Below are 57,671 nucleotides of genomic sequence, written 5' to 3'. Positions count from 1 at the left end.
GATAAAAAGCATATCCTGAAGCAATATTATGGGATGCAAAAGCAGACTCTATAATCGCATCTTTTGAGAAAAAACCAGCAGTCCCGAAAAGTGTTCCAGGAACGCCAACACCGGTCAATGCAATGGTCCCGACCATCATCATCCAATAGGTGACCTTTATATGTTTGCGTAACCCGCCCATTTTTCGCATATCTTGTTCATCAGATACAGCATGAATGACAGAGCCCGCCCCAAGAAACAATAAGGCTTTAAAAAAAGCATGCGTAAAAAGATGAAAGACAGCAGCTCCATAAGCTCCAACACCTAATGCAACAAACATATAACCAAGTTGAGAACATGTAGAATAAGCAATAACACGCTTAATATCATTCTGCACTAACCCCACAGTTGCTGCAAAAAATGCCGTTGTTGCTCCAACAATAATAATCACTGTCAAAGCAGTTGAAGAAAGTTCAAAAATTGGCGACATACGCGCAACCATAAAAACACCAGCCGTTACCATTGTCGCTGCATGAATAAGTGCTGATACAGGGGTTGGCCCTTCCATTGCATCAGGAAGCCAAGTATGTAAAAGAAATTGTGCGGATTTTCCCATCGCACCAATAAATAATAAAAGACATGTAATGGTAATTGCCGTCTGCCCATCAAATTGCCAATCTAAAAATGTCATATTTTGTATAAAGCTCTTATCGGCAGCTTTTGCAAAAATAGAGGCAAAATCAACCGATTGAAATAAAACAAAAATACTAAATATTCCTAAGAGAAAACCAAAGTCTCCAACACGATTGACGACAAAAGCTTTCATTGCAGCCTTATTAGCAGAATCGCGTTGAAACCAAAAACCAATTAACAGGTAAGAAGCAAGTCCTACACCTTCCCATCCAAAAAACATTTGGATCAAATTATTGGAGGTCACCAACATAAGCATCATAAATGTAAACAAAGAAAGATAAGAAAAAAAACGTGACCTTGAGGGGTCATGATGCATATAACCAATTGAATAAATATGCACTAATGCCGAAACACTGTTTACAACAATAAGCATGACTGCTGTTAATGTATCAATATGTAAAGCCCAGTTAAAGCTTAAGTCACCAACAGTCATCCAATGTAATACCAATACATCAATTACTGGAGTATGATCAAGTGCAATACTAAAAAAAGCCACCCACGACAATATGGCAACAATCACCATAAAGCTACATGTTATCAATTCACTCGCACGATCTCCTATCGTTTTCCCACCTAGTGCAGCAATGAGAAAACCCAAAAGTGGAAGAAAGACAATCGTATAATACATCACTGGTTAGCCTTTCATTACATTAACATCTTCAACCGCAATGGAACCACGATTACGGAAAAAAACGACAAGAATTGCTAAACCAATGGCAGCTTCAGCAGCTGCTACGGTTAAGACAAATAGAGCAAATATCTGCCCAACGAGATCATGAAGAAACGCTGAAAATGCAACAAAATTAAGATTAACTGAGAGTAATATAAGCTCAATAGACATCAAGATAATAATCACATTTTTTCTGTTGAGAAAAATTCCAGCAATACCAATTGTAAACATCAAAGCAGAAACTGTGAGATAATGCGTAATATCAATATACATCATAGCCCCCCTTAAATACCTTTTCCTGATTCAACTTGCTTGATTTCAATGGCACTTTCTACCGTTCTAGAAACTTGCTCTGCAATAGATTGCCTCTTTACTCCTAATTTATGACGAAGTGTTAAAACAATAGCACCAATCATTGCAACCAATAAAATTATTCCAGCAATTTGAAAATAGAAAACATAATCCGTATAGAGAATATCTCCTAATGCCTGTGTATTTGTTCGCTGCGCTAAATCAGGCATTGGTTGCGTAACATGCGCTCTCAAGACTGGAGAAAAATAGCTACTTACAAAAACAACAATCAATTCTACAGCGATAATAACGCCAATAAGAGCTCCAATAGGAGCATACCGAAGAGTTCCACTCTTTAACTCAGCAAAATCGACATCAAGCATCATAACGACAAATAAAAATAAAACAGCGACAGCTCCAACATAAACAACAAGCAGAATAAGTCCTAAAAACTCTGCTCCTGCAAGTAAAAATAAAGCCGCAGCATTAAAAAATGCGAGGATTAAAAACAAAACAGAATGCACTGGATTGCGTGCTGTAATAACAATAACTGCACTTGTTAGCATAATAAAAGCAAACAAATAGAAAAATGCCGCCGCTAGATCTGTTAGCATAGGCTTCTCCTTAATTATTCAAACAATTGGTATAAACTTCATACCAGATTACAATTTATCGGAAAACTATCCGACACCTCATTTAATGATACACTTAACGATAAGGTGCATCCATCAATATATTTCGAGCAATTTCTCGCTCCCAACGATCTCCATTCATTAAAAGTTTTTCTTTATCATAATAGAGTTCTTCACGTGTTTCTGTTGCAAATTCAAAATTTGGTCCCTCAACAATAGCTTCTACCGGACACGCTTCTTGACAAAAACCGCAGTAGATACACTTAACCATATCGATATCATAACGGACAGTTCTCCGTGTACCATCATTACGTCGCGGACCTGCCTCAATTGTAATCGCTTGTGCAGGGCAAATTGCTTCACATAATTTACAAGCAATACACCGTTCTTCACCATTTGGATAGCGACGCAATGCATGCTCACCACGGAAACGGCCAGATACAAAACCTTTTTCATAAGGATAATTAATTGTGGGCTTTGGTGAAAAAAATTGACGCATAGCTAAGAAAAAAGCACTCACGAATTCCAATAGAAGAAGTGACTTTGCCGCCTGAATGAAACCTGACATCGTAAAATCTCCTCTTAAACGAAATCCGTAAATTTTAAAAAAGCAGCAGTTACCACAACCATTGCTAGTGAGAGAGGAAGAAAAACCTTCCAACCAAGCCGCATGAGCTGATCATAGCGATAACGTGGAACAAAAGCTTTAACCATAGCAAACCAAAAAAATACAAAACAGACTTTTAAAACAAACCAAATGATACCAGGAACCCAATTAAGCCACCAAACATCTAAAGGAGGCAGCCAACCGCCCAAAAATAGAATGGTTGTTAATGCGCACATTAAAACAATCGCAACATATTCACCTAGAAAGAAGAGCATGTAAGGCGTTGAAGAATATTCAACCATATGACCAGCAACAAGTTCAGATTCTGCTTCTACCAAATCGAACGGAGGACGGTTTGTCTCTGCAAGCGCAGAAATAAAAAATATAATAAACATTGGAAAAAGGACCAACCAATTCCAATCGAGAAAACTGTTAAAAGGAAGACCAAGAGTTGTACCAAGCCCGTGCGTTTGTTTAAAAACAATTGTTGTGAGATCTAACGAACCACTTATTAAAATGACACTCACAAGCACAAAACCAATGGAAACTTCATAAGAAACCATTTGTGCCGCCGAACGAAGAGCTCCTAAGAAAGGATATTTTGAATTTGATGCCCATCCCCCCATAATAACACCATAAACTTCAAGAGATGAAATGGCTAAAATATAAAGCAAGCCAACATTAATCTTTGCAACCTCCCAGCCCTCATTGACAGGAATAACAGCCCAAGTTGATAAAGCAAGTGTCGCTGAAACAAAAGGAGCTAAAAGAAAAACACCCTTATTTGCACCTGCAGGGATAATAGGTTCTTTCACAACAAATTTAATTAAATCTGCAAAAGACTGTAGCAATCCCCATGGACCAACAACGTTTGGTCCACGACGCAATTGCACCGCAGCCCAAATCTTTCTATCTGCGTAAAGAAGATAAGCAACTAAGATCAAAAGAACGACTAAAAGAAGCAGTGTTTTTCCAACGATAATAAGTAATGGCAACAGCCAAGTCATAAAGAAATCATACATCATTATTCCTTTTCCTTTGCCTTTACTCTACAGTTTGCGTAACACGGTTTTTTGCAAGAGATGAACATTCAGCCATAACGGCAGAAGCACGTGCTATCGGATTTGTCAAATAAAAGTCTTTAATCATAGAAGTAAATGTTTGACTCTCTAGAGAAACCATTTTTGAACCAAGCACCTTAAGATTACTTATATCAGAAGGCACTATATCATCAACGGCACAAAGATGTGGATAATCATTAAACAAACATTGTCTTAATTGAGAAAGAGAATCAAAAGGAAGCCTTTGTCCTAAAACATCCGATAAAGCACGTAAAATAGCCCAATCTTCTTTTGCTTCACCTGGAGCAAAACCAGCCCGATTTGTCATTTGAACACGCCCTTCTGTATTTACATAAAGCCCTGATTTTTCAGTATAAGCAGATGCAGGCAAAATAACATCAGCAGCATGCGCACCATTGTCACCATGGCTACCAATATAAACTATAAAAGCTTTTGTATCAGCTAATTCTACTTCATCAGCACCAAGTAGAAATAAAATTTCACAGGTTTTTAGAATATTGGCAACCCCAAGCTTAGAAGTAAAGCCTATATCCAACCCTCCAACAGTTGATGCTGCATTATGAAGAACTCCAAATCCATTCCATGTCTCACTAAGAGCACCTATATCATCCGCTAATTTAGCAAGATTTTTTAAAACAGGTAAACCTTCATTTCCTGAAATTGCTCCCTCTCCAATAAGAATAAGGGGCCTCTTTGCTTCTCTTAAGACATTTAAAAAAGCATCCTCTCCCCGAATAAGTGTCGTTAATGTATCACTTCCAGATCCAAGGTAAGAATAAGGATAACGTAAATCAACTTTCTCTCCAATTAATGCAATAGGAAAATTTCCTATTCGTTGGCGCTTTAAAATGCGTGCATTTAAAACAGCCGCTTCATGACGTGGATTAGATCCCACAATAAGCAGAGCATCAGCCTGTTCAATACCTGCAATTGTAGGATTAAAAATATAACTCGAACGCCCAAACTCAGGCGATAAAGCAACTCCTCTTTGGCGACAATCAAAGAGCGTTGAGCCCAACGAACTCAATAATGCCTTAAGGGCATACATTTCTTCAACAGAAGCAAGATCTCCAGCAATGGCTCCAATTTTTTCTGGAAAAATTTTAGAGATCACCATTTTAATTTTTGCAAAAGCTTCTGTCCAACTGACAGGTTGAAGCTTTCCATCTTTGCGTACATATGGCCTATCAAGCCGCTGAGTCCGTAATCCATCCCAAATAAAACGCGTTTTATCAGAGATCCATTCCTCATTTACATCTTCATTCGTGCGCGGCATAATCCGCATAACTTCACGACCGCGGCTATCAATACGGATAGCACTACCAAGCGCATCCATCACATCAATCGATTCCGTTTTGACCAATTCCCACGGACGGGCATGAAATGCATAAGGTTTTGAGGTTAAAGCCCCCACTGGACAAAGATCAATAACATTTCCCTGTAATTCAGATGTCATAGCTTTTTCAAGATACGTCGTAATTTCAGCATCTTCACCACGACCGATCAAACCAAGCTCAGAAATACCTGCAACTTCCGTTGTAAAACGAACACACCGTGTACAATGAATACACCGTGTCATAACAGTTTTGACAAGAGGTCCAATATATTTATCTTCTACAGCACGTTTATTTTCTGTATAACGAGAACAATCTCGCCCATAAAGCATTGCTTGATCTTGAAGATCACATTCTCCCCCTTGATCACATACTGGACAATCCAAAGGATGATTAATGAGAAGAAATTCCATAACACCTTCACGTGCTTTTTTTACCATCTCCGTATTGGTAAAAATCTCAGGCGCTTCACCGTTAGGTCCTAACCGTAAATCACGAACCCCCATAGCACAAGAAGCCTGAGGTTTTGGAGGACCACCCTTAACCTCAACCAAACACATGCGACAATTTCCAGCAATTGACAAAGATTCATGAAAACAAAAACGTGGTATTTCTGCCCCAGCTGCCTCGGCAGCCTGAAGCAGCGTGTAGTAATCAGGAACTTCAATCTCTTTGCCATCAACTTTGATATTTATCATCACCCATCCAACCTGCGGATAATCCACTTAAAATTTGCATTCGGTTGCTCTTTAAAAAATTTTCTATCCCACGACTTCCAAAGCAATATTTTTTCTTTGGACGACATTTCGCGTATATTCATCAATTCTACGTTCAATTTCTGGACGGAAATTACGAATCAGCCCTTGTACAGGCCACGCTGCAGCATCGCCAAGAGCACAGATAGTATGCCCTTCAACTTGTTGAGAAACCTCAAATAAAAGATCAATCTCGCGTTTTTGCGCTCTTCCCTCAACCATACGTCCTAAAAGACGCATCATCCAACCCGTCCCCTCACGACACGGTGTACACTGACCACAACTCTCGTGCTTAAAAAAAACAGCTATACGCCAAATTGCTTTGATAATATCGGTTGATTTATCCATAACAATCATTCCCCCTGTGCCAAAAGAAGACCCGACATCTCGCATCCCATCAAAATCCATAATCGCATCGATCATATCCTCACCACGGACGACTGGACAAGAAGCCCCCCCTGGAATAACTGCTAAAAGATTATTCCATCCACCACGAATACCACCCGTATGTTTTTCAATTAATTCACGGAATGAAACACCAAGAGCGTCTTCAAATGTACAAGGGGCGTTAACATGCCCTGAAACCATAAATAATTTTGTGCCAACATTATTCGCCCGCCCAATTGATGAAAACCACGAAGCTCCTCGCCGCAAAATTGTTGGAACAACGGCAATGGACTCTACATTGTTGACTGTTGTTGGACAGCCATAAATCCCCATATTAGCAGGAAATGGTGGTTTAAGCCGAGGTTGTCCCTTTTTTCCCTCAAGACTTTCAAGAAGGGCCGTTTCTTCACCACAAATATAAGCACCGGCTCCATGATGAATGATAATATCGCAAGCATGCCCATATTTTGTTTTTTTGCCAAGCAAACCTGCATCATAACATTCATCAACGGCAGCTTGTAGCGCTTCACGCTCACGAATATATTCACCACGAATATAAATAAAAGCAACATTGGCTCCCATAGCAAAAGTAGCGATTGCACATCCTTCAATCAAAGTATGGGGATCATGCCGTAAAATATCACGGTCTTTACATGTCCCAGGCTCTGATTCATCAGCATTGACAACCAAATAATGAGGACGCCCATCACTCTGCTTTGGCATAAAAGACCATTTCATTCCGGTAGGAAAACCAGCACCACCACGACCGCGTAAACCCGACGCCTTCACCTCATCAATAATCCAGTCACGACCTTTGTCAATAATCCCTTTCAGACCATTCCAATGTCCACGCGACATCGCAGCCTTTAATGATTTGTCTTTTAAACCATAAATATTGGTGAAGATACGATCTTTATCAGCTAGCATACCCCACCTTTTTTTCTATTGCCCGTAGCATTTTTAGCTTTTCCTCAAATGCAATTTAAAAAAAATCTTGAAACTTTCTACTTTTAATCAAATGTTGTTATAAATGAGTGACATAATGGAATATCTTTTCAAAAAAAATTTTACTAAGATTCCATTCCCTTATTATCCTTTTTCTTTGATCCCTTGAGAGATTTACTTTTTTCTTCATCATCAAGAAGAGATGTTAAACCACTAATTGGCTCCGACGATTTACGACTATTTTGCGGACCAACAGCTATCTCAGGACCCTTTCCCGCCTCAAATGCATCGATAATCTCTTCAAGGCGTTCCGCTGTAAGATCTTCGTAAGTATCTTTAAAAATCATAACCATGGGAGCATTAACACAAGCACCAAGACACTCCACCTCTTCCCATGACAATGTTCCATCCTGATTTGTCGTAAAAGGTTCGTGATGAATTTTTTTCTGACAAACTTTAATCAATTCATCAGAACCACGTAACATACAAGGCGTTGTTCCACAAACTTGAATATGCGCTTTTGTTCCAACAGGCTTAAGCTGAAACTGAGTATAAAAAGTAGCAACTTCTAAGACACGGATATATGCCATAGAAAGAATTTGAGCGATATGTTCAATTGCAGCACGTGTCACCCAACCATCTTGCTCTTGTGCACGCATTAATAATGGAATGACAGCTGATTGCTCACGCCCGACAGGATACTTTTCTATAGTATTTTTAACCCATATTTGATTTTCTTTTGTAAAAGAAAACTCTGCGGGCTGATAGATATCATCTGCAAGACGGCGTACGGACATTAGCGATCAACCTCCCCAAAAACAATATCAATCGAACCCAAAATAGCTGTAGCATCCGCCAACATATGGCCTCGGGTTAAAAAATCCATAGCTTGGAGATGAGCAAATCCAGGAGCACGCAACTTGACACGATAAGGCTTATTGGTTCCATCAGAAACAAGATAAACACCAAACTCACCCTTTGGAGCCTCTACAGCAACATACACTTCTCCAGGAGGTGTGTGAAAACCCTCCGTATAAAGTTTAAAGTGATGAATCAATGCTTCCATTGAACTTTTCATTTCGTTCCGCTTTGGTGGTACAATTTTGCGATCCAAACTCGAAACTGGTCCCTTCTTTTCAGTCCCCAGTAACCGTTCTACGCATTGACGCATAATTTTCGCTGATTGACGCATTTCTTCCATACGAATAAGATAGCGATCATAACAATCACCATTTTTACCTATAGGAATATCGAATTCCATTTCATCGTAACATTCATAAGGCTGACTTTTACGCAAATCCCATGGCACACCAGCCCCACGGATCATAACTCCAGAAAAACCACGTGCCCAAGCTTCATCAATACTTACGACACCAATATCTACATTACGCTGCTTGAAAATCCGATTTGGTGTCACAAGCGCATCAAGTTTACCAAGAGAAACAAGAAATGAATCAATAAAATTACCAATATCCTCAACTAAAGATTCTGGTAAATCCTGATGCACACCACCGGGGCGAAAATAATTTGCATGAAGACGAGCGCCACAGGCACGTTCATAAAAAATCATCAATCTTTCACGTTGCTCAAACCCCCAAAGAGGAGGTGTCAAAGCACCAACATCCATTGCCTGTGTCGTTACATTAAGCAAATGGTTCAGAATACGCCCAATTTCACAAAATAAAACACGTATTAATTGCCCCCTTTTAGGAACTTCAATATCCAATAATTTTTCAATAGCAAGAACAAAAGCGTGTTCCTGATTCATAGGAGCAACATAATCTAAACGATCTAGATAAGGACCCGCTTGAAGATAGGTCTTTGTTTCCATTAATTTTTCGGTACCACGATGCAATAATCCAATATGTGGATCTACACGCTCAACAACTTCACCGTCCAACTCTAGAACCATGCGCAAAACGCCATGCGCTGCAGGATGTTGCGGACCAAAATTGATATTAAAGTTTCGAACATTGACCTCAGCCACAATCAACCCCTTGCTTTTTTAAAAACTTCATATCAAATATTAAAAAAATCTATCATATTAAAAACATTAATTATTAAAAAAATGCGCTATTCTAATAGAACGCCTTATCAAAACCAATATCATTTTTTACCCTCTGCTTTTTCATCACATGGTAAAATATATTGTCCTCCTTCCCAAGGAGAAAGAAAATCAAAATTACGCATCTCTTGGCGTAAAACAACAGGTTCATAAATCACTCTCTTTGCTTCATTATCATAACGGCATTCAACAAATCCTGTCACGGGAAAGTCTTTACGTAAAGGATATCCTTCAAAACCATAATCTGTTAAAATCCGTCTTAAATCCGGATGTCCTGAAAATAAAATCCCATACATATCATACGTTTCACGTTCATACCATTCTGCGCCAGGATAAACCGTACAAGCTGAAGCAACGGGAGTATTTTCATCCGTACGAACTTTTACACGTAAGCGTAAATTTTCACGAGGGGATAATAATTGGTAAGAAACATCAAAGCGCTTATCGCGAGAAGGATAATCCACACCACTAATGTCTGTAAGATTAATAAATTGACAGCGAGAATCATCACGAACAAACATTAAGACATCGATAATTGCATCAAGACGTGCCACAATAGTCAATTCACCAAAAGCAAGAACAGCCTCTTCAAGCTTATTTCCTAACTTATTTTCCAAATAAGCCGCAAGTTCAACCAATGATTCATTCATCATGACAAGAAAACTCTCTATCGCTCTATGGATCCGGTACGACGGATTTTTTTCTGTAACAATAATATGCCGTATAATAATGCCTCTGCTGTCGGTGGACATCCTGGAACATAAATATCGACAGGCACAATACGATCACAGCCACGCACCACTGAATAGGAATAATGATAATATCCCCCGCCATTTGCACATGATCCCATAGAAATCACATAACGCGGCTCTGGCATCTGATCATACACTTTTCTTAAAGCAGGAGCCATCTTATTTGTTAGAGTACCTGCCACCACCATCACATCTGATTGACGGGGAGAAGCTCGTGGTGCATATCCAAAACGCTCATTATCATAATGAGGCATTGAACATTGCATCATTTCGACAGCACAACAAGCCAAACCAAAACTCATCCACATTAAAGAACCGGTACGTGCCCAAGTAATCAAAGCATCTGCCGAGGTAACTAAAAAACCCTTATCTGATAATTCAGCATTAATATCACGAAAAAACTTATCGTTAGATCCTATCAATTCACCAGTATTGGGATCAATGATTCCTTTTGGTTTCGGAGCTGTAATTGTTGAATGATTAGATTTTAATTCCATTCAAGAGCTCCTTTTTTCCATTCATATATGAATCCAATAGTCAAAATCGCTAAAAACACAATCATCGACCAAAAGCCAAACACACCTATCGATTTGAATGAAACAGCCCAAGGAAAAAGAAAAGCAACTTCAAGATCAAAAATAATAAATAAAATTGATACCAAATAGAAACGAATATCAAACTTCATGCGAGCATCACTAAATGAATTAAACCCACATTCATAAGCCGATAACTTTTCAGGATCGGGGGAACGATATGCTACAATGTAAGGTATAATCAACAAAGCTCCAGCAATAACTGCCGAAACAATAATAAAGATCAAGACCGGTAAATAAGAGCTCAATAAATAAGCCATAACCCTCTTCCATCGTAACGAAATGCCTAAGCTTAACACAATTATTCAATATTGCGAAATCAAACAGGCAAACTTAATAACCGCTTCATTGACTCTGCTTATACAGCTTCAAAGATATACAGAGCGATACTTTTCTCATCGGCATAGGTAACGCAGAGAAAAAAAAGACGCAAGTCCTATTCTTATAATCATATAAAAAGAAAAAATATACTTACTTCCCCCCCTAAATCAAATACTCTACCACCTAACCTACAGTACAAGGACATCTTAAAAAGAAAGTCCTATGAGGAAATAGAAAATGGCGCGGGTGACGGGGCTCGAACCCGCGACCTCCGGCGTGACAGGCCAGCACTCTAACCAACTGAGCTACACCCGCGCATTTTTTGAACCAATTAATTTATTTGGTACAAGCGGTCGTGTAAGGGGTTCATTCGTTTATGTCAAGAAGGATTATGCATTTTTTAAAAAAATTATCAAATACTATCTTTATTCTTGCGTTTAGAAAAAAATTTCCTTAAAGAGGGTTCATTCAGTTGCTGATTATTGCATTGGGCGATTAGCTCAGCTGGTAGAGCGCCTCGTTTACACCGAGGATGTCGGGAGTTCGAGTCTCTCATCGCCCACCATATGCTTTTATATGTCTATTAATTTTTTGGCATATCTTTGAATGAGGGATGCATAGGTAAAAGTGAGGGAATGAGATTTTGCAACATGCTTCTGCAGAGCGTGATCTCGGCAAATGGATTCTAATATTTCTTGAAGTCTGTTAGTTTCTTTTGGGATAAACCATTTAAAAGTCTCATAAATGCAACATCGGTTCATGTTGCAACAGATTAGAAGGCTTGATTGTGAAGTTTTTTCGACAAAAATAGATTGCTTTTCTTAAGAGAGAAGCTATATCTTGATGTAAAGTATACAGTTCTATGTATCTTATCTTCCATCCTTACTGGAACAGATTTTTTGCCAATTTCTATAGAAAATAAAAATGCTAAAGATACAGCTAATTTTTAGATTTTATTGGTCATTATTTTAAACGTGTGAAGATATTGTACACTATCTCTATACAAAAAATATTATCAAGCATATACAATTACATAGTACGTTTAATATCATCATAAAATTCAAATCCTACAATAGGATATATAAATTAAAAATATTGGTGTACTCACGTTTGTTAATCTTAATGCGATAATTCGTGATCTCTCTTCAAAACGAATATCATTACAGTTTTTAAGGAAGATATCGTTAACTTTATACAAGCTCATGCAAAAAAACTGATATTTTGTTCCAAATTTTTTATGGCATATTTACCCTGAGGAGATGACATTACAAGTGATGCTGATAACCTTGAATTGCTTTTACTTAACTTGCCTTTTCATCCACCTTTAATTTCTAATTTGAGATTTTTTCTTTATTTTTATCGAAACATAAAGAATATAAATATCATATGTCCTTGCGCTTCTTTATACAATCTGATTCTTGCTAATAAAGTCTTCCCTGCTTAACTTCACCAAAGAGACAACCAAAGTCTCTTAAAGCTTTAATGCAATAAAAAGTGTGATTATCAAATATACGCGACTTGTTTATTATTGCAAATTCTTTTCTTTAAAAAGACTATAGTCTTCTAACAGCGTTTTTTCTGTGAAATTATCTATCTTTTCAATTAAAAAAACTTTTATTGTTTAGCTTTTGTTTTTTTCTCAAAGAGATGAGGGCTTTCAATAATAAGCTTTTCTCGCGCTTTTTGTAACTGTTTAATGATTTCATCAATTTTTGATGGAGAACAAAAAGCTTCTTGGCTATTCAATAAATGCAACCTCTCCTTCCCCTCATATAAACATTGCATCTGGGATTGAAGTATTCTAACTTCTTGAAAGAAAAGACGCCCAGTTTCCTTAAAACCATTATTAAGTGAAAAAAGTTGATCGGAAATGGATAGCAGAATTTGTTTTAAAAAGCGTTCATTTTCTTGACGTTTACGATATTCTAAAATAAGAGCATGGCTTATCTCATCTAATTGTTGTTTCGTAGAATCAATTTGACGCAATAAATTTGGTTTTTCCCCCATATCACCTTTTCTCACCTTCACAAGCATAGTATGAATGTCTAACAACTTAATTGCGGAATGAGATAAATAATCAACAACTGTAGGGGTATTGACATAGCGTTTTCGTGCATTCATCACAAACTTACCTAATGACTGTTTTTTTACATTCATTCCGCTATTTATTTTTATTTTACAAAGGCATTCTAAAGAAAGTGCTAAAAAATATTATTCTAATGCATTATTCGATGAAACCTTTTTTCTCTTTTCACTATCAACGTGGAATTCGTGGAGAGAGAAAACGTACAGGTGTATAAAGGATAAGATGTGTTGTTTTCTCCAACACACTACTACCATCAGCAAGAAGAGCTTGACTAGGTGACAATTCTGTACCTTGCATAATTGTTGAAGCCAAAGAACCTTCTCGAGAAAGAGCCATCAATGTTGGCGAAGATGCAAAGACATTATGGGCCCCTCCATCTACATGAGAGAAATCAAGAACAGCTATTCCGTTTTTACGCAACATTTCAATATCTGAGCCATCACCCACACGATGATGTCCACCCGTAAGACGTCCTGAAACAGCAAGAGCTTTATCCGCTCTGGATACTAAAATAGCTGTTGGCTGTGGGAGTTTTTTTATATCATTAAGTTGGCGCTCAAATACATCAACATCAATGTCTGGTGCAGCCATTAATAAACTTGTAATACGATGAATAGGCTTATATTTTCCCTGTAGGGCTAAAGTTCTAAATGCCTCCATTATAACAAAATTGCCCATAGAATGTGCAATGACCGAAATCTGATCAGCATTGGTTTCACTAATAAGTGTCAAAAGCTCTATTAATCCGTCACGGGCAAAATTAGCACTGTCACGATCATAAATATAAAGAGGAACTGATCCAGCAGAAGGCCAAGAATAATGCACAGCGACAACATTTAAAGAATAATCGTGTGTAAACTGCGCCGTACGAAATGTACCATCTGCAAAATTATTATTATATCCATGGATAAAAAGAAAAATTTCTCTTTTTCCTTTTGGCTTTTTTGCTAAAGCAGCATTTAATTGCTGCTTAAACTGTTCTTTATTATCGTATTTTTGTAATGCTACTGCTGCAAAATATTTATCATGCGTAGGTTTATACGCATTTATTTCAACAACTCCCTTTACATGTTGCTGGGGGATTCCTACATCAACACGATTATAATGCACTTTATTTGATCGCTCTATGCCATAAGGTTGAGAGTAATTATTTTGCATCATACGACTTGTTGCAACATACACTGGAACAATGGCTTTTGGAGAAATTGGTTTTCCTTCAACTTCCCTTTCTACTGCAATCATAGAAGGAGTTGCATGCACCCCATGCCAAAGTACAGCACGCGAATCGCTACATGCTGATAATAAAGAAATACAAATAAGAAGTGTTAAATATCTTAAAACCACTATACTTTTCACTGCAACACCATCCCACCCTATAAAAAATATAACATTTCAAATGCACAGAATTAAAGTAATAAAAAATGAAAAATTAATGAAACATTATTGGAAATACACCAACAAATAATAAAAAAAGAAAGATTTCTTTATAATGATACATTCTCTTTTTACACAACTTCCTCTCATTACAGAGATTAATTGCCAAATGGTGCGGTCGAGAAGACTCGAACTTCCACGGGTTGCCCCACAGCGACCTCAACGCTGCGCGTCTACCAATTCCGCCACGACCGCACGTGGTGAAACAAAAAACTTTGGATTCCAGCCTTTAACAAATCATCAAGAAAGGTACAAGCCAATTTTCTGTTTCTCATAATTTATTTTATCCAGATAATTTATAACTTAATAAAGATTACGAGAAATATGGGCTTTCCTATGATCTTTGAACCATCATCATAAAATATGCTTGTGCAGCTTGATCTTTTTCATAAGAACCATGAAAGTTTTTGGTAATTGTTGTAGAACCCTGTTTTTGAATTCCTCTCATAGTCATACACATGTGCTCAGCCTCAATCAGTACTGCGACACCAAGGGGTTTTAGATATGTTTTTAAAGCGTGAGCTACCTGCGCTGTCATAGCTTCTTGTGTTTGTAAACGACGAGAAAAAATATCTACAACACGTGCAATTTTTGAAAGGCCAACGACTTTTGTATTAGGAAGATAGGCTATGTGCGCTTTCCCGATAATTGGGATCATATGATGTTCACAGTGTGAATAAAAAGGTATATTTTTTACGATTACCGATTCATTGTATCCTGAAACCTCTTCAAAAACCGTGCCTAAAGTTTCTTCAACCGATTGACTATAACCATTAAAAAGCTCGCGATATGCCTTAGCCATACGTCTTGGTGTATCTAAAAGCCCTTCTCTACTTGGATTTTCCCCTACCCATAAGAGTAATGTACGAATCGCTTCTTCTACCTCTTCAATATTAGGACGCTTTTCTTCAGATAAAAAAGAATCCTTTGAACCTTCTTTAACAACATTACGCATTCAAAAACTCCAACCCTACTCTCTACAAAGCATTTGCTAAATATCTATTTCATTTTGTATAATCTCTATATAAGCGAATTAAAAGTTTAAACAATCACAGCTCTCAAAATTTCAGGCAATAGCGCATGATTGATAATATCTATAATGATAAAATAATTGAATATGCAGCACATATAAGCAAAATTGGGCGCCTTAATAATCCTGATGCAACATCAAGGAAACATACACACCTTTGCGGTTCAACAATTATCGTAGATTTAAAAGTAAAAAATGATATTATTACGGATTTTGCCCATGAAATACACGCATGCGTGCTAGGGCAAGCTTCGGCTTCACTTTTAGCATCTCATATCATCGGAAAAACAACACAAGATCTTAAAATATTGCGTGAAATTATCTATCAAATGCTAACGCAAGATGGTCCTTCTCCTCAAGCTCCATTTGAGGATTTTTCTTGCTTACAGCCCATTAAAGACTATAAAGTGCGCCATGCAGCAACACTACTGCCCTTTGAGGCAACGATAGATTGTATTCAAAAAATTGAAGAAAAATAAATGTTCAAATCGCAATCTCGACAAAAAAAATTGACTCGAAATTACACTGGCACTTGGCAAAAAACACCCGGACGATTATTGGGCATTTGCTTAATACGTCTCTATCAAATAACACTTTCGAGTCTTATAGGCAATCAGTGTCGCCATGCCCCAACTTGTTCAGAATATACATATGAAGCGATTGCACGCCATGGGCTTTGGGCTGGTGCATGGATGGGATTTTTTCGTATCATGCGTTGTGGACCCTTTGGAACAGCTGGCTTTGATCCAGTCCCTCCATTACTGGGAAATTCTTGCTGTTTTTATAAACCTTGGCGTTACTGGAAAATTTCTGACAAACACAATAAATAATCCTTTTCTTTTTTTATATGTACTGATAGAAAAATTAGTCTATAAGCTTTTTACTTAGTTTTCACGAAAAATCATCCGCAATCGTTAGCGGAATTGGATTTAAAGGGTGTTTTTATGTCTTGCTCTATTTCTCTTTCTTTTCCAGATGGTTCAAAACGTAATTACCCCGCCGAAATGACAGGTTTGGAATTAGCAGAATCCATTTCTAAATCATTAGCAAAAAAAGCAGTCGCCTATAGTCTTAATGGCATTATGCGAGATCTATCGGATTCATTGGGACAATCTGGTCAAGTAGAGATTATTACCCGAGAAGATTCACGTGCTCTTGAACTTATAAGACATGATTGCGCCCATGTTCTTGCTGAAGCAGTGCAAGAACTCTTTCCTGAAACGCAAGTGACAATAGGTCCTGTTATTGAGAATGGATTCTATTATGATTTTGCACGCCAACAACCTTTTACATTAGATGATCTTACCGTCATTGAAAAAAAAATGCGTGAAATTATTCAACGCAATAAACCTTTTAGGAAAGAAATTTGGTCTCGTGAAAAAGCAAGAAAAATTTTTTCTGAGAAAAAGGAATTTTATAAAGTTGAACTTATTGATAGCGTTCCTGAAAATCAAGATTTAAAAATCTATTATCAAGGAGAGTGGTTTGATCTTTGCCGCGGACCGCACATGCAATCTACAGGCCAAATTGGAAATGCTTTCAAATTAATGAAAGTCGCAGGCGCTTATTGGCGTGGCGATGCCAATAATCGGATGCTTACGAGAATTTATGGAACAGCATTTGCAAATGAAAATGACTTAAAAGCCTACCTCCATATGTTAGAAGAAGCTGAAAAGCGTGATCATCGCCGCTTGGGACGTGAAATGGACTTATTTCATTTTCAAGAAGAAGGACCAGGAATGATTTTTTGGCACAAAAAAGGCTGGAAAATGTTCCAAAATTTGATCAACTATATGCGTAGACGCCTTGATGATCATCAATATGCTGAAGTTAATGCGCCACAAGTTCTCGATAGGTCACTTTGGGAAATATCTGGCCATTGGGGCTGGTATAAGGAGAACATGTTCAAAGCAATTCCAGCAGCAGAAGATTCAGATCATGGGAATGTTTATGCTCTTAAACCAATGAATTGCCCTGGTCATGTGCAAATTTTTAAACATGGTTTAAAATCTTATCGTGATTTGCCTATTAGACTTGCTGAGTTTGGTCTTGTGCACCGTTATGAGCCTTCAGGTTCTTTACATGGTCTTATGCGTGTGCGTGGTTTTACACAAGATGATGCGCATATTTTTTGTACTGATGAACAATTAGCCGATGAATGTCTCAGTATTAATGATCTTATTTTATCAACTTATGCTGATTTTGGTTTTAAAGAAATCAGTCTTAAGCTTTCAACACGTCCAGAAAAACGAGTTGGATCTGATGCATTATGGGATCATGCAGAAAGTATCATGGAATCTGTCCTTAAAACGATTGAAACAAAATTTGCAGGACAAATCAAAACAAGCATCTTTCCAGGTGAAGGAGCATTTTATGGTCCAAAATTTGAATATACATTAAAGGATGCTATCGGTCGTGAATGGCAATGTGGAACAACACAAATAGACTTTAATCTCCCTGAACGTTTTGGTGCATTCTATATTGATAAAGATTCAGAAAAACGTCAACCTGTTATGATCCACCGTGCTATTTTGGGATCAATGGAGCGTTTCCTTGGTATATTAATCGAAAACTTTGCTGGACATATGCCACTTTGGCTTGCTCCTGAACAAGTTGTTGTTGCAACAATTACATCTGAAGCAAATGAATATGCCAAAAAAATAACAGCAAAACTTAAAGCTATTGGGCTTTCAGCAACAACAGATCTCCGCAATGAAAAAATTAACTATAAAATACGAGAACATTCTTTACAAAAAGTTCCCGTAATTTTGGTATGCGGCAAACGTGAAGCTGAAACAAACAGCGTAAATATGCGCCGCTTAGGAAGTACGAATCAAACCTTTTTATCTATAAAAGATGTGATTAAACAACTCTCAAATGAGGCAACACCTCCAGATTTGCAACGTGTAATAAATATATAAATCACAGAAGATGGTAAGATATCAATTTTTATACAAAATAAAACGATTTGATACTGTCGTGTTTTGGGGTTTTATACATAATTACCTATCACAAGAAAGGATCATCTGATCACACTCTACAAAGCGGATGAGTAAAAATTGAATGTAAGAGTTATAAGCCGTTTAAATGCAAAAATCTTAGACAATTGAATATTAATAAATACCAATTTCTAGCATTAATCTATTAGCTTTATAATAGAAAGATGGTGCTATTATCATAGATAAATCATTACGAATTATAGCAACATCAAGAAATAAAACTGGAAACAAGATTATATTTATTAATAAATATGTAAACTAGCTGAATGATAATGTATCTTATTCATAAAGTATAGTATTATCAAAAAAAGACAACATATTGATTTATAATAATATATACTATTATTCATATTAAATAAGAATCTCGACTATCATAGGATACTCTCATTTCAAATCTTTTTGTGTTGAATCAACCAAAATTATTCGCTTGTACGTGACAAGCGGGATGAGTGTGTGGCAACTATTTAAAAAAGGACTAAAAAGTCTCAAGAGCTAAGTTTTTTGCAAACATTGAAGGCGAGCTAAATATAATGATGATACCAGCTTACTCTTTTACAAGCGTAAAAATGTTGGTGCTCAATGGATTTACCGTTATACTATTCACAAGCACCGTAGCAAAATGGGCTTAGATGCTTTCAAAGATATCTCTTTAAAACAAGTGTGTGAATTGGAAACACAATAGCGTTATAAATTTCGCGACTTCCACTGACTAAATGTTATTTTAACTTCCCTAAGAGTTATACAGCTAAATCAAAGAAAAATTGCAAAATTCAACGTTAATTCTTTCCCCTCTTCATATTATATCAAATCTAAAATTCTTATAAAAAAAATTCGTCAAATAGATACATATGGTACATTATGCTTGTTTAACATATAAAGCTCGGGGCACACATTATAAAATGTTTAATATCTACGACACATGACTGCGCTAGACGCTATACTGATTTATAAAGAAACCTCCAAACGCATGTTTTACCCAAAAAATAAGAGAACATAAATAAAAAAACATTATCGTGCTCTATCAAGAACACGCTTACATTCAATGAGTTCAAACAGTATTTCTTGCAACAATGCTTTATCGGTTTTATCTTTGTAAAGATTCACAGAACCAACAGATGCTTCTCCCTCATTCTTTATGAAACTCAAAAGCCCAAAAGAAGATTTTTTAGGCTTATTGCTGGTATTTTCGAAAGTTTGTCCTACTTGATTTTTCTCTATGACAATATTCATGGTATCAAGATCGCCATTCCCAAAAGCAGTTACAAAAGCAACCCCATTTTCTTTCAAAAGACGCTGCACACCTTTTATTGTATAACCTTGATCATATAATAACTGCTTAATACCATTGAGTAAATCAACATCGACCGGACGATAATAGCGTCTTCCTCCTCCACGTTTCATTGGTTTAATCTGCCTAAAACGTGTTTCCCAAAATCTCAAGACATGCTGCGGAAGCTCCAACAAATCGGCTACTTCGCTAATTGTGCGAAAAGCATCAGAGCTTTTATCCATTTTTCAACACCTTATCTAAAACACGAAAAATGATTTGACAATGATTCATTACGTTTCAATTTCTCAACAAGATTAGTCAAAAATAGGACCATAATTGACTATTTACTAAACAGTTTTTTTCTCAAAATACAGGACTTTATCTTATATTTATACATTTTTAAATAAACACCAAACATTATCACGCGTTTATTTATGATATACTATTTTTTTGTCTTGCACGATGCGAATCTAAAACTCTCTGCTTAAGTACATTTGCAGCCTTAAATGTTACAACACGTCGTGGTGGAATAGGCGCTTCAACACCTGTTTTTGGATTGCGCCCAACACGTTCATTTTTACTGCGCACCTGAAAAGTTGCAAAAGAAGAGAGTTTAACAGCCTCACCTCTTACAAGTGAGTTGCAAATCTCATCCAAAACCAATTCGACCAAAGCTGCTGATTCAGTATGTGACAAGCCCACTTTTTTGCAAACTACGCTCGCTAAATCTGCACGCGTTACTGTCTTACTTGTCATTATAACCACCTATTTAAATATTAAAAATTACAAAATGACTTATACGTTTTCTTGAAATATGGTCAAGTAGCCATAATTTACCAACGAATAAGAATTGCTCCCCATGTAAATCCACCTCCCATAGCTTCTAACATGATAAGATCTCCTTCTTTTATTTTTCCATCGCAAACAGCTGTTGTTAAAGCCAACGGAACTGATGCAGCAGACGTATTACCATGTTGATCAACGGTAATTACAACTTTATCTGGTGAAATTCCCAGTTTTTTAGCAGATGCTTCAATAATGCGCTTATTAGCTTGGTGAGGTACAAACCAATCTAGTTGTGAAGAATTCATACCTGCATCTGCAAAACAATCATCAACCACATCCGTTATCATACCAACAGCATATTTAAAGACTTCTCGTCCTTCCATACGCAAATAGCCTGTTGTTTGTGTTGTTGAAGGTCCACCATCAACATACAGCTTATCTATATAAGCACCATCAGAACGTAGTTTTGCAGATAATATACCACGCTCAAAAGCAATCCCCCCTTCAACTTCTTGTGCTTCCAAAATAGCAGCTCCCGCACCATCACCAAACAAAACGCACGTCGTACGATCTTCCCAATCTAAAATCCGAGAAAATGTATCGGATCCAATAACTAAAATTCTTTTAGCTGCTCCACATTGTATATAAGCATCTCCTGTTGTTAAAGCAAAAATAAAACCAGAGCAAACAGCTTGAATATCAAAAGCAAATCCATGGCTCATTCCCAAAGCATACTGAATTTCAACAGCAGAAGCAGGAAAAGTACGATTTGGTGTTGAGGTTGCTAAAATAATACAATCAATATCCTTTATTGTAAGACCAGCATTTATAAGAGCTTCTTGCGCAGCTTCGACTCCTAAAGAAACGGTTGTTTCATTTTTATTGGCAATATAACGTTGATGTATTCCTGTACGCTGAACAATCCATGAATCCGATGTTTCAACAAACTTTGCAATCTCATCATTTGACAAACTTCTTTTTGGCAAAGCGCTTCCTACACCACGTATAATTGATCGAATCATTCAGCTCTCACCTTTTTTCAGACTTTTCATTTCTATTATAAGAGCTTATCATAAGGACTCTCCATTCATCACTGCTTCTTCTTCCTGATCAAAAAGTGTTCCTTTATTTTCATGAAATCGCCGTAAATCAGCAGTTATTTTTTGTAAAAGTCCGTTATTAACCATCTCATAACCAACTCGGATAGCAGAAGCAAAACCATTAGCATTAGCACTGCCATGACTTTTGATGACAACACCATTCAAGCCTAAAAGTACTCCTCCATTCACCCTATCGGGATCCATTTTATGTTTCAGTGTACGAAAAGCTCCCCGCGATAAAAAATAACCAAGAGATGTTAAAAAAGAACTGCGCAATGCAGAATTTAAAATCTCTCCTATCTGTCGCGCGGTCCCTTCTGCGGTTTTTAAAGCAATATTACCAGAAAACCCTTCGGTTACAACAACATCTACTGTTCCTTTCCCAATGTCATTGCCCTCAACAAATCCTTTATATTCCAATCCTTCTAATTGTACTTCACGTAATATCATTCCTGCTTTTTTTATTTCGTATAGTCCTTTAACCTCTTCCACCCCCACATTTAAAAGCCCAACGCTTGGTTTTTCAGTGTGATACAAAGCGCGAAACATACCCGCTCCCATAACCGCCAAATCCACCAACTGACGAGCAGACGCACCAATTGTTGCCCCAATATCTAAAACGATACTCTCACTGCGAAGTGTTGGCCAGATACCCGCAATTCCAGGACGTTCAGCTTCTGCTAGCATTTTTAAACAAAAATAAGACATAGCCATCAGCGCTCCCGTATTACCAGCAGAAACGCAGGCATCAGCTTCACCATTTTTTATCGCTTCAATGGCATACCACATTGATGATTTACCACGTCCATTACGAAGTGCTTGGCTTGGCTTTTCATCCATGCGCGTATAACTTTCTGTGGGATAAAAGCGCGAGACAGAATCTAAACAGGGATATTTTTTTAAAACTGGCTTAACGATCTCTTCTATCCCATAAAACAGAAAATAAATATTTGACAAATATTTTTGTACAATTGCTGCTCCTGCAATAGCTGCTTCTGGACCGTAATCACCACCCATAACATCCACAGAAATTCTAATCACGCTTGCATATCCCACATCTTTTATTTACATTTTTAAATGTATATTATGATTTTTGGCTTCTGAATACTCACAAAACATATCTTGCGAAAATAGCTCCGCGGAAAATATCGTTTTTATCATAGCATACAATAGATAATTTTTTTATGTTTTTACAATTACTTCCAATTTTTCAAAACAGAAAATGGCGAGAGTTTTTGCTCTGCTTCTTCTAAATTTTTAACCACATGCATATTTATCCCCTCTTTACGTGGATAATGATTAATAGACAACTCAAAAAACTCTTCCATGATTGCACCAATATCAATTTTATCATTATAAAATACTTCCGGAGTATCAAGCCCCTCTACATCTAAAAATAATTCTCCAGTCCCTTCTGATATTTTGGGTTTTATCAAATTTGAATCTTCAGGAACAAAAACAACGTCAATATTTTCACAGAGAATATTTTCTAAAGGTTCTAATGTAACAACACATAACTGTAGTATACGTGCTTGTAACAGACCTTTTATACGCACGCCACGTTTTTTCCACGGAAAAATATGGAATTTTCCCTCACAGAATTTCACTTCAATCAAATCATGGTTCTGAGCTAAATGTATACATTCCCTTTTGTTTGCACAAAGATGAACTCTTATACCTTTAGCAGGGAGAGAACGTACAGATATTGGATAAGCCAAAGCACATGTCATTTGAGAAACATTTTGAGCATTCATTAACAACTCCCAACCACAAAAACATATCAAGCACTGTACTTTTAGTTATCTCAAGTACATTTCATTCATTTTTTTCTTTTCTAAAGAAATTCTATATGGCATAATTTGTTTTATAACAGGGAAACTCAATGTAAGCTACGGTAGATTAAGCTAAAATTAGAAAAAGCTTGAGATTGCTTTCTTGTGTTACATCTAAGTATAAAAAGGAGATGTCATTGTTTCAAATGCCTCACTTCATGGCCTTAATCAAACGTCACTTATTGGTTGGTCTCTCAATAGTAAATATAATAATACTTGCCGGTTGTAGTCTTCTTGATTCTTCAGGTTCAAGTCAAATTTATAGAGAAGGCTATATTCTTGATAAAGATGCTCTGAGTTCCATTTCTATTGGCTCAAGTCAAGAGCAAGTTCTTTTAACTTTAGGGACCCCTTCATTAAAAACAAAATATGATAATGAAGTTTTTTATTACATCTCACAGACACGTTATCGTGGGATGCAGTTTATGAAAACAAAGATTATTGATCGCAAAGTTTTAGCTATTTACTTCAATAAAAATAATCAGGTTGCAAAAGTTGCAAATTACGGGTTACAAGACGGTCAAGTGTTTGACTTTATTACACAAACAACGCCAACTGTAACGAAAGAACATCCTTTCTTAATTCAAATTATAAAAGGCCCTGCGAATTTGCCACCCCATAACTAAATCATATAGTCTGCGTACCGTTTCAATATTATAGGTCTGATAATATCAGATCTATAATGGAGGGGATTTGTAACTCTTAGAGTCGGACTTTTTTTGCCATACTGTCGAGAACTGCATTAACAAGTTTTGGCTCTTCACCTTCAAAAAACGCCTTTGCTATATCAACATATTCATTCATAACAACTGCAATAGGGACATCTTTACGGTTGATCAACTCCCATAAACCTGCTCGTAAAATTGCGCGTAAGATAGAATCAAGACGTGAAAGAGACCACTCTGCAGAAAGCTGTTGATGAAGCAGCGGATCAAGCTGCTTTTGATCTTTTACAACACCCGTTATAATAGCCAAAAACCATTGAAAATCAGCTTCAAGATATTGGTCTCCATCAATATCTTTTCCCAAACGATAAGCCTCATACTCAGCTGCAGTTTCCATCACCCCCGAACCCACGATATCCATTTGATAGAGTGCTTGAACTGCAGCAAGTCTTGCTGCTCCACGTTTATTGGCTGAACGCGGAAAATGTCTGCTTTTTATATCAGCCATATTTAACGATTATCTCCAAATCTCTTTTTTAGAGCGATCATACATAAAGCAGCTTCAGCCGCAAAACCACCTTTATTTTTGTCATCTAGTTTTGCACGCACCCATGCTTGTTCTTCGTTTTCAACAGTCAAAATACCATTTCCAATAGCCAAGTGTTGATGAACAGTTAAATCCATCAATGCACGACAAGAACCATTAGCAACAATTTCAAAGTGATATGTTTCACCCCTAATAACACAACCAAGAGCAACATAACCATCATACGATATCTTGTTTTGTTCAGAAAAAGCTATTGCACTTGGTATTTCTAATGCTCCAGGAACCGTTACAACATCATAACTTGCTTCAGCTTTTTGCAAAGTATTCACTGCACCTCTCAAAAGCGCATCAGAAATCCCCTCATAAAAACGTGCCTCAACAATCAATACGTGAGGCTTTTTACCTATCTCTTTCATCATAATGAAATTCCACAAAAAACGAATCAAAAAAATCAAAGTTATAAAGCATAAAATTCTGAAAACGATCAATAGAGTGTTGGCTTATTCATCTTCTCTTTTTAAAGTAAAAAGTTTTGCAGCATAACGAGCAAGTTGATCAATTTCCAAATTTACCCGATCTCCAATTTTAGCTTGTCCCCACGTTGTCATTTCGAGTGTATGGCGAATAATAAGAACATCAAAAACACAATCCTCAACACCATTAACAGTCAAAGATGTCCCATTAAGTGCAATAGATCCCTTGTTAACAATGAAAGGCATAAATTGTCTTGAAACTTTTAAATAAAAACGAATTGCATCCCCTTCCTTTTTTTGATCAATGATTTCAGCCAAACCATCAATATGACCAGAAACCAAATGTCCCCCCATTTCATCACCCAATCGAAGCGAACGTTCCAAATTAACAAAAGTTCCTTTTATCCATTGTGCAAGATTCGTTAAACGTAATGTTTCTTCCCACGCCTCGACAACAAACCAATTGGAATCTTCTTGCTTTAATCCTCGCTCTACAATTGTCAGACAAATTCCTGAACAAGCAATTGACGCCCCAATTGCTAAGCTTTCTATAACATAGTGGGTAGAAATCTTTAAACGCATCCCCTGCTTTAAAGGTTGAACATCTTCAACACAACCAATATCCGTTATAATTCCTGTGAACATAATGTCTTACGTCTCCACTTATAAAAACGGTCATTTCCAAACATTCTTGTCTCAATTTTATGAAATTGCGAGAGATAATTTCCAAAATGAGGGGCTTCAATACGATTTTTGCCTAAAACAATGGGGGTATGAAAACATATCAAATGATCAACACAACCAGCATTCAAAAATTTTTCCCCTGTCTTGACGCCCCCTTCCAATAAAACACTATTAATCCCATGTTTATAAAGCATCTGTAAAAGAGCAAAGGGTTCTACACAACCATTGTTCATCTCTACCGAATAAACAGACACACCATATTGCTCCAATGCATTTTTTTTGCTTTTCTTTGAAAGATCCCCATCACAAATAACCCATGTAGGGATTTTTATAGCTGTTTGGACAACTTTTGCATAAAGAGGGATAGATAAATCTGCATCCAAAATAATACGAATTGGTGAGCGCATCTCCATCCCTGGCAAGCGGCAATTGAGTTGTGGATCATCTGCGAGTATAGTTCCAATACCAACGAGGATAGCATTATTTTGAGCACGTAAAATATGCGTATGGGCATGAGAAAGTGTTCCACTAATTTTTACGCTGCCTTTCTCTTTTTTTCCAACACCATTATCTGCAGAAATTGCCATTTTAAAAGTGACCGCACAGCGTTGTATCTTTCTTATGCACCAATGCGTCCATAAGGATTCAAAAGCCTCTTCAGCTAAAATACCCTCAACCACTTCAATACCAGCCGCTCGCAAAAGAGCAATACCATGACCATCAACACGCTTGTCACAATCAGTCAGCGCAACAACAACTCGAGAAACACCTGAACCAATAAGTGCATTCACACACGGCGAAGTTTTTCCATAATGCGCACAAGGTTCTAATGTAACATAAGCAGTAGCTCCTTGAGCCAAAGAACCTGCCATGTGTAAAGCTTGCACTTCCGCATGAGGACGCCCATGAATAGCTGTTACGCCATAGCCAACAATAAAAGCCCCTCCACTATTATCGTTTCGCACAATTAATGTACCAACCGAAGGATTCTCACCTGTAAGACCGACATGACGTTCTGCTAAACGAATAGCTGCAGCCATAAACCGTTCATCTTGCACTTTTTTATTCATCAAAACGAGATTCTGTATCCGCGATACCCTTTGACAATTCATCTATAACATCGTGAAAATCGCTTGCATTACGGAAATCTCGATACACAGAAGCAAAACGAATATAAGCAATATCATCAATTCTTTTCAATGCTTCCATCACAAGATGCCCAATTTTTTCTGAAGAAATCTCTGGTTCTCCCAAACTTTCAAGCTGGCGTACAATGCCAGAAATTGCTCGTTCAATATGATCAGGATCAATATTGCGCTTACGTACAGCCACATCAACTGATCGCATTAACTTATCACGATCGAAAGGTTCACATCGTCCACTTTTTTTAGCGACTAAAAGCTCACGCAACTGAACACGTTCAAAAGTTGTAAAGCGACCAGCACAAACAGAACAAACACGGCGGCGTCGAATCACTGCCCCCCCTTCTGCAGGACGCGAGTCTCTAACCTGTGTATCCTCATATTGACAATAAGGACAGCGCATCTCTTTTATATCCTTAACAAGCGCTGAGATAAGAGTAAAGAGGAAATTGATTCGTTATATCTTCCACCTTTTTCTTAACAGCCATTTCAACAGCATGATTATCTTCATCACTTTTTGCGTTCCGAAGACCATCAAGAACTTCTGAAATCAAATGACCAACTTGAATAAATTCTTTTTCTAAAAAACCACGCGTTGTAGCAGCAGGTGAGCCCAAACGAATTCCCGATGTTATAGATGGCGTTTCAGGGTCAAAAGGAATACCATTTTTATTGCAGGTAATATGAGCGCGTCCTAAAGCCAATTCAGCACGTTTACCTGTTAGATTTTTGGAACGTAAATCAACCAACAATAAATGATTATCTGTACCGCCAGAAACAATATTAAAACCATTATTCTGTAATGTTTTTGCTAAAGTTTTCGCATGTGTGACCACCTTGGCAGTATAATTCTTGAAAGAAGGATGCAAAGCCTCCCCAAATGCAACAGCCTTTGCCGCAATCACATGCATTAAAGGCCCCCCTTGAAGACCAGGAAAAATAGCAGAATTAATTTTTTTGGATAAAGCCTCATCATTTGTCAATATCAAACCACCCCGGGGACCTCGAAGCGATTTATGTGTTGTTGTCGTTACAATATGCGCATGTGGAACAGGTGAAGGATGTACGCCACCAGCAACAAGACCAGCAATATGAGACATATCAACGAGTAAATGAGCACCGATTTCATCTGCAATTTCACGGAATCTTTCCCAATTCCAGAATCGAGAATAAGATGAGCCCCCTGCTATAATAAGTTTTGGCTTATGTTCTTTTGCAAGTCGCTCAACCTCATCCATATCAATAATCTGATCTTCTTGACGTACACCATAGGAAACAACATTAAACCATTTTCCTGACATATTAACAGGTGAACCATGCGTAAGGTGACCACCAGCATTTAAATCCAACCCCATAAATGTGTCACCAGGCTGAAGTAAAGCTAAAAAGACAGCTTGATTCATTTGGCTACCAGAATTAGGCTGTACATTTGCAAACGCAGCACCAAAAAGCTGTTTTGCCCTTTCAATGGCTAAATCTTCAACGACATCAACAAATTGACATCCGCCATAGTAGCGCTTTCTTGGATAACCTTCTGCATATTTATTGGTTAAAACAGACCCCTGCGCTTCAAGGACCGCTCTTGAAACAATATTCTCTGAAGCAATCAATTCAATTTCATGTTGTTGACGCTCAAATTCTTCCATAATTGCATCAAAGATTGCATCATCAACAGTTTGTAAATTATCATTAAAAAAGCGCTCTTGTGCGTCATTTTTTTGCTGAGTCATAAAATACGTTCCTAACATTAAAAAATAAAGTCATTAAACGATAACACAGCAAACCATGCAAACCAAACATTTTAAACTACTTACACTCAAAAATAATGATACAAATAATTATCCTGTTCCTTGTCATAGAGACAGCAAAAAACGTCTCTCATAAAAATGGTGAAAAATGAGGTTAAATTTCTTCTTTTACGCTCTTATTTGTTTACACCTTTTACAAAAAAATATTTATAATCTAAATAAATTCAATAATTTAATAATTATTATTTAAGTTGGTAATGATTTAAAATAATTTATAATATGAAAAGCTGAATATAGTAGAGAAAAGAATGGCAACCAAAGTTTTTATTGATGGTGAACATGGCACAACCGGACTACAAATACAAAAACGCTTAGAAAGGCGTACAGATTTAAAACTACTCTCTCTTTCTCATAAAGATCGCCATAATGTTCATCTACGACAAGACTATCTTAATCAAGCTGATATTGCTATTTTGTGTCTTCCAGATGATGCTGCACGCGAAACCGTTCATTGGCTTAAAAAAAATAAAAACATTAGGATTATTGATAGCTCGACAGCACACCGTGTTACACCAGACTGGGTTTACGGTTTTCCTGAAATGATAGCAGGACAAAGAAAGCGCATCCAAGCAGCACATTATGTAACCAATCCCGGATGCTATCCTACTGGTGCCATTAGTTTGATTCGCCCACTCCGTGAAGCAGGACTGCTAGACGCCGATTATCCCATCTCGATTAATGCAATCTCCGGCTATACCGGTGGTGGAAAACAGTTGATTTTACAAATGGAAAATCAATCTCAACAAAATATTAAGGAAAATTATTTTATTTATGGTCTTAATCTTGCACACAAACATGTGCCAGAAATTAAAATCTATGGACAAATCAATCAAACCCCAGTTTTTATACCAAGTGTTGGTCGTTTTCCCCAAGGAATGATTGTGAATCTTCCTCTGCATCGCCATTTATTCACAAAATCAGCAAACTGTTCTGATTTGCGCGAAATTCTCGCAAACCATTACGATGGACAAAATACCATTTTAGTTGCATCACAAGAAGAAACTGTTTCACTTGAAAGACTTAATCCAGAGTGTTTAGCCAATAAAGATGGTATGAAACTGTTCGTATTTGGCAATGATCGCGAAGGCATTTTTAATCTCAGCGCCATATTCGATAATTTAGGAAAAGGCGCATCAGCTGCAGCTATCCAGAACCTCGATTTAATGCTTTCAAGCGACTAAACCTCCCTACCCACAAACTTTTATTCCACAACGCGATATGCCCCTTTCGTTGCTCGCCAGTGCGCAACCGCAAAACATAACACGGCTAGTGCCATACTTTGATGAATGAGCCCTAAACTTATCGGAACCTCATGTAACAGTGTTAAGATACCCAAGACTGCTTGGATAATAATCATAACACAGATGAGAAATGCACGACGAGAATGGGTTGAATGTGGAGCATTTTTTTGTACATAGAAAGCATGAACAACTGAGACAATAAATAAAAAATAAGCAAAAAACCGATGAATAAATTGAACCATTAAGGAATTTTCGAATAAATTGAGCCAAACAGGACGATGCTGCAACAATCCATCAGGAATAATCTGCCCATCCATAAGCGGCCATGTATTATAGACTCTTCCTGCATGAAGCCCTGCAACCAAAGCTCCGAAATAAATCTCTATCAAAACGAGAATAACAAGCCAAGACGCAAAATATTGCACCTTTTTATTTGCTGGTTTTTCTGAATATTCTGCAAGTCCTCGAGATAAATAAGTAACAAAAATAATTACAAAACATGCTGTTATAAGATGAAATGCCAAACGATATTGGCTCACACTTGTTAAATTACTCTGCCCAATCCCTGAAGCGACCATCCACCAACCAATAAAACCCTGAAAGGCAATAAGGACTGGTACAATGATAAGCTGGAGTAAAATATTTTTTTCAATACGTTTAGTTGCCCAAAACCAAATGAGCCCTAATAAAGCAACAAGACCAACCAGGCGCCCGAGAACACGATGCGCCCATTCCCACCAAAAAATGATCTTAAAAGCACTTAAGGTCATATCACGATTAAGAAGCTTATACTGTGCTATCTGTTGATATTTTAAAAATTCCTCTTGCCATTGATCAACCCCTATCGGTGGGATAATACCGTGTATTGGCTTCCATTCCGTTATCGATAATCCTGATCCCGTCAAACGAGTAGCGCCACCCACTAAGACAATTGCCAAACAAAGCAGTAAAATAGAGTAAAGCCACACCTGTATATGTTTTCTATTTTCCTTTTGCACAGGTGTTAAAAAGTTATCGTTTAATCTCTTTACTGCCATCTCTGATTGCCCCACGCTTCTCTCCAACTAAAATGCATTTTAAAATTAACATTAAATCTTTAATTTTAGTATGTACTATAACTTCAGCAAAAAACAAGCGTACCACTATAGCATATGATACATATTTCTTTTCTCTTTTACGAAGTTTATGATGCAACAACACGATAAACAGTCTTTGGAAAGCTGCTTACCATCCACATCATCCAATCTTGTTCATTAAGAACAGTATTACAAATATAATAGTCTGTTAGCTCTGCAAATTGTTCAAAACCATATTTTGGTTTGCTTGCCATCTCTAAAATGATAAAATCATATTCTTTTTTAAATTCTTGTAATATATGAGAAATATTATTTGAAAAATCTTGTGCAGAAACAGCACTTGTTAATCCCTGAGGAAGAATATCAACGCCCGTATCGTAATCGCGGTAAATAACATCATGCATCTGAGCATGGCCGGTTAAAACATCACTCAGTCCGCGATGTGGGCCAATGACTTTCTCTATTTGTTGACCAGAGATATCGATCAATAAAATTGTTTTGTTCTCTTTTGTGAGATGAAGTGAAAGCTTTGCCGCTGTCCGTGCAGCCTCTGGTCCAATAATTGAAATAACTGTTGAAGCATGCCATTTTAAAACATCAGATAATCCCTCTATCGTAATAAAAGCTTCAAGATTTTTTATTTCTTGAGAAACTAAAAGACTCTCATTCTTCTTGAGAGCATTTTCTTTTAATCTCACATCCTCTTCTGAAAGTTGGTCTTTTTTGCTTTTAAAGAACGGATAAAATAACATTATTCCTAGCAAAAGAGTAAGGAAGCTGGCCAATGCACCCACAAGAACATTTTTTCCATAAAGAGCCATAAAAGAAATGGGGGCTAATGTTGTTGGCATTACCACATTGATCTTTGTATTTTGTAAGAGAAGAGGGTTATCACTCAATCCCCAATATGAACCAATAACTTTTTCTCTTTGAGCAGATTTGCTCATCACTTTATTTTGTGCATCGACCGCTGCTTTTATTTTATTTTCAAACTCGTTAAATATTTCATTCAAAGATTGGGATTGATCTTTTACAAAAAAACTCACCCTTTTTTGGAGCTGTTTTTCCAACTCCGTTGCAATAATTATATCTGAATGAACTTGATAAACGATCTGTAAAATTTTATTGTTTAATTGATGGGAAACCGCTTCTAACTCCGCAGTCATTGCCTTAATTTGAGGATGTGTCCACCCCAATTGCGCCGCCATATGTGCTCTTTGCGTTTCCAAGAGATCACGTTTAGATTCCAGAGAAACAATTGCTGAATTATCTGCAATAAACGATAAAGACAGTAAAGACTGTCCATTTTCACGTATCATGTTAATCGTTGAATTCAAACTTGTTAAATGAATACGCTTTAAAGTTGCTTGCATTAATTGCATCGAAAGATCATGAAGCTCTGTTTGTTTGACACCATGCTGAATAAAAGAATCAACAGAGGACCGAAATTCCTGCACGATATTAATAATCGCAGTGTTATCATATTGTTTGTCTTCAGATTTATCATTTAACAAGAATTGTTTTTGTTTTATGATTGCTTGTGAAAATACGGAAAACCAAGTTTCCAACCCACGTTGTGCTGCTTCCTGTGTCTCAGCTTCAAAAGTAAGGTTGATAAGTTCACCATGACGCGATAAACGGATATTTTCCTGATTTTTTTTCTTATAAGAAACCCTTAAAGAAAAAGGAGAATCATTTGAAATTATAGGCTGTGAAAACAAAAAGGCGATAACATTGTCTTGCTTTTTAATTGGTAATGGCTTTCCAACAGAATCAGATAATGAAAATATTAAAGTTGCTTGGTAACTACGGGGCTGGACAAAATAATACAACCAAATCAAAGATACACATAGCATGTGTAATAGCAAAACAATCAAAATGCTTCGCCATACGGTACGTACGAATAGTCTTTTATTACATGTAAGACTCATCTTTATTTTAACCAGCAAAATACTTCTTCATATTGTTTTATTAAGAGAAAGTAGTAACTATCCTCTTAACTTGCTGTCATATTATTTTGAGATAATAAAAATATAAAATTTAAGCAAAAATGTTCAACAATAGCTTTAAAGAACTTAATTCATATTTTTTTTGAGGCTCTCTAGTTGTTTTTTTGCTTCAGAAGTAACAACCGCTCTAATGGTAACAGACCCATCATCATGCCCTTCTTGCACTATTTCCGCAGAGTTTTCATAAAACCAATCAATAAGTGACATTTCATGAGGCTTTAGAAGATATTCAATACTTTGCACCTCTCCAAAAATTCGCTTTTCAATGGCTCTTAATAATTGATCGAGTCCATTCCCCTTAAGTGCTGATACCATGAGAGCAGGATTTAATTGCGTCTTTGCGCTTGTTTGTAAAACATTCAATGCTTGCTCATCTAACATATCAATCTTATTCCAAACTTCTATGATGTGCTCCATATCATCAATATCGATATCAAGACTTGAAAGCACTTCTAAAACATCTTGGGCATGTGCTCGATGATCAAGATCTGACATATCTCTTACATGAAGAATGAGATCCGCTTCAACCACTTCTTCAAGGGTTGCTCTAAAAGCTGCAATCAAATTCGTTGGCAAGTTAGAAATAAACCCTACAGTATCAGACAAAAGAACAGTTTTTCCATGGGGAAGAACAATTTTGCGCAAAGTCGGATCAAGCGTTGCAAATAACATATTCTTTGCTAAAACATCTGCACCGCTTAAACGGTTAAAGAGAGTTGACTTTCCTGTATTCGTATATCCTACCATTGCTACAACAGGATAAGATGTTTTTTTCCTTTTTGCTCTATGAAGTGCACGTGTTTTAATAACCGTTTGCAATTCGCGGCGAATACGAATAATTTTTTCTTGTAAAAGACGCCTATCTGCTTCAATTTGCGTTTCACCAGGTCCCCCTAGGAAGCCACGCCCCCCCCGTTGCCTTTCCAAGTGCGTCCAACTCCGCACAAGTCTCCCTTTTTGATAGGACAAACGCGCTAACTCTACTTGCAAAACTCCTTCTTTTGTTCGTGCACGATCCCCAAAAATTTCAAGAATCAAAGCTGTTCTATCGATAACTTTGCAATTCCATAATTTTTCTAAATTACGCTGCTGTACTGGCGTTAAAAAGTGATCTACAATCGCAAGCTCAATAGAATATTCATCTATATAACAGGTTAACGCATCTACTTTACCTTTTCCAAAGAGTGTCGCAGAGCGAGGCGTTGCAATATTAATCGTTTCATAATTAACAACTTCTAACCTTATAGCACGCGCTAACCCCAATGATTCTTTAACACGAGAAGATATAGAACACTCTCTCAAAGAGATTTCACTTCTATTTTCTTGAAAAATCGGTATCAAAACAAGTGCACGCACCTGTTCTGTATTCTGCGAAAACACCCCTCCTAATCTCTCATTTTCATTTATCATAGCAATCTAAGTACTTTTAAAATGGGATAAGAGGTCTATCTTAAAATGACGTGCTTACTCAGGACTTTCACCCTCAAACATCTGTACAGGCTGTCCAGGCATAATCGTAGAAATAGCATGCTTATAAACCAATTGCGCGTGTCCATCTCGGCGCAAAAGAACACAAAAATTATCAAATGAAGTTACAATACCCGTGAGTTTAACGCCATTGACAAGAAAAATTGTAAGGGAAATTTTTTGCTTACGCACCGTATTTAAAAACACATCTTGCAGGTGTTGTGATCGCTCTGCCATTATTCTTACACCTTTATCTAGATTGCATAAAATATTCGTGCATGCATATCGACTGAAAAATATCCAATTGTCAACGTAGAAGCTTCAAAATTCAGAAACAAACAACTGAAATCAGAGAAAAAACAGCTCTTTAAGGCAATAATAAAGTACAACTTACGAAAATCTATATTAAATTAGAAATTTTTCCACGTTTACTTTTTTATGAGCTTACAATTCAAAGGCATACTTTATACATCCTAATATACATCCTAAGCTATTACAGACTATATGTGATGATGAATCTGCTTCGTTTAGAATCAATAAAAGCAAGCGGACAACAACATTTATTAACGATTATCGATATTAAAGAGAGGCATTCGCACCTTACTGTATATATAACCGCTATTAAATTATCCTTATTTCAAAGATTGCCGGCTTATAAAGCTTTTTATAAACACAAGTTGTAAACAGTGTTTTTGTTTTAGTTAGATTTAAATAATAAATTGTTTTTACTATATTTTATAATATTTTAAAACAGGATACAAGAAACTGCGTTAACTTTATCTTGATAAGTTTTTAAAATTTTCCCCTAAGCATATTCCTTTCTAAATAATTAACAGCTAGTATATAGAAATTATGTGGAAGAGGACGTATCCCTTTTCCGGCTGTAAGAGTACGAGGCGAGTATGGCACGCAGAACAAAATTGCAAACATTTGAAGTTGAAGTTGAAGAAGCCCTCACAAAAGCTATGAACTTTGATTTCGATAACACAGGATTTGAAACGATATCATCCAATAATTCTGAAAATGTTGTTAATGTCGATGATCTGATTCAAAAAATTGCAATGGCAGAAGAAGAATTTTTTGCTGAAAACGGTACATCAACTTTTGTTTCTAATATTCATGATGAAGCTGTTATTGATAAATCCGTTGTTGAACAGCTTTTTGCTCCAAAACCTTCACCTGATATTTCAGGTGGAACTGTTCATAATACATTGTTGTCTACAAAACTTCTTCCTGCAAATGATGATATAACAACCCCTGTAAATTTTGGACCATTAAAGCAGCGTTCTTCCTCTCGAGTCTACTGGTATACAACAGCGCTTAGTGCTTTATGGGCAACGGGAGGAGCTTTTATTGCGCATAAACTCGCACCTACCGGACTCAGCTCCTTATCCAATATCAGCACTTTTGTTACATCCCCAACAGGCCTCGCTGTAGCAGCCGGAACAGCAATTCCTATCCTTATATCTTGGGGCGTTGCTCAATTAACAAAACGCTCAAACGACTTGCATAATATTGCTCTTCTTATGACCAATGCTGCACAGCGCCTTAGTGAACCACAACATCTATCCGAAAAACAAGCTATTGCTATAGGGCAAACCATTCGTGAAGAAGTAGCGGCAATGAACGAAGGTATTGAGCGTACCCTCGGACGTGCTGTTGAACTTGAAGCAATCATACAAGGTGAAGTTCACAATCTAGAACAAGCCTATGCTGAGAATGAATCACGCATTCACACATTAATCAAAGAATTGAGTAATGAACGCATAGCCATTTTGAATCATGCAGATCGCGTACAATCAACAATTAAAGGAACCCAAGAACAACTGAGTGATGAATTTGGGTTGGTTACCTCTAACATTGTCACCAATGTTGAAAAGCTTGCACAAACCCTTTCTCAAACTTTACAAAAACAAGGTGAAGACCTTGTTGAAAAACTTTCCTGTGCCGGTGATGGCGTAACAAATCAACTTGTTGAAAAATTTAATAAAACAACAACACAAATTCAGCAAAAAAACACGGAATTTTTTCATGAATTAGGAAAAAACTTTGATGGCTTTGCAAAACAATTTGATCATAATGAAAAACAAATAGAAAAAACTTTTAATGAAACAGCTGAAAAAGCGGAAGCGCATGTTGCTAAAATTGCAACACATATACAAACAGTAACAGATCAAACTTTGCACGCTGTCGATGAAAAGTTTAAAGCCTTAGATAAAGCTCTTATTGATCGTAATAATCAATCTATACAGAATTTTGATGAGAAGATCTTAAAGCTCGACGACCAAGCACATAAACTCTCTTCTAAATTTGATAACGTAACCTCGCAAGCGATTGGAGCCTTTGAACAACGTTTAGCAACTGTTGATCATTCTCTTAAAAAACATAGTGATTCCATTATTGATTCCTTTATAGAACAAAGTCAGGCTTTAGAGGATAATGCTGAAAAACTTGGTAACTTCTTGGAAGCTCATGTCTTGAAAATAAATGAGAACCTCCAAGAAAAAACAGCAGACATTACCCATGTATTTACAAATGGACGTGAAGCTATTCTTTCTGCAATTGATAAAAGTAAAGAAAGTCTGAGAGAAGAAATTCAATATGTCGACAATGCCATTGTTGATATCATACAAGAACGTTCACAAGATTTTAAAGTACAACTTTCTGATCAACGAGCTCTTATGGCAGATATGCTCGATAACGAGAAGAATAAAATTGCGGATACATTAAGAAATCAAATTGATGTTTTATCCCAAAATACTTCTCATATTGAAAAAGTTTTGGCTGATAATGTTCAAGTCGTTGATAAACAAGCTGAAAATCATATTACGAACATCATTCAATGCACTGAAAAGTTACAAGATGTCATTGTACAAAGTTGTAATACAACCCAAGATGCTTTAGAAGCACAAGCGAGAAATATTGATATCCGTGCTGATGCTCTACGTGACTCTTTAGCGATTAATAGTTTTTCTCTCAATGAAGTTCTTGCCGATCAAGCACGCACACTCGAGCAACGCATGGAAACAATCCATAATCTCATTGCAAAAAGTGATATACGTGTTGATGTTGCATTGAAACAACAGATAGATTTAGTTGAGAGCGCAATTGTTGCGAACAATAAAAATATTACTGAAACGGTTCAAGATCATATCAAAAATCTTGAAAGTCAGGCAGAAACTTTAAAGAATACTCTCTCTCAATCGAGTGGTGTTTTCTTTGAAACTCTTGAGACGCGTATGGAATCATTTGATACAAATCTAGAAGTTCGTGCACACAAAATTTTTGAACGTACAACAACGCTAGAAGAAACATTATCTGAAAAAATTAGCCAAGTATGTGAAGCTATTGATGCACAAACATCTGTTATTGAGGAACGTTCTGACACTTTAAAAACATCTCTCATGCTTAATAATGAACAAAGTCAGATAATTCAACAAGCGCTGGAAAGCAGTGTTGACAATATGCGTGTCACCTTAGAAGATTCTGTTAATACAGTGACAGATAACCTGCACAATCAGATTATAAAGGCCTCTGACATTCTTTCTTCTACAAGTGAACAAATTCTTTCTTCTGTTACAAATGTTACTGCACAAGCAGAAAATATTCTTTCAGAATCAGGAAATCGCATTGTATCAAACGTTAAAAAAACAGTTTATGATACCAGTGAAAAAGTTCTGTCCGTTTTGTCTGAACAAACAGCACATACTGTCGAAGCTTTCACAACAGCCAGTCATAATGCACAAGCATTATTGAATGAAACTATTCACACATCAACAACAGCAATAGAACAAGTCCTTAATGAACGCTGTGATGTTCTTCATCACTCTATGCAAAATCTTAAAAATAATTTAGGACATCAGCTCTCTGATGTAACGAGCCGTCTGGAAGATGCAAGAAATCAAACAGCCACACAAATTTCAGAACATGTTGGAAAAATAACAGAGCTAACAAATCACTTAAATCAAGCAGCGCAAAGTACGACAGAATCAATTGATTCTTTAACACAGCATATCGGTGAACAACTCTCTCTCTCCACACAAGATGCTGAACAAAGAATTTATGCACATAATGAATCTCTAGTGAATAGCTTAACCAAAGCTAACTCTGAAACACTTCAAACAATAACGATTATGAAGGAAGAGCTTGTTAATAATGTCTCATCCATCTTAACACAGTTGAATCAATCAATTTACAATTTTCACGAAAATAGTAATGTTTTATTATCGGCTGTTCAAAATATTGATGGGCAGTTTAATGAGAGTACGAATAATTTTTTCCGCAACACGGACCAAGTAGCAGAGCGTTTGTCAGCCTCAAATCAAGCGCTCAATACTAATGTTGAAATTCTGCAAGGACTTTCAAAGAATACCTTTGAACAAATTAATCATATAACGAGCAGTTTTGGTGAGCATGCAAAGACACTTTCCCAAACTATTCATGTTCTTGAACAGTCTGAAAATTCACTTAGTGCAACACTTGAAGAAAAACATAATACGCTTTCTGTATTAAGCGATGCTCTTGTTTCAAAGTCTCATGAAATTAATCAAATGATTGGGCATTATGAAAAAATCTTCAACTTAGCACTTGAACGCTCTGATAAGAATGCGCGTAACTCCACAAATTCATTCCAACAATCACTTAATAAGCTTGTTAGTGAAGCATCAACGCGTTTTTCAGAAGCAGCAGAAGATATACGTCGCTCCGCTGATGAAGTTCGTTTAGAGCTTTCAAAGATTAATAATGATATCAATGAAAATGTAAAAAAACTTCCAGAAAAAACAAAAGAAACAACGCAAACAATTCGCACAGCTTTGAATGAACAGATTACAGCGTTACAAGATTTAGTCAGTGTTATACAAAATGATCAAAAGAGCGCACAAAAACAGCTAATATCAGCATTTCCTACATCATCAATGTTTAATCAAAAAAGTGACAGTTCCACTGAGTCTGTTAAAAAGATTGTGCCACCTAAGCCTATTTTGCAACAAGATCAAAGCAAAAAAAGACCAAATAAATGGGTATCAAATCTCTTAGAAAGAGCTTCACGTGAAGAAACATTTTATGATGCTCCCCCTAGTGAGGCTGTTTTAACATCAGTGCAAACAAAACCATCTCCTGCAAACTGCTCTCTTAATTCATTAGCTGCTGGTATAGTGCAAGCGATTAATCACAATGCCATTGTTGAGCTATGGGATCATTATCAACGTGGACAAAAAAACATCGTAACAGAACGCCTTTATACCTTAAGTGGACAAAAAATATTTGAAATGATTAAGAAAAAATATATGAGCGATTTTGGGTTTAAACGTTCAGTGAATCAATATGTTACAGATTTCGAAAAGCTCTTACGTGATATATCGCGCAGTTCTGGCTCTTCCAACTCAGTTCGCAAGTACTTGATATCAGATACCGGAAAAGTTTATACTATGCTTGCTCATGCAAGTGGTCGAATCCAATAACAAATAAGAAAGTGGAAAAAGATATTTTTTCCACTTTCTCTCTCTAGTCGTTTTAATGGCTCATCATAGAATGCTTTTCTTTCAACTGTAGCTTTGTACTTCAAAGGTTGGGATAATTGGCATGCGGTTTTCTTTGATATCCTAAGCAATAATCCTAAAGAAGCGTAATGGCTTATCAAACAACATATCATTCTAAGAATGATAAAGCATGTTTTCTATTTCCTTATCTTTTTCTTAACTCCTTTATTTTTCATATTTTCATAAAAACACAAAGATTTAATAAAATTATTTTATTTGCTAGCCTTTAATATTTTTTCATGCGTTATTATTAAAATGGCTCATAAGAGAGATTTCTATTCCTTTCTTACATGTTTTTATCCACATATTAAGCGCACTTGAAATATCTAAGTAAATATTTTTATTACATTAGGTGAATTTGAAATGAATGTATCTTATTGTACTCAACTTTCCCATTCAATATACGAGATGATTCATTATAAATTATAAAGCAAAGCGTTAATGGAATGGACTTTATGTATAGAGTGCGCAATTACAGCTGTTTTAGTGACATATTCATTGCTTAAAACAACATATTTGTCATTCTCAATGTTCCAAACTCCTTTAAAATAGCTGAATAAACAATTTATAACTGTCAAATTGTTGTTTAATTTTTTTCTACCTCCGTATAAAACTTTAAATAAAATATATATTTTATAAAAAACGAATGAAATGAATAAGAAAATTTCTTCTGTTCTTTCCTTATTTTCTAAGCATTGCAAAAAAAATAATGACTTGGTAATATAGTCGTTAGAAAATATTTTATTCTTTTGTAAACTAATCAATTTTTATGCATTTTATTAAGGAAAGAAAAACAAACGTGCGACTAACCATGAAATTATTCATGCGCACAAACCAAAAGAATTACCAAATTGGTTTTATGATCCAGAAGAATTTGCTCATGCTCACGCATTTTGATATTCAGAGAAATGAGGATCTATTAGTGGACAAAACCTTATCGTAGATAGAACACTCATATAAATACACACTAACTTGGATATCATAAAAATGTCTAGAGAACGAAATAGTGATTTAAGGTCACCAAAAGCTGAACTTGACAGTGCCGCGCTTTTTTATCACCAATACCCTAAACCTGGAAAATTGGAAATACAAGCAACAAAACCTCTTGATAATCAACGTGATTTAGCTCTTGCTTATTCTCCAGGTGTTGCAGCACCATGTCTTGCAATTCATGAAGATCCTAATCTTGCTGCTCTATATACCTCCCGTTCTAATTTAGTTGCCGTTATATCAAATGGAACTGCTGTTCTTGGTTTAGGAAATATTGGCCCACTTGCTTCAAAACCAGTTATGGAAGGCAAAGCTGTTTTATTCAAAAAATTTGCGAATATTGATGTTTTTGATATTGAAATTGATGCATCCAATGTAGAACAAATGGTACAAACGGTATCGACCTTAGAACCTACATTTGGTGGTATTAACCTTGAAGACATTAAGGCCCCTGAATGTTTTGAAATCGAAGAAAAGCTGCGTGCTAAGATGAATATTCCAGTTTTTCATGATGACCAACATGGAACTGCCATTATTGTTTCTGCTGCTGTATTAAATGCCTTAAATCTTTCAGGAAAAAAAATTGAAAATGCAAAAATAGTTACCTCAGGTGCAGGTGCTGCTGCCCTCGCTTGCCTTAATCTTTTGGTTCGTCTTGGGGCAAAAGTTGAAAATATTTGGCTTAGTGACTTGGAAGGCGTTGTTTATGAAAGTCGCAAGACCCTTATGGATCGTTGGAAAGTTAATTACGCACAAAAAACTGACGCACGAACTCTATCTGATATTATTGATAATGCAGATATTTTTCTAGGTTTATCTGCGGGTGGTGTTTTAAAGCCTGAACATCTTAAAAGAATGGCTCCAAACCCATTAATTTTAGCGCTGGCTAATCCAGTACCAGAAATTATGCCTGAAGAAGCACAGTCTATACGACCAGATGCAATGATCTGCACAGGACGCTCTGATTATCCCAATCAAGTTAATAATGTACTTTGTTTTCCCTATATCTTCCGTGGTGCATTAGACGTAGGTGCTACGGCAATTAATGAAGAAATGAAAATGGCCGCTGTTCATGCGATTGCTGCTCTTGCACGTGAAGAAACTTCAGATGTTGTAGCACGTGCATACTCAAAAGAACCTCCCAGTTTTGGTCCAGACTATTTGATTCCCTCTCCTTTTGATCCACGTTTAATACTGCGTATTGCTCCCGCTGTTGCTAAAGCAGCAATGGCAACAGGTGTCGCTATTCGTCCCATTGAAGATATGGAAGCCTACTATGATATCCTCAATCGATTTGTCTTTCTTTCTGGTTTAACGATGAAACCTGTTTTTGCAGCAGCAAAAACAGCAAAACGTAAACGCGTCATTTATGCGAATGGTGAAGATGAACGCGTCCTTCGAGCAGCACAAGTTGTCATTGAAGAACAAACAGCAACACCGCTCCTTATCGGCCGTCCACATGTCGTAGAAGCTAGATTAAAACGCTTTGGTTTAAGAATTCGTCCTGGTATAGATTTTGAATTAACAAACCCTGAAGATGACCCACGTTTTCGTGATTATGTTAATTTATTTTTTCATTATACAGGAAGACGTGGCGTTACGCCTGAAATGGCAAAAACAATAGTAAGAACATCAACAACGGCTATTGCTGCCCTCGCCGTTATGCGAGAAGAAGCAGATGCAATGATTTGTGGCTTAGAGGGACGTTTTGAACGTCAACTTGAATTGATTGAACAAATTATCGGACTTGATCCTAATGTTCACCGTTTTTCTGCTATGAGTTTACTTATCTCTCAACAGCGTACTCTTTTTCTCACAGATACTTACGTCAATGAAAATCCTTCTGCAGAAGAAATCGCTGAAATGACTGTATTGGCCGCTAAAGAAGTTGAAGCATTTGGAATAACACCAAAAGCAGCCTTATTATCACACTCAAACTTTGGTTCTAAAAACACAGAAAGTGCGCGTAAAATGCGACGTGCAACAGAAATTCTTGCCCAATTACACCCTGATTTAGAAGCAGATGGTGAAATGCACGGTGATGCTGCCCTTTCTAAAGTTTTTCGTGATCGTGTTTTTCCTGATTCTCGTCTTAAAAGTGAAGCCAATCTGCTTATTTTTCCAACACTTGATTCAGCCAATATCACGCTCAACACTGTTAGAAGCCTTACAAATGCACTTCATGTTGGTCCTATCTTGATCGGGGCAGCACGTCCCGCGCATATCTTAACACCTTCGGTAACTTCACGGGGAGTTGTTAATATAACAGCCCTTGCCGTCCTTGCGGCAAATAGAAAAAATAGTCTCGTAAAATAAATGTGCAATAAAATTTCAAAGTTTTTTAAATATTGAGGTATAGTACTTCATATACTGTAAACCTCTTTTCTCTATAGAAAAGACAGCTATATTCTGGATTAATTCTTTTTTTTAAAGAGAAAAAAGGCTAGAAGAATAGTATTAAATATATTTTGAATTTACTAACTCTATAATAAGGAATCCGTACATTGCCTTCCACGTTTGATAAAGTTGCTGATATTATTGCAGAAATCAGTGAAATTGATCGCAATACAATTACGCCTGAAAGTCATACAATTGACGATTTGGGAATCGATAGTCTTGATTTTCTTGATATTGTTTTCGCTATTGATAAAGCTTTCGGAATAAAGGTTCCACTAGAACAATGGACGCAAGAAGTCAATGAAGGCACAGTTGCAACGGAAGAGTACTTTGTTCTTAAAAATCTTTGTGCAAAAATTGATGATCTCGTTGCCTTAAAACAGGCGGAGTAATTTTTTTCACCATGCATGATCAATCTGTATTCATCACTGGTATCGGCCTCATAAGCTCTCTGGGAGAAGGAACTGATCAACATTGGAATCTCTTAAATGCTCAAGCCCGTACACCAAATCTAGATTGTACAACTTTTTCGCCCTACACGGTTCATAAAGCGCCCGAAATTGATTGGAGTTCACAGATTCCTAAAAAAAGCGATCAACGACAAATGGGAACATGGCAGCGTCTTGGTACCTATGCGGCTGGTCTTGCTCTTGATGATGCCGGCATGAAAAATAATGAACAACTCACTTCAACAATGGATATGATCGTAGCGGCAAGTGGAGGAGAGCGTGATATTACTGTTGATACACAAATTCTTTCTAAAGCGCGCACAATCGCCGATCATGCTTCTATGTTAAATGTTGCTCTTTCAACCGAACTTCGTCCAACATTATTTTTAGCACAACTTTCAAACCTTCTGGCAGGAAACATTTCAATCGTTCATAAAGTCACTGGATCTTCTCGTACATTTATGGGAGAAGAAGGCAGTGGGCTTTCTGCACTTCAAATTGCTGTAGCCCGTATTAAATCAGGACAAAGCACCCATGCTCTTGTAGGAAGTTCTTATAATGCACAAAGTTATGATATGTTGTTGGCGCATGAACTTGGTGGTCTTTTAACCCATAATGGATGGAGCCCAGTGTGGAATCGTGAAATTCACCCCGGCGGCGGTATTATAACCGGTTCTGGTGGTATCTTTCTAGTTCTTGAAAGTGGAGAGCATGCGAAAAAACGTAACGCGCGTGCTTATGCTGAAATTAGTCAAATTGTTACAGACCAAACAGATAGAACCAAAACTTCACTGAGAGAGTCAATTGCAACAATGTTGAAAACTGTGGGCGCTAAATCTGCCTTAGTCATTTCAGCAGCCTCAGGTGCTCACGAAGCAACAAAAGCAGAACAATATGCTCTTGACGATGCTGATCTATCTTATCGCGGTATTACAACATTATTTGGTTATATGCGGGAAGCACAATTTCCTCTAGCGCTTGCTCTGGCAGCACTTGCAATTGAAAAAAAACACTGTTTTCCAGCATTAAGTCCTCATGAAAAACCTTTTCCTAAAGAAGTGCGTGAAATATTTATTACAACTATTGGTATAAAAAGAGCTGAAGGTATCGTGCGTCTTACAGCTGTTTGAAGGGGAATTTCTATCGTGAAATATCATGATCATTTTGGACGTCCACTTGTAGCAATAACTGGTGTAGGCGTTGTCACATCACTAGGACGAGGAAAACATGAAAATTGGCAAAAATTAACAAGCGGTGTAAGCGGAATCCACAAAATAACACGTTTTCCCATTGAGGGATTAAACACATATATTGCTGGAACGATTGATTTCCTCAAAGAAAGTACGTTTGGTGCTTCAGCTCTTTCTGAAAAGCTTGCACATCTTGCTGCTGAAGAAGCGTTAGAACAAGCAGCTGTTGATAAAACAAATTTTAATGGACCACTTTTTCTAGCTGCTCCTCCTGTTGAACTTGAATGGAAAGCACGTTTTAGTCTTGATCAAGAGGAAAAATTCAATAATGAGCCTTCTTATGCGGATCTTCTTAAAGTCTGTAAGCATAAACTCCATGAGGCACTTTTTGAAACCACACAATTTGGTGCAATTGCAGAAAAACTTCAAAAAACATTTGGCACAAAAGGACTTCCCGTTACACTTTCCACTGCCTGTGCATCTGGTGCAACAGCAATTCAATTAGGTGTTGAGTCTATTAGACGGAGAGAGACAAATAGAGCGCTCATAATTGCGACAGATGGATCAGTTTCAGCAGAATCTCTTATTCGTTTTTCGTTACTATCTGCTCTTTCAACTCAAAATGAGCCTCCAGAAAAAGCAGCAAAGCCCTTTAGCCGTGATAGAGATGGTTTTGTTATGGCAGAAGGATCAGGCGCTCTTGTTCTTGAATCTCTTCAAAGCGCATTAAACCGTAATGCTACAGTTTTAGGAATTTTAGCTGGCTGTGGAGAAACCGCCGATGACTTTCACCGTACACGTTCAAAACCCGATGCATCACCAGCAATTGAATCCGTTCGTAAAGCCTTAGACGATGCACAAATAACCATCAATGAAATTGACTATATTAATGCCCACGGAACTTCAACACCTGAAAATGAAAAAATGGAATATCTTGCATTATCAACTGTCTTTAGTGATCTGTTAGAGCATATTCCAGTCTCTTCTAATAAATCAATGATTGGGCATACATTAACTGCTGCTGGTGCAATAGAAGCCGTTTTTTCTCTTTTAACCATTCAATCAGGGGTACTTCCACCGACAATAAATTACGATAATCCTGACCCTTCCATCCCTTTAGATGTTGTTCCTCATCATAGCCGTAAAGCCTGTGTTAATGCGGTTTTGTCAAACTCTTTTGGATTTGGTGGTCAAAATATGAGTCTTGTTATCACAGCCTATAAAGGATAATCCTTTATATAATAAAAATTTTGTAACGCTAACCTAATAACGTCTTTTAAGGGGGCTGATAATGCGTGCACTGCAACTCTTTAATGAACGTCGACTTGAAATCACCAATATTCCCTCGCCATCTTCACCTAGTCTAGGTGAAGTAACTGTGCGGATAAAAGCCGTTGCCCTTAATCATATTGATGTATGGGGATGGCGTGGCATGGCCTTTGCGAAAAGAAAAATGCCTCTCATCATTGGTGCAGAAGCCTCTGGTGAGGTTGTACAAATAGGAGATGGCGTTGAACATCTCCAACTTGGACAGATTGTCTCAATTTATGGTGCACAAACCTGCGGAGTATGCAAAGCTTGTCATGAAGGACGGGATAATCTTTGCAGTAATGTAAAGGGAGTCTACGGTTTTCATCTTGATGGATTTGCGTGTGAGTTTGTTAATCTGCCAGCACGTTTATTGGTTCCAGCACCACCCCAATGTAATGAATTGCAAGCAGCTGTTGCTCCAATTACTTTTGGTACTGTAGAACATATGCTTTTCGATAACGCAAAACTACAAGAAGGAGAAACAATCCTGATACAAGCAGGTGGTTCCGGTATTGGCTCTGCAGCTATTCAACTTGCAAAACACATGGGCTGTACAGTTATCACCACCGTAGGTTCAGATGAAAAAATTGCAAAAGCACACGCTCTTGGAGCAGATCATGTGATTAATTATCGTAAAGATCGTTTTGAAGGTGTGGTGCGGAAATTAACCCAAAAAAAAGGTGTTGACGTTGTTTTTGAACATGTTGGTGTCGATACATGGAACGGTTCTCTGTTATGTATGAAAAAAGGAGCACGCTTAGTGACTTGCGGTTCTACCTCTGGTGTTTCAGCACCAATAAATCTCATGCAATTATTCCAGCAACAGCTTAAGATATTCGGTTCATTTGGCTGCCGTATGGAAAATATGAAAAATGCCATGCAAAAAATGGCACAAAAAGCCGTACATCCTGTCATTGATACAATTGTTGGACTGGATGAAATTGATACAGCTTTAAAACGAATGGAAAGTCGTGATGTTTTTGGTAAAATTATCCTTAAAATCGATTAAATCATGATGAAACTTTCTCTTAAAAATCTCATATATCGTATTAAAATTATAGCTAAAAAAATATCCTATTTGTTATGGGCATATCTACTCTTTGGTTCTTTATTTATTCTAAAGTGTTTTCCAGCCAAAATGGGAATTTCTTTTTTTGCTTGGTTAGCAAAAAAAATTGGTCCCCTTATCCATCGTCATCAAATCACACTTGCAAACCTTAGGAGTGCATATCCAGAAAAAACAGAGCAAGAACTCCGTGCGATTGCAATAGAAATGTGGGAAAATATAGGACGTTTCCTCGCTGAATATATTTTTCTTGATAAAATTTTTGATTTTGATCCTCATGCAGACAAGCCAGGTTTCATTGAGGTTAAAGGCATTGAAATATTTGAGCGATTAAAAAATGAAAAAAAACCACATATTTTTTTCACCGCACATACTGGCAATTTTGAACTTCTGCCTATTTGTGCACAAAGTTTTGATCTTAATGTTACGGTATTATTTAGACCACCCAATAATCCCTATGTTGCCAAACGAATCCTTAAAGCACGACAAACTTCTATGGGACATCTTGTTCCCTCCAAGGCCGGTGCCGCATGGGCATTAGCAGCCAAATTAGAAGAAGGTGAAAATGTTGGTATGCTCGTTGATCAAAAATTTCGCCGCGGTATCATGGGAACATTTTTTAACAGACCTCTTAAAACAAACCCCTTAATTATAAAACTTGCTCGACAATATGACTGTGATATTTATCCAGCACGTTGTATTCGTCTACCTGGAGGACGTCATCGTTTAGAGTTATATGAACATGTAGAACTTCCACGTGATGAAAAAAATGATATCGATATAGCGGCTTCTACGCAAAAATTAAATGATATTGTTGAAACTTGGGTCCGTGAATATCCTGGACAATGGATGTGGTTACATAGACGTTGGGACATCTAACATAAGCTCTATTGCTTACAAAGGAAGTGCAAAATGTTAGCCTCAAAAGATATCAAAGATCTCACCGCAATTATCACTGCATTACGCAATCCTGATAGTGGTTGTATATGGCATAAAAAACAAACTTTTGAATCTCTCATACCCTATATGCTTGAAGAAGTTTACGAAGTCATCAATGCCATTGAACAAAAAAACCGAAGGAATCTCTGTGAAGAACTTGGTGATCTTCTTTTACAAGTTGTCTATCATGCTACTATTGCACAGGAAGAAGGCAGTTTTACTTTTGAAGATGTTGTTTATGCAATTACGGAAAAAATGATTCGGCGCCATCCTCATGTTTTTGGAAATGCTGTGCAAAAAGAACGGGGGATTATAAAAGAGGAGTGGGAATATATAAAAATCAGAGAACAGGCTGAACAAAAAAGAATGTGCGAAGAAAAAAACAACAATTCCTCCACAAGCATACTCGCAACAGTAAAACAAATCCAGCCAGCAAACCAAGAGGCACTTGCTTTACAAGAAGCAGCAGCTAAAGTAGGTTTTGATTGGCAAAAAAGTGATAAAGTTTTTGAAAAAATAGAAGAAGAACTGGAAGAGCTCAAAGAAGCCATCAAAAATAAACAAAACTCAGAGATAGAAGCAGAGTTTGGAGATCTCTACTTTATACTCCTTAATCTCGCGCGCCACTTAGCGATTGATTCACAAAAAGCATTAAAAAAAACGAATATAAAATTTCGAAATCGTTTCGCCTATATTGAAGAAAAGCTATCCACTCAATCTAAAACACTTACTGACGCATCCTTGAATGAAATGGAAGCACTTTGGAAGCAAGCTAAAAATGAACGATAAAAAATAGTAGATTTCTTCTACCTAAAAGAACAAGCGCCTCTAAAATTACTAAATTATAATTTAGCTTAGTTCAATTTGTTTTATATTGATCCTGCGTAGCAGGACGAAGTTCCACCGATTCTCCACACCCGCATGCTGAAACTTGATTAGGATTTTTAAAGACAAAACCAGACCGCAGCGTTGTCACTTCATAATCCATCTGCGTCCCTAATAAAAATAATACCGCATCATGTGCTACAAAAACACGGGCACCATTCACTTCAACAACATCCGCATCTATCCCCTTTTCTTTGACAAGAGTAATTGTATACTCCATCCCTGCACAACCACCTTTTTTGATACCAACAAGAATACCCTGTGCATCTTTTTCATCCATAATCGCTTTAACACGATCCACTGCTGCTTGCGTCAAATTTATTACCGAAAAACGGCTCATCCTTTACTCTTTTCTTAGTCCAATAGACACTTTGAAAGTTTTTCCTCTATAATATTTTATCTGATATTTTAGAAAAAAACGAAACATAAATTAAAGCATTCTGATCTTGTTTATTTGGATAAAAATACATACCCGTAAAATGAGATTTGTGATTATACAATCCAGAACTTACAATTTTTTATCCACATAAAATGAAAATACCTCGTCTATAAAACTCTAAAAAAACGAAAACTTTTCAAAACCATACATTCACTCCTCTTCTTTTGAAAATCTTTATCTTTTTAGAAAAGTAACGATTAGGTAAGAAAAAATATACCTTCCGCACTCATTTGCTCCAATTCATACCCCTAAAGTCACCAATCTTACCCCCTCCTCACAATCTCAAAAGTAATTAAATGCATACATCTATTAACTATAGAGCTAAAAATTTAATGATCACAAAGAATTTTACAAATTCGTTATTTATCTTGAATTAACAACAAAATATTGATGTCCAAAATTTTTACTTTCAAAAGCTCTAAGTGCAAGAGCATTTTAGATTTTATTCTGTTTATTTTTTCTCTTGCCTTTAAAGAAACAGTCATTTAATCGTTTTACACGAACTCGGAGCGTAGCGCAGCTTGGTAGCGCACTTGACTGGGGGTCAAGGGGTCGTGGGTTCAAATCCCGCCGCTCCGACCATTTTTAAAATGCTATAAAATGAAAAAATAAGCTGACTTCACAATCGAATTATTACGCATTTTAATTGCACACACATGAACTTTTTCTTCAACGTAAAATAATGTGCAGTGATATTTTATCATAAATTTGAGGTAAGCTGTTTTATTAAAATGCGCTTCGTTCTTAGGAAAACACATACGAAACGCGAGACCTTTTGCCTCGCGTTTTTTATTCTTCAGAAAAATTTATAATTATCCGATCTCATATTTTCTAAATTTTCTTTACACAATAACGTCGCTGTTATCATTTTTTGTAATGGATGGTGACATCTGTACGGTTATCTTTTTTGGTTTTAATTCAGCTGGCATTTCCCTTTTAAGCTGAATATGAAGAAGCCCATCTCCAAGTTCTGCCCCAATAACCTTAACATGATCAGCCAAATGAAAACGCCGTTCAAAAGCACGCGAAGCAATACCTCGATAAAGAAACTCTCGTTCTTCAGCATCATTTTCAGGCTTTCTGTCTCCTTTAACGATCAGCTGGTTACAATGTGTTTCAATATCAATTTCATCTTGAGAAAAACCAGCAACAGCCATAGAAATTCTATAAGAATCTTCAGTTAAACGTTCAATATTATAAGGGGGATAAGAAGAAACTTCATCTGGTTGGGTTCTAGAATCAAACCAATTAAAAAGATGATCAAAACCTACTGTGGAACGATAAAATGGTGAAAAGTCTACTTGACGCATAATATTGCCCTCCTCTAGAGCGACTATAATTTATAATTGATTCACAAAGTTCCCAAATGGCAAACTTGCTTGTGAACCCATGGCCCCATCATGGCAACCACACTATATTATCTAGTAATCGTTTTTCTTTATTTCAACTCTTTGGGACCTAAATTGATAAAAACTATCTAAAAAGCAATATACCCCTTTTTAAATCCTCTTTCTTCATTACATAAATGTCAAAGCACTAAGCGACAAATACAATGTAAAGGATTTCAATTGGAAACACCTCTTTATCCCATAGACTGGGGTTCCACTTCTCTTAATATCCATCATGATACTCTTAAAATAGCAATAGATCATGAAATTCGTTTTGCTATAACATATCCTGAGGTGGAAAAATCTAAGGGAACAATTGTTATTCTCAAAAGCTACGCAAATACTTTAGAAAAATATTTTTTATTAATAAATGAAATTTCTAAACGCGGTTTTCATACAGCAATATTTGACTGCTTTGATCAAGAAAAAACATCCTTCAAGATAAGAAAACAAAGCCGACATCATTGTTTTGATATAAATAATGATATTAATGACTTATATAAATTTTTTAAAAATATTGTTTATCCTAATTGTCCGCCGCCTTACTCTATGCTCGCCTATGGCATAGGTGGATTGATAGCACTTAGCGGATTAGATCTCATTAATCATCAGTTTAATAGATTACTCTGTGTTTCTCCCCTTTTTGCTCCATTCGGAAATAAAACGAATAGTTTTCAACATAAATTAACACAATTTCTTTCTGATATAGGTCTTGGCTTTATACCAGTGAAAAATGGGAAAAAATTAAACAAGACAAAACAAAAAAATATACAATTGGGACACATACATAAAGTGCCGCTCCCTTCCATTAAGCCCCCAACATCTCAATGGATGGCTTCAGTATTTAATACGATTGATTCTATGAAGAGAAATGTACTTCATGGAAATTTACGAATCCCAACACTCTTTATTCTTGCCAATCAAAACAATATTGCAAACAACATTGAAGTGCGGCAATTATGCCAACACACACGTCTAACAGAAAGTATTACTATTACAGGCGCTGAACTGGATACAATTATGGTTAACGAAGATTATAAAAAACAATTTTTGGCTGCATTTGATGCCTTTATTCCCGATAATGTATCTGTAAAATAACTAAACCTTAATTTCCACTCCGCCCCATCAAAAAAGAAAATTTCTACGAGCATTGGATCTACAAACACTTTTAAATATAATAGATTTTTCTTTCCAACCACTCATATGATTTGTTTTCTAGCCTTTACAGGCAAGCCATGACCTAAATATTCACCACGCATTCTAATAAAAAACTAATATACAAAGTATATCATTACATTAAAAAATATTATTTTACATCATAAAAAATAACTTAATAAAAAAACTATTTATATAAATAATAAATCTATCTTAATATAACATGATACATATTTACAAATAAAGCATTAAAATACTATTTTTTATTTGTTATAAAATACTCATTTAATATTATATCTAGAAAAATAATACTTTTCATCTATTTAAGGAAAAAACTGGAAATAAAGCGCATTTATAATATTTATTACAAATCTCTATAAAAACAAATAAATATAAAATTTCTATTTCTTAGGAGAAATTTTTAAAAACAATAAATTAACATAATATTCTTTTAATTTCTCGATATAGGAAGTCCCTACAATAATGGTTTTCATAATTTTTTTAATGGAATTCTGATAATAATCAGCAAATTTAAAAGAAAAGATAGCAATGAATCATCTTAGAAGTTTTAGAGCCCCCCTTCTTTTTTCAAAATCACATACATTTCGAATTTAACCAACTCACAACGAATATACTGTATTGTAAATAAGAATGTAAGAATTAACCATTTTGCCATTCATTTCAATTATGAGCATTTTAGCACCTTTTTTATAAATACTCTATATTGTATAATTGATGCGGCAAAAACTCTGACAAATGGAGCCATTGGAACATAATCATGAAACGAATCCTGCTCGCAGAAGATGATAACGATATGCGTCGCTTTCTCGTAAAAGCCTTAGAACGTGCAGGCTACGAAGTCGCCGATTTCGATAATGGTATTAGCGCATATGAACGTTTACAAGAAGAGCCATTTTCCCTTCTCCTGACTGATATTGTGATGCCAGAGATGGACGGAATCGAACTTGCACGACGTGCTACTGAAATTGACCCTGATTTACGAGTAATGTTCATTACAGGTTTTGCAGCGGTAGCACTCAATTCAAATAGTGATGCCCCTCCTGATGCAAAGGTTCTCTCTAAGCCATTTCACTTACGTGAACTCGTCAATGAAGTTGAAAAGATCCTTATCGCTGCTTAAAAAGTATTTTTTAAAGTTATTTGCATCTGTTGAAAGAGAAAATAAAATTAGGCATTGACGTTTGGCATTCTATATGGTGTATGCAACATCAATGAATGGGCGTGTAGCTCAGCGGGAGAGCACTACGTTGACATCGTAGGGGTCACAGGTTCAATCCCTGTCACGCCCACCATTCAATTTTATACTGCAAGTGACTTATTGATTTTATATATCTTTTTTAATGTACGGGGTATGTGGATAAAAGTGAGGGAATATAAACTCCCAGCATGCGCTCTAAAAAAGTATCCTTTGTTAATTTTTTTTATTTTAATATTTTATTTATTGAGTGCTTTCTGTGAAAGAGGATTCACATTTTTAACAAACCCACCTAAAGTTTCATAACTTAATGAATCTAAAGAACTTTTTATAAATAATCTTACGGCAGATATCTACTTCTTTAAAAAAATATTGTTTATTTCCTGATCTATCCTCAATTTTTTTATTTCTCTCATCTCTATTGGCGTATACTTATTGCCAGAGCCGTCAGATATAACAACAGTCAATAAAACGCCTGGTTTTTAGATTCGACATTTTAAATTTAGCAATTACAGAATGGAACAAAGTATTAAAAGAGTAAAAAACACCAACGAATCTTTTTATCCGCACTGCATTCCTACTGAAATAAAAAACAGGCAAAGATGACCTTGAATCGTACAAATTTAAGAACATTCAATCTTATCCCATAGCATTTTAGTGTGTAGATGATTGTTTATACTAAAAGACCTCTAGCATGACGTACAAACTATAAAAAGATAAGCTAGAACATTTTAAAATGTAAACTGGAATCGAAAAATTTAACGCTCCGAGATACAATTCATGTTCATTCACAATTCAAACAGCATATGTGCAAGATAGCCTATGAATACACAACGCTATGCATTCTCAAATCTATAAACTAAAAAACATAAACATTGCTTATAGCTCTACCTGAGAAAAATCCACAATGACAACCACGTTAAATCAAATTGGTTGTAAATATATCTCATTGAAAAAATATCTTATCTGTGCCCCATACCGCATCTTTTTATACAAAAAAATACTGAAGTCATCACTTGCTATAAAAGGCATAACCTTTATATGAAAAAATATATTTCACCCCTTCCTGGGGACGTCTTTAAGCTCCCATCATAAACAGATATCGTTTTTATTCTTCAAAGTTCCGTAAAATAGTTATAAATGGGGCCCATCATGCCTTGAAAACCAATCTTATCAAAGATCATACTGAAAAGACATAATAATATTATTGATCTAAAAACAAAAAGAATCAATTTAGAATAGATATTGTTTTTGCAATTTTATCGGAATTAGCTGCAATGCTTAGGTATCATCTAAGAAATAGGATATTTTTTTTCAGAAAAATGAAAAGGAACGCGTAAAAGAAAGTTTTGGTAATCTGTTTTGTAAAGCATATAATACAGTAGATACTAAAAAATTAGCAATAAATAAAATTAGCAGCAACACATGTTTCTAATGCGGGAGCTACCCTATACAACTTCAAGCACTTTTGGGCTGAACAGAAGACGGATTGGCATCGCTTTATACTCAAAAAGCTGAAAAAACGCTTAGCAATAAAATAAAAGAAACAAAAACCCCCCAATTTTTTGTGCCGCCTATTGATATTATTTAAACGTGGTGATCCCGACAGGATTCGAACCTGTGACCCACGGCTTAGAAGGCCGTTGCTCTATCCAGCTGAGCTACGGGACCCAACTGATTATTTTCTCAATTCAAAATAGCATCTTTAATTCAATGTGTCCAAGGTTGCTGACGATCACTGCGAAAATTATCAGAATAAGAAATAGCACGTCGAATCGATGTATGTTTCTTTTCTACACGGTAAGAGATAGCATTCTTACGTGCAAAAGCAATCGCTTCTTCTTTCCTATTAAATCGGATCCTTACCTGATTATTCATATCAGACGTTGCCGTGTATCCCATAAGAGGTTCAAGCATTTTTTCTTTCATCGGCTCATACTCTAGAACCCAAAAACTTGTATTCCCCTTCCCTGACTGCATAGCTGTCTTAGCAGGACTATAAATACGTGCGATCATGTCTTTTTCCTTAAGATTAAACAACGCTTGAATGATAGTTTCTCATCACACGTACCCAATTTGGTCATTTTCACACACTCAATCAAATATGGTCGGAGCGATAGGATTCGAACCTACGACCCCCTGATCCCAAATCAGGTGCGCTACCAGGCTGCGCTACGCTCCGCCATTTACATTTACTTGATGCACATTTCCTAAAATTTTCACAACAGAAGTGCAAGAGAAAAACACACTTTTTTTAAATTTTGTTGCATTTCTTTACAAAAAAGCACATTTTTTAATTTTTTCCCCTACTCAATAACAAATTTATTGACAAATAGTAGAAAATAACCTCCGTAAAAAATCCAATCTATATTAAAAAAGAATGAATTTCTCTATAAAGACTTCATAATTTTTATCCTGTTTTAAGCAAGCTCTCACTGTATCAAAACGCATTTCACAGATACAGTTTTAGAAAAAAACAACTTAAATATCATAGAAAAATTTTCCCAAAGAGAACATAAGCCAAAGAATTCAGCTGTATTAAACTTTTTTCTCCTCTTTTTCTATCTTCCCAAGGACTCTTTTATTAAAAACTTTAGAATCTGCGACAATTCATATTCATAAACAACAAACATTTTTTCAACGCACAAAGGTTTCATTATAAATAAAATAAAGCGCTCTTTTTAGAAAAATTTTCAAATGCGAAGATGAAAAAAATTCAACATCATACAATAAAATCTCAAAGTTATTTAAAATAATCACATGACAAAAGTAAAAAACACTATTTTTCTCTCTTATATAGATATCCAAAAAAGAAAAAATTTAAATGACTTGTCTTTTCACATATTGAAACGATAATAAAAGGTCAGAATAGGTAAGCCGCGATAAAGAGTATTTACGGATTTCTTCTATTCAAAACTTCAGCAATAACAGCACGTGTTATTTTTCTTTTTCTTTGTAATGCCAACTGATCAACAGAATCAATAACACGCTTCAATGAAAATAAAGAACGTTCACAACGACTTACAAGGTAATAAACCGTATCTGGATGTACAATAAGTTGCCTATCGGAAAAAAGCTTAAAAGCAACAGCTGTTAACAATGCATCATCAGGCTGATTAATTTCAACGAACATCACCGAATTAAGACGACTTTTTAGATCATTTAACGTTAAATTCCAAGCGGAAGGAAGTGTTCGTGCCGTCATCAATAAAGTAGCTTGTCGTGCATCAAGATTTGTTTGCTTAATACTGTTAATTAAATGAAAAAGTTCTGTCTCATTGATTTCACCTGTATCAATATCCTCTATTAAAAATGATCTGCCTAAAGAAGCCATAGTAACAGCCTGATCAAGTTCATTGTACTGAATCCTGAAAGCATCTGCTTTTTGGAGCCATATATTAGAAAAGTGCGTTTTTCCAGATCCTTCTTTACCAACTAAAACTGCAATAGGTAAGCTCCAATTGGGCCAGTGATCAATAAGCTGAAAAGCCATACGATTACTTTCCGTTACCACTAAATCCTCAAATTGAAAAATCGGATCATAAGGAAAATTTAAAGATAATTGCGTTTCACACCCATTCATTTTAGCGGCTCCGAATTTCCGCTTCGCGAATACATCTGAGAACTCAGATAAGTATGAAGAGCAAAACGAACTAAAACGCCAACAGCCGCTGCCGCAGGAACAGCAACAAGCATACCAGTAAAACCAAAGAGTGAAGAAAAAGCAAAAAGTGAAAACATCAACCATACGGGATGTAATCCCACTGATGAACCTACAAGCTTGGGTTGAAGAATATAACCTTCAATAAATTGACCAATTAAAAAAAGTGCCATCACAACAATGATTCCTCCCCAATTATTGGGATAAAACTGGACCCATGCAATACCAACAGAAAGGAGCAAACCACTCATTGTGCCGATATAAGGAACAAAGCTAATAAGACCAATAAA

General features: G+C 36.4%; 50 protein-coding genes, 7 tRNA genes and 1 pseudogene (2 of these 58 cut by a window edge). 18 read left to right on the top strand and 40 right to left on the bottom strand.

The genetic code is table 11. The features are described from left to right. The 13 genes from nuoL to ACFIM1_RS05025 form a co-directional block, all read right to left on the bottom strand. Positions 1-1,300, bottom strand: the 5' portion of a protein-coding gene (gene nuoL, locus ACFIM1_RS05085) for an NADH-quinone oxidoreductase subunit L (protein WP_375609402.1). 665 nt of this gene lie to the left of the window's left edge; the window shows 1,300 of its 1,965 coding nt (coding positions 1-1,300); the start codon lies at positions 1,298-1,300; the stop codon falls past the left edge of the window. Positions 1,301-1,306: 6 nt separating this feature from the next. Then, positions 1,307-1,615: an NADH-quinone oxidoreductase subunit NuoK gene (nuoK, locus tag ACFIM1_RS05080; RefSeq protein WP_015856359.1), complete on the bottom strand. Its 309-nt coding sequence runs from the start codon at positions 1,613-1,615 to the stop codon at positions 1,307-1,309. A gap of 11 nt (positions 1,616-1,626) precedes the next feature. Continuing rightward, on the bottom strand, positions 1,627-2,247 hold the full coding sequence (locus ACFIM1_RS05075; RefSeq protein WP_375608285.1) for an NADH-quinone oxidoreductase subunit J: 621 nt from the start codon (positions 2,245-2,247) through the stop codon (positions 1,627-1,629). A 94-nt stretch (positions 2,248-2,341) separates the two neighbouring features. Beyond that, positions 2,342-2,833, bottom strand: coding sequence for an NADH-quinone oxidoreductase subunit NuoI (nuoI, locus tag ACFIM1_RS05070; RefSeq protein WP_375606836.1), 492 nt, complete (start codon positions 2,831-2,833; stop codon positions 2,342-2,344). Positions 2,834-2,847: 14 nt separating this feature from the next. Beyond that, a complete protein-coding gene (nuoH, locus tag ACFIM1_RS05065) occupies positions 2,848-3,894 on the bottom strand; it encodes an NADH-quinone oxidoreductase subunit NuoH (protein ID WP_375609401.1) in 1,047 nt (348 codons plus the stop codon). A gap of 22 nt (positions 3,895-3,916) precedes the next feature. Then, positions 3,917-5,986, bottom strand: coding sequence for an NADH-quinone oxidoreductase subunit NuoG (gene nuoG, locus ACFIM1_RS05060; protein ID WP_375606835.1), 2,070 nt, complete (start codon positions 5,984-5,986; stop codon positions 3,917-3,919). Positions 5,987-6,049: 63 nt separating this feature from the next. Continuing rightward, positions 6,050-7,357: an NADH-quinone oxidoreductase subunit NuoF gene (gene nuoF / locus ACFIM1_RS05055; RefSeq protein WP_375606834.1), complete on the bottom strand. Its 1,308-nt coding sequence runs from the start codon at positions 7,355-7,357 to the stop codon at positions 6,050-6,052. Between the two features lie 143 nt (positions 7,358-7,500). Next, on the bottom strand, positions 7,501-8,172 hold the full coding sequence (gene nuoE, locus ACFIM1_RS05050; RefSeq protein ID WP_375606833.1) for an NADH-quinone oxidoreductase subunit NuoE: 672 nt from the start codon (positions 8,170-8,172) through the stop codon (positions 7,501-7,503). Next, positions 8,172-9,362, bottom strand: coding sequence for an NADH-quinone oxidoreductase subunit D (locus ACFIM1_RS05045; protein ID WP_375608286.1), 1,191 nt, complete (start codon positions 9,360-9,362; stop codon positions 8,172-8,174). Before ACFIM1_RS05045 ends, nuoE begins: the two co-directional genes overlap by 1 nt. 119 nt (positions 9,363-9,481) lie before the next feature. Continuing rightward, positions 9,482-10,090, bottom strand: a complete 609-nt coding sequence (locus ACFIM1_RS05040; RefSeq protein WP_375609400.1) for an NADH-quinone oxidoreductase subunit C — start codon at positions 10,088-10,090, stop codon at positions 9,482-9,484. Positions 10,091-10,107: 17 nt separating this feature from the next. Further along, positions 10,108-10,689 carry a NuoB/complex I 20 kDa subunit family protein gene (locus tag ACFIM1_RS05035; RefSeq protein ID WP_375608287.1) on the bottom strand — a complete coding sequence of 194 codons (582 nt, stop codon included), beginning with the start codon at positions 10,687-10,689 and terminating at the stop codon, positions 10,108-10,110. Next, positions 10,680-11,045 (bottom strand): NADH-quinone oxidoreductase subunit A, encoded by a 366-nt coding sequence (locus ACFIM1_RS05030; protein WP_375608288.1) that lies wholly within the window; start codon positions 11,043-11,045, stop codon positions 10,680-10,682. Before ACFIM1_RS05030 ends, ACFIM1_RS05035 begins: the two co-directional genes overlap by 10 nt. A gap of 299 nt (positions 11,046-11,344) precedes the next feature. Next, positions 11,345-11,421, bottom strand: a tRNA-Asp gene (locus tag ACFIM1_RS05025). 174 nt (positions 11,422-11,595) lie between these two features. Between ACFIM1_RS05025 and ACFIM1_RS05020 the strand changes: the two genes are divergently transcribed. Next, positions 11,596-11,671: transfer RNA gene (locus ACFIM1_RS05020), tRNA-Val, on the top strand. A 120-nt stretch (positions 11,672-11,791) separates the two neighbouring features. Here ACFIM1_RS05020 and ACFIM1_RS05015 read toward each other — a convergent pair. The 5 genes and pseudogenes from ACFIM1_RS05015 to folE form a co-directional block, all read right to left on the bottom strand. Continuing rightward, positions 11,792-12,019 (bottom strand): annotated as a pseudogene (locus ACFIM1_RS05015) (hypothetical protein). A gap of 701 nt (positions 12,020-12,720) precedes the next feature. After that, complete coding sequence (locus ACFIM1_RS05010) at positions 12,721-13,227, bottom strand: hypothetical protein (protein WP_375608289.1); 507 nt, start codon at positions 13,225-13,227, stop codon at positions 12,721-12,723. Positions 13,228-13,363: 136 nt separating this feature from the next. Further along, on the bottom strand, positions 13,364-14,548 hold the full coding sequence (locus tag ACFIM1_RS05005) for an alpha/beta hydrolase (protein WP_375608290.1): 1,185 nt from the start codon (positions 14,546-14,548) through the stop codon (positions 13,364-13,366). A gap of 188 nt (positions 14,549-14,736) precedes the next feature. Continuing rightward, positions 14,737-14,821: transfer RNA gene (locus tag ACFIM1_RS05000), tRNA-Leu, on the bottom strand. 139 nt (positions 14,822-14,960) lie between these two features. Continuing rightward, a complete protein-coding gene (gene folE / locus ACFIM1_RS04995) occupies positions 14,961-15,581 on the bottom strand; it encodes a GTP cyclohydrolase I FolE (protein WP_375608291.1) in 621 nt (206 codons plus the stop codon). Positions 15,582-15,706: 125 nt separating this feature from the next. On the opposite strand from folE, the gene ACFIM1_RS04990 reads away from it, so the two are divergent. From ACFIM1_RS04990 to thrS, 3 genes are all read left to right on the top strand, one after another. Continuing rightward, the gene (locus tag ACFIM1_RS04990) at positions 15,707-16,135 is read left to right on the top strand and encodes an iron-sulfur cluster assembly scaffold protein (RefSeq protein ID WP_375608292.1); all 429 of its coding nucleotides are present in this window, start codon (positions 15,707-15,709) and stop codon (positions 16,133-16,135) included. Next, a complete protein-coding gene (yidD, locus tag ACFIM1_RS04985; RefSeq protein ID WP_375608293.1) occupies positions 16,136-16,486 on the top strand; it encodes a membrane protein insertion efficiency factor YidD in 351 nt (116 codons plus the stop codon). A 114-nt stretch (positions 16,487-16,600) separates the two neighbouring features. Continuing rightward, positions 16,601-18,577, top strand: a complete 1,977-nt coding sequence (gene thrS, locus ACFIM1_RS04980) for a threonine--tRNA ligase (RefSeq protein ID WP_375694487.1) — start codon at positions 16,601-16,603, stop codon at positions 18,575-18,577. Positions 18,578-19,663: 1,086 nt separating this feature from the next. Here the strand turns inward: thrS and ACFIM1_RS04975 are convergent. The 5 genes from ACFIM1_RS04975 to ACFIM1_RS04955 all read right to left on the bottom strand — a co-directional run bounded on the left by ACFIM1_RS04975 (position 19,664) and on the right by ACFIM1_RS04955 (position 23,565). Then, on the bottom strand, positions 19,664-20,167 hold the full coding sequence (locus ACFIM1_RS04975) for a MerR family transcriptional regulator (RefSeq protein WP_375609390.1): 504 nt from the start codon (positions 20,165-20,167) through the stop codon (positions 19,664-19,666). Positions 20,168-20,357: 190 nt separating this feature from the next. Further along, positions 20,358-20,681: an integration host factor subunit alpha gene (locus ACFIM1_RS04970; RefSeq protein WP_375608296.1), complete on the bottom strand. Its 324-nt coding sequence runs from the start codon at positions 20,679-20,681 to the stop codon at positions 20,358-20,360. A gap of 77 nt (positions 20,682-20,758) precedes the next feature. After that, on the bottom strand, positions 20,759-21,733 hold the full coding sequence (locus tag ACFIM1_RS04965; RefSeq protein ID WP_375608297.1) for a beta-ketoacyl-ACP synthase III: 975 nt from the start codon (positions 21,731-21,733) through the stop codon (positions 20,759-20,761). Between the two features lie 48 nt (positions 21,734-21,781). Beyond that, complete coding sequence (gene plsX / locus ACFIM1_RS04960; RefSeq protein ID WP_375608298.1) at positions 21,782-22,852, bottom strand: phosphate acyltransferase PlsX; 1,071 nt, start codon at positions 22,850-22,852, stop codon at positions 21,782-21,784. A gap of 155 nt (positions 22,853-23,007) precedes the next feature. Next, entirely contained in the window at positions 23,008-23,565 is a 558-nt protein-coding gene (locus ACFIM1_RS04955) for a DUF177 domain-containing protein (RefSeq protein WP_375609389.1), read from the bottom strand. 224 nt (positions 23,566-23,789) lie between these two features. On the opposite strand from ACFIM1_RS04955, the gene ACFIM1_RS04950 reads away from it, so the two are divergent. Then, positions 23,790-24,269, top strand: a complete 480-nt coding sequence (locus ACFIM1_RS04950; protein ID WP_375609399.1) for an outer membrane protein assembly factor BamE — start codon at positions 23,790-23,792, stop codon at positions 24,267-24,269. A 76-nt stretch (positions 24,270-24,345) separates the two neighbouring features. Here the strand turns inward: ACFIM1_RS04950 and nusB are convergent, their stop codons facing one another. The 6 genes from nusB to glyA form a co-directional block, all read right to left on the bottom strand. Next, positions 24,346-24,816, bottom strand: a complete 471-nt coding sequence (gene nusB / locus ACFIM1_RS04945) for a transcription antitermination factor NusB (protein ID WP_375607112.1) — start codon at positions 24,814-24,816, stop codon at positions 24,346-24,348. A gap of 2 nt (positions 24,817-24,818) precedes the next feature. Further along, positions 24,819-25,274 carry a 6,7-dimethyl-8-ribityllumazine synthase gene (locus tag ACFIM1_RS04940; RefSeq protein ID WP_375607111.1) on the bottom strand — a complete coding sequence of 152 codons (456 nt, stop codon included), beginning with the start codon at positions 25,272-25,274 and terminating at the stop codon, positions 24,819-24,821. An 81-nt stretch (positions 25,275-25,355) separates the two neighbouring features. Then, entirely contained in the window at positions 25,356-25,973 is a 618-nt protein-coding gene (locus tag ACFIM1_RS04935) for a riboflavin synthase (protein ID WP_375609388.1), read from the bottom strand. Beyond that, a complete protein-coding gene (gene ribD / locus ACFIM1_RS04930) occupies positions 25,955-27,082 on the bottom strand; it encodes a bifunctional diaminohydroxyphosphoribosylaminopyrimidine deaminase/5-amino-6-(5-phosphoribosylamino)uracil reductase RibD (protein ID WP_375609387.1) in 1,128 nt (375 codons plus the stop codon). Before ribD ends, ACFIM1_RS04935 begins: the two co-directional genes overlap by 19 nt. Beyond that, a complete protein-coding gene (gene nrdR / locus ACFIM1_RS04925) occupies positions 27,075-27,557 on the bottom strand; it encodes a transcriptional regulator NrdR (protein WP_375609386.1) in 483 nt (160 codons plus the stop codon). Before nrdR ends, ribD begins: the two co-directional genes overlap by 8 nt. A 13-nt stretch (positions 27,558-27,570) precedes the next feature. Further along, positions 27,571-28,884 (bottom strand): serine hydroxymethyltransferase, encoded by a 1,314-nt coding sequence (gene glyA / locus ACFIM1_RS04920; RefSeq protein ID WP_375607107.1) that lies wholly within the window; start codon positions 28,882-28,884, stop codon positions 27,571-27,573. A gap of 326 nt (positions 28,885-29,210) precedes the next feature. Between glyA and argC the strand changes: the two genes are divergently transcribed. Beyond that, complete coding sequence (argC, locus tag ACFIM1_RS04915) at positions 29,211-30,143, top strand: N-acetyl-gamma-glutamyl-phosphate reductase (RefSeq protein ID WP_375609385.1); 933 nt, start codon at positions 29,211-29,213, stop codon at positions 30,141-30,143. Positions 30,144-30,163: 20 nt separating this feature from the next. Here the strand turns inward: argC and ACFIM1_RS04910 are convergent, their stop codons facing one another. The 4 genes from ACFIM1_RS04910 to hfq form a co-directional block, all read right to left on the bottom strand. After that, positions 30,164-31,255, bottom strand: coding sequence for a COX15/CtaA family protein (locus ACFIM1_RS04910; protein WP_375609384.1), 1,092 nt, complete (start codon positions 31,253-31,255; stop codon positions 30,164-30,166). 131 nt (positions 31,256-31,386) lie between these two features. Further along, positions 31,387-33,210: a hypothetical protein gene (locus ACFIM1_RS04905; protein WP_375609383.1), complete on the bottom strand. Its 1,824-nt coding sequence runs from the start codon at positions 33,208-33,210 to the stop codon at positions 31,387-31,389. A 144-nt stretch (positions 33,211-33,354) separates the two neighbouring features. After that, positions 33,355-34,698 carry a GTPase HflX gene (hflX, locus tag ACFIM1_RS04900; RefSeq protein WP_375609382.1) on the bottom strand — a complete coding sequence of 448 codons (1,344 nt, stop codon included), beginning with the start codon at positions 34,696-34,698 and terminating at the stop codon, positions 33,355-33,357. Positions 34,699-34,752: 54 nt separating this feature from the next. After that, positions 34,753-34,992: an RNA chaperone Hfq gene (gene hfq, locus ACFIM1_RS04895; RefSeq protein WP_005773461.1), complete on the bottom strand. Its 240-nt coding sequence runs from the start codon at positions 34,990-34,992 to the stop codon at positions 34,753-34,755. A gap of 665 nt (positions 34,993-35,657) precedes the next feature. Between hfq and ACFIM1_RS04890 the strand changes: the two genes are divergently transcribed. From ACFIM1_RS04890 to mazG, 8 genes are all read left to right on the top strand, one after another. Beyond that, positions 35,658-40,217: a hypothetical protein gene (locus ACFIM1_RS04890; protein WP_375607102.1), complete on the top strand. Its 4,560-nt coding sequence runs from the start codon at positions 35,658-35,660 to the stop codon at positions 40,215-40,217. A 1,065-nt stretch (positions 40,218-41,282) separates the two neighbouring features. Continuing rightward, positions 41,283-43,601, top strand: a complete 2,319-nt coding sequence (locus ACFIM1_RS04885; protein WP_375607101.1) for an NADP-dependent malic enzyme — start codon at positions 41,283-41,285, stop codon at positions 43,599-43,601. 188 nt (positions 43,602-43,789) lie between these two features. Next, on the top strand, positions 43,790-44,074 hold the full coding sequence (locus tag ACFIM1_RS04880) for an acyl carrier protein (RefSeq protein ID WP_005773457.1): 285 nt from the start codon (positions 43,790-43,792) through the stop codon (positions 44,072-44,074). An 11-nt stretch (positions 44,075-44,085) separates the two neighbouring features. Further along, a complete protein-coding gene (locus tag ACFIM1_RS04875; RefSeq protein ID WP_375609381.1) occupies positions 44,086-45,261 on the top strand; it encodes a beta-ketoacyl-ACP synthase in 1,176 nt (391 codons plus the stop codon). Positions 45,262-45,276: 15 nt separating this feature from the next. Beyond that, positions 45,277-46,551, top strand: coding sequence for a beta-ketoacyl-ACP synthase (locus tag ACFIM1_RS04870; protein ID WP_375607099.1), 1,275 nt, complete (start codon positions 45,277-45,279; stop codon positions 46,549-46,551). Between the two features lie 61 nt (positions 46,552-46,612). Next, on the top strand, positions 46,613-47,641 hold the full coding sequence (locus tag ACFIM1_RS04865) for a zinc-binding dehydrogenase (RefSeq protein ID WP_375607098.1): 1,029 nt from the start codon (positions 46,613-46,615) through the stop codon (positions 47,639-47,641). Positions 47,642-47,647: 6 nt separating this feature from the next. Further along, on the top strand, positions 47,648-48,577 hold the full coding sequence (locus ACFIM1_RS04860) for a lipid A biosynthesis lauroyl acyltransferase (protein WP_375607171.1): 930 nt from the start codon (positions 47,648-47,650) through the stop codon (positions 48,575-48,577). Between the two features lie 33 nt (positions 48,578-48,610). Then, on the top strand, positions 48,611-49,426 hold the full coding sequence (gene mazG, locus ACFIM1_RS04855; protein WP_375607097.1) for a nucleoside triphosphate pyrophosphohydrolase: 816 nt from the start codon (positions 48,611-48,613) through the stop codon (positions 49,424-49,426). A gap of 70 nt (positions 49,427-49,496) precedes the next feature. On the opposite strand, the gene ACFIM1_RS04850 is transcribed toward mazG, so the two are convergent. Then, positions 49,497-49,862, bottom strand: coding sequence for an iron-sulfur cluster assembly accessory protein (locus ACFIM1_RS04850; RefSeq protein ID WP_375607096.1), 366 nt, complete (start codon positions 49,860-49,862; stop codon positions 49,497-49,499). A gap of 604 nt (positions 49,863-50,466) precedes the next feature. Between ACFIM1_RS04850 and ACFIM1_RS04845 the strand changes: the two genes are divergently transcribed. After that, positions 50,467-50,543, top strand: a tRNA-Pro gene (locus ACFIM1_RS04845). A 260-nt stretch (positions 50,544-50,803) separates the two neighbouring features. Here the strand turns inward: ACFIM1_RS04845 and ACFIM1_RS04840 are convergent. Next, on the bottom strand, positions 50,804-51,271 hold the full coding sequence (locus ACFIM1_RS04840; protein WP_375607095.1) for an Hsp20 family protein: 468 nt from the start codon (positions 51,269-51,271) through the stop codon (positions 50,804-50,806). A gap of 258 nt (positions 51,272-51,529) precedes the next feature. Between ACFIM1_RS04840 and ACFIM1_RS04835 the strand changes: the two genes are divergently transcribed. From ACFIM1_RS04835 to ACFIM1_RS04825, 3 genes are all read left to right on the top strand, one after another. Continuing rightward, the gene (locus ACFIM1_RS04835) at positions 51,530-52,447 is read left to right on the top strand and encodes a serine aminopeptidase domain-containing protein (RefSeq protein WP_375609380.1); all 918 of its coding nucleotides are present in this window, start codon (positions 51,530-51,532) and stop codon (positions 52,445-52,447) included. Positions 52,448-53,282: 835 nt separating this feature from the next. After that, positions 53,283-53,645, top strand: coding sequence for a cell cycle two-component system response regulator CpdR (gene cpdR, locus ACFIM1_RS04830; protein ID WP_005773448.1), 363 nt, complete (start codon positions 53,283-53,285; stop codon positions 53,643-53,645). Positions 53,646-53,742: 97 nt separating this feature from the next. Next, positions 53,743-53,817: transfer RNA gene (locus tag ACFIM1_RS04825), tRNA-Val, on the top strand. A 1,497-nt stretch (positions 53,818-55,314) separates the two neighbouring features. Here ACFIM1_RS04825 and ACFIM1_RS04820 read toward each other — a convergent pair. The 5 genes from ACFIM1_RS04820 to ACFIM1_RS04800 form a co-directional block, all read right to left on the bottom strand. Continuing rightward, positions 55,315-55,391 (bottom strand) — tRNA-Arg (locus ACFIM1_RS04820). A gap of 39 nt (positions 55,392-55,430) precedes the next feature. Then, positions 55,431-55,736, bottom strand: a complete 306-nt coding sequence (locus tag ACFIM1_RS04815; RefSeq protein ID WP_375606624.1) for an ETC complex I subunit — start codon at positions 55,734-55,736, stop codon at positions 55,431-55,433. 89 nt (positions 55,737-55,825) lie between these two features. Then, positions 55,826-55,902: transfer RNA gene (locus tag ACFIM1_RS04810), tRNA-Pro, on the bottom strand. 711 nt (positions 55,903-56,613) lie between these two features. Then, positions 56,614-57,303: a DnaA regulatory inactivator HdaA gene (gene hdaA / locus ACFIM1_RS04805; RefSeq protein ID WP_375609379.1), complete on the bottom strand. Its 690-nt coding sequence runs from the start codon at positions 57,301-57,303 to the stop codon at positions 56,614-56,616. After that, on the bottom strand, positions 57,300-57,671 hold the 3' portion of the coding sequence (locus ACFIM1_RS04800; RefSeq protein WP_375609378.1) for an AI-2E family transporter. The gene runs 840 nt beyond the window's last position; only the last 372 of its 1,212 coding nucleotides appear in the window; its start codon lies off the right edge, out of view — the gene reads right to left on this strand; the stop codon is at positions 57,300-57,302. Before ACFIM1_RS04800 ends, hdaA begins: the two co-directional genes overlap by 4 nt.

It is taken from the genome of Bartonella sp. AC158YNML (assembly GCF_042196725.1).
Taxonomy (GTDB): Bacteria; Pseudomonadota; Alphaproteobacteria; order Rhizobiales; family Rhizobiaceae; genus Bartonella.
Note: the sequence above shows the minus strand (reverse complement) of the source record. Positions and strands in the feature narration are given on the sequence as shown.

Coding starts and splice junctions, on each gene's coding strand:
- ACFIM1_RS05030 (WP_375608288.1), bottom strand. CDS start 11,045: ATGGCTTATTTATTGAGCTCTTATTTACCGGTCTTGATCTTTATTATT.
- hfq (WP_005773461.1), bottom strand. CDS start 34,992: ATGGCAGAGCGATCACAACACCTGCAAGATGTGTTTTTAAATACGGTG.
- nuoG (WP_375606835.1), bottom strand. CDS start 5,986: ATGATAAATATCAAAGTTGATGGCAAAGAGATTGAAGTTCCTGATTAC.
- ACFIM1_RS04860 (WP_375607171.1), top strand. CDS start 47,648: ATGAAACTTTCTCTTAAAAATCTCATATATCGTATTAAAATTATAGCT.
- ACFIM1_RS05075 (WP_375608285.1), bottom strand. CDS start 2,247: ATGCTAACAGATCTAGCGGCGGCATTTTTCTATTTGTTTGCTTTTATT.
- ACFIM1_RS04815 (WP_375606624.1), bottom strand. CDS start 55,736: ATGATCGCACGTATTTATAGTCCTGCTAAGACAGCTATGCAGTCAGGG.
- nuoI (WP_375606836.1), bottom strand. CDS start 2,833: ATGTCAGGTTTCATTCAGGCGGCAAAGTCACTTCTTCTATTGGAATTC.
- ribD (WP_375609387.1), bottom strand. CDS start 27,082: ATGAATAAAAAAGTGCAAGATGAACGGTTTATGGCTGCAGCTATTCGT.
- yidD (WP_375608293.1), top strand. CDS start 16,136: ATGTTCAAATCGCAATCTCGACAAAAAAAATTGACTCGAAATTACACT.
- ACFIM1_RS04955 (WP_375609389.1), bottom strand. CDS start 23,565: ATGAATGCTCAAAATGTTTCTCAAATGACATGTGCTTTGGCTTATCCA.
- glyA (WP_375607107.1), bottom strand. CDS start 28,884: ATGACTCAGCAAAAAAATGACGCACAAGAGCGCTTTTTTAATGATAAT.
- ACFIM1_RS04965 (WP_375608297.1), bottom strand. CDS start 21,733: ATGATTCGATCAATTATACGTGGTGTAGGAAGCGCTTTGCCAAAAAGA.
- nusB (WP_375607112.1), bottom strand. CDS start 24,816: ATGGCTGATATAAAAAGCAGACATTTTCCGCGTTCAGCCAATAAACGT.
- folE (WP_375608291.1), bottom strand. CDS start 15,581: ATGCGTAATGTTGTTAAAGAAGGTTCAAAGGATTCTTTTTTATCTGAA.
- ACFIM1_RS04840 (WP_375607095.1), bottom strand. CDS start 51,271: ATGCGTCAAGTAGACTTTTCACCATTTTATCGTTCCACAGTAGGTTTT.
- ACFIM1_RS04890 (WP_375607102.1), top strand. CDS start 35,658: ATGGCACGCAGAACAAAATTGCAAACATTTGAAGTTGAAGTTGAAGAA.
- nuoF (WP_375606834.1), bottom strand. CDS start 7,357: ATGCTAGCTGATAAAGATCGTATCTTCACCAATATTTATGGTTTAAAA.
- nrdR (WP_375609386.1), bottom strand. CDS start 27,557: ATGCGCTGTCCTTATTGTCAATATGAGGATACACAGGTTAGAGACTCG.
- hdaA (WP_375609379.1), bottom strand. CDS start 57,303: ATGAATGGGTGTGAAACGCAATTATCTTTAAATTTTCCTTATGATCCG.
- cpdR (WP_005773448.1), top strand. CDS start 53,283: ATGAAACGAATCCTGCTCGCAGAAGATGATAACGATATGCGTCGCTTT.
- ACFIM1_RS05040 (WP_375609400.1), bottom strand. CDS start 10,090: ATGAATGAATCATTGGTTGAACTTGCGGCTTATTTGGAAAATAAGTTA.
- ACFIM1_RS04865 (WP_375607098.1), top strand. CDS start 46,613: ATGCGTGCACTGCAACTCTTTAATGAACGTCGACTTGAAATCACCAAT.
- nuoE (WP_375606833.1), bottom strand. CDS start 8,172: ATGTCCGTACGCCGTCTTGCAGATGATATCTATCAGCCCGCAGAGTTT.
- ACFIM1_RS05035 (WP_375608287.1), bottom strand. CDS start 10,689: ATGGAATTAAAATCTAATCATTCAACAATTACAGCTCCGAAACCAAAA.
- ACFIM1_RS04885 (WP_375607101.1), top strand. CDS start 41,283: ATGTCTAGAGAACGAAATAGTGATTTAAGGTCACCAAAAGCTGAACTT.
- ACFIM1_RS04975 (WP_375609390.1), bottom strand. CDS start 20,167: ATGGATAAAAGCTCTGATGCTTTTCGCACAATTAGCGAAGTAGCCGAT.
- mazG (WP_375607097.1), top strand. CDS start 48,611: ATGTTAGCCTCAAAAGATATCAAAGATCTCACCGCAATTATCACTGCA.
- ACFIM1_RS04950 (WP_375609399.1), top strand. CDS start 23,790: ATGCCTCACTTCATGGCCTTAATCAAACGTCACTTATTGGTTGGTCTC.
- ACFIM1_RS04935 (WP_375609388.1), bottom strand. CDS start 25,973: ATGTTCACAGGAATTATAACGGATATTGGTTGTGTTGAAGATGTTCAA.
- ACFIM1_RS05010 (WP_375608289.1), bottom strand. CDS start 13,227: ATGAATGCACGAAAACGCTATGTCAATACCCCTACAGTTGTTGATTAT.
- nuoH (WP_375609401.1), bottom strand. CDS start 3,894: ATGTATGATTTCTTTATGACTTGGCTGTTGCCATTACTTATTATCGTT.
- nuoK (WP_015856359.1), bottom strand. CDS start 1,615: ATGTATATTGATATTACGCATTATCTCACAGTTTCTGCTTTGATGTTT.
- ACFIM1_RS04875 (WP_375609381.1), top strand. CDS start 44,086: ATGCATGATCAATCTGTATTCATCACTGGTATCGGCCTCATAAGCTCT.
- hflX (WP_375609382.1), bottom strand. CDS start 34,698: ATGATAAATGAAAATGAGAGATTAGGAGGGGTGTTTTCGCAGAATACA.
- thrS (WP_375694487.1), top strand. CDS start 16,601: ATGTCTTGCTCTATTTCTCTTTCTTTTCCAGATGGTTCAAAACGTAAT.
- argC (WP_375609385.1), top strand. CDS start 29,211: ATGGCAACCAAAGTTTTTATTGATGGTGAACATGGCACAACCGGACTA.
- ACFIM1_RS04970 (WP_375608296.1), bottom strand. CDS start 20,681: ATGACAAGTAAGACAGTAACGCGTGCAGATTTAGCGAGCGTAGTTTGC.
- ACFIM1_RS04850 (WP_375607096.1), bottom strand. CDS start 49,862: ATGAGCCGTTTTTCGGTAATAAATTTGACGCAAGCAGCAGTGGATCGT.
- ACFIM1_RS04990 (WP_375608292.1), top strand. CDS start 15,707: ATGATTGATAATATCTATAATGATAAAATAATTGAATATGCAGCACAT.
- ACFIM1_RS04940 (WP_375607111.1), bottom strand. CDS start 25,274: ATGATGAAAGAGATAGGTAAAAAGCCTCACGTATTGATTGTTGAGGCA.
- ACFIM1_RS04905 (WP_375609383.1), bottom strand. CDS start 33,210: ATGAGTCTTACATGTAATAAAAGACTATTCGTACGTACCGTATGGCGA.